The organism is Methylophilus flavus (assembly GCF_042678905.1).
Lineage (GTDB): Bacteria > Pseudomonadota > Gammaproteobacteria > Burkholderiales > Methylophilaceae > Methylophilus > Methylophilus flavus.
In genome coordinates this window covers 1658630-1715650 of record NZ_JBHTLN010000001.1, presented here as the reverse complement: position 1 = coordinate 1715650, position 57021 = coordinate 1658630, and the positions used below count along the sequence as shown (strand labels likewise).

Here is a 57021-nt window from a genome sequence, read left to right as displayed (position 1 = left end):
TGAGTGGATACATACTGACGCATCCGCCTGCAGGAAAGCCACGCCTGGTGGGTGCGGATGCTTCGCATGCCTGGGTGTCTGTGTATTGTCCGGTATATGGCTGGGTAGATTTTGACCCGACCAATAATTGCCTGGTCCAGCACGAACACATCACCGTGGCGTGGGGTCGCGACTTTGGCGATGTTTCCCCCATGCGCGGCGTGGTACTGGGTGGCGGAAAGCAGCAGCTGGATGTCAGTGTGACAGTCACGCCTCTGGAATATGCGCTGACTTAAGTATCCCTTTTCCCATTCACTATCCGCCGCTGTTTGGCATTGGCTTTTCCAATGCTGAGATATGAAAAAACAAATTGTTGCTAGCTATGTTTTTTCTTATTGCTGACAGGCCAGGTGGTCAATCGCGTTAAAATAGCTGTCTACCTTTTTCTGATGTGCTGAGACTGCTACGTGATTAAAGCTGCAATTTTTGACATGGACGGTCTGCTGATCGATTCCGAACGCATTATTATGCAAGGGTGTATCCAGGCAGCCGCAACCATAGGCATTACTTACACACAGGCTGAATATGTAGAGCTGGTTGGCCGTGTATGGGCGGATTCGACCCGTTTAATGACCCAGCAACTGGGTAGCGAAGAAAACTTCCAGCACGTGATGCAGGGACTGAACACCTATCTGGACGCCTGCAACCATGTGTTTCCGCTAAAGTCCGGTGCGCTTGAGTTATTAAAGTATTACCAGAAACAAGGCATTATCTGCAGTGTGGCCTCATCATCGCCAACGCCGCATATTACCCACCGTTTAACGCATACCAGCGTGCTGGATTACTTCAGCCATGTCACCAGCGGCCAGGAAGTCACTAGAGGAAAACCCAACCCGGATATTTATCTGTTGGCGTTGCAAAAGTTGGGCTTGCAGGCTGATGAATGCATTGCGTTTGAAGACAGCGAATTAGGCGCGCAGGCCGCGATTGCAGCAGGGCTGCGCGTAGTAGTGGTGCCGGATTTAAGGCAGCCAAGTGAGCTGGTGCGCAGCAATGCACATCAGGTGGTAGAGAGTTTGCAGCACTGGCTGGACAACCACCAGTCGCTGGCAGGCTGTGTTATTTAAGCGGGCTTAAAAGCCACAGTTTCTCTTGCGCCGGAAACTTCCCTTTTAAACCGGTTGGCAGGATTTCATCTGCCAGTAGGTTTATGTCATAGGCTTGTGCATAGTGCGCTGTCACTTCCTCGGCACTGACATTGAATGGCGGGCCTTCTGCCAGCGATTGATCGTAGTGAAAGCTGATCAACAATTGAGGTGCGCCGTTGGTGAGGTTGATCAGATGCTGGCTATAACGAATCCGCATCTCCGGTGGAAGCGCAATCAGTGCTGCACGGTCATAAATGGCATTTACTTTACCTAGTAATGCTTTATCCAGGTCAAAGAAATCACCCTGGAAAATATCAATATGCTCGGCGCTGTAGTGTCGCAGCGAACCGCGTTGGGTAATGCTAGGCGTAACACCCAATTCAGTGAATAAAGTATCCACCGCTAACTGGCTGAGCTCAGCACCGGACACATGTATACCTTTAGACAGGAGCCAGTGGATATCAAGCGTTTTGCCGCATAAAGGAATGAAAACGCGCTGGCCAGCTTGCAAGTCAAGCGCCTGAAAATGCGCCGCTAATAGCGGATTCACCGCATCCAGGTGAAAGCCGATTTGCTGGTTTTGCCAGCGTTGGTGCCAGAAGTCATGTTGCATAAAATATTCGCGACAGATAGGGATGATTGCCGATAGTATAAATCAGCATCGCCTGACCCTCCCAATAATCGCTGATGATTACTTAATGCCTGAACCCTGACTCAGTTTAGCCTGCGCCTCCAGTACGCCTTCTTCTACCCCTGCAGCCGCAGTGAGCTTGGCGACATTATCGCGGGTAAAGAAACCATCAAAGCCATCATAACGTTGTACATATTCGATGATCAGTGACGAATGTTCCGAGGCATTGGAAAAAATCTGTTTCAGCCCTTCTTCCTTGGAGCCAATCACATCCAGCAAAAAGCCTTTACCCTGTGCGGCGATGGCATCGACGACAAATTCAATGTTTTCCATGCCATCGCGCATGCCGTCTTTGACTGACAACGCCACATGGTGCAGCCGTGGGCCGTAGTTACGTACAAAGGTTTCGGTAGGGGAGGCCAGTTTGCCCAAATGGTTGACGAAGTAGGGGGTATTGTTGGCAGTGAACACTTTGGCCGGGCTCTTGGTTTCGGCCAGGCCATGCACGCTCTTGGTCACATTGGTAGAGGAGTTCTGATCCCAGATATTGTAAGCGCCCCAGAAATAATAGCTGGACCAGGATAAGTATTCGAGGATAGCCACTTCCCGGTTCTGGCTGTAGACACGGGTCGCCAGGTGGTCGACCGGCAAAATCAAATCATCTATGCGCAGTCTGGCCTGCTGGTTTTTGGCCGCATCATAAGCGGCCTGGACATCAGGGCGTATGGTGCTGGTCCCCAGTGCATATACGCGTAATTCACCAGGCTGCCGCTGCATATAGCCGACAATATTATGCGTATATGGCGAAGGTTTACTGATGGCGACATTATCCGGAAGCTCCATTTTGCGCACCTCATCACGGGTGAAGAAGCGGAACTCGCGGTCTTCCTGCAATTTGACCACCTCATGCATGTTGGTCACGCGGATAATTTCGCCCATATAACGACTATTCGGCTTGCGAGCACCCACCGGGTAAATTTCATTCAATGAACGGAAAATGCCACGGAAGTTCGGGTCTTTGACCTCACGGATCAGCAAATCCGGTGAATCCAGGTCTATGCGCAGCACATGTGTCCAGTGCTGTTCGCTCTCCAGCGTCACCAGGTAGTGGTAAGACGTCATCAGCGATAATTCTGCAATATATTGAATCGAATGATCAGGGTCTACCGTGATCATCAGCGCATCGATCTCCTGGATCAGGTCAGTCAATCCGACCCGGTCACGCTCCTCCAGCAGTTTTTGCAGATACTCCTCAAAAAAAGCCGAGTTTTGTTTGTCGCCATGGCGGGCGAACTGGAATGAATTAAAACGGGATAAAGTATTCATGGGCGCTATCAGGTTATGCTCTTGATCCCTATTAAGCAAGGCTTGTACCTATTGTTGCATATGCAGAGCACAGTGCAAAAAGGCTGCTGAAAGGTATGAAACCGGCGATTTGAACCAGAAGCAGGCCGCAAAAAATAAACAGGGCACATGAGCGTGCCCTGTTTTAGTGCCGGATTGCGCCAGAAGATAGCGCAAGCAAAAAGAAATCAGCGAGGTTTCAACGAACCGCGACGTAGAATAGGGTCATCAAACGCAATACAGCGCCCTACACCTAAAAAGCTTGGGCGCATGCCCAGAGGGCATCCATTGCTACGTTCAAATTGCTCTACTTTCTCTTTGGCGACTTCGGCTTTCTTGGCATCTTTAAACTCCCAATAACCATTGGCGTGTAACACCACTTCATCGCCATCAGCTGTTTTGGCGTGGATATCATCAGCCTCTTCTTTGGCGGCGAATGCCAGCACAGGAATTAGCAGGCCAAGAAAAACAAGCGTAGAAAAAATAAGCTTAGAAAAAATAAGCGTAGTTAAGCGAGACATATTTTTATCCTTATAGTGAGTATATAAAGCCTGGATTTAAGCAGTAAAAAAGCCAAGTCGTGTTCACTTGGCTTTTATTTCAAGCAATTAACTTGCCATGCCATTATGCCTGAGCAAAGCATCCAGGCTAGGTTCGCGGCCACGGAAGGCAACAAACGATTCCATTGCCGGACGTGAACCACCCTGGGCCAGTACTTCATTTTTGAAGCGGCTGCCGGCTTCTGCTGACAGTACCCCCAGCTCTTCAAACAGGCTGTAAGCATCGGCAGATAATACTTCTGCCCATTTATAGCTGTAGTAGCCTGCGGAATAGCCACCGGCAAAAATATGGCTGAAGCTATTCGGAAAGCGGTTCCATTTTGGCGGGCGCAACACCGCTACTTCGTCGCGTACTTGTTCCAGGATGTCCAGCGCTGTTTGTTTGCTATCCGGGTCAAAACTGCTGTGCAGGCGCATATCAAACAGGGAAAATTCAATCTGGCGCACCGTTTGCATGCCAGCCTGGAAGTTTTTGGCAGCGACCATTTTGTCGAAAAGCGCGCGTGGCAGTTGTTCGCCGGTATCCACATGCGCAGTCATATGGCGCAACACATCCCATTCCCAGCAGAAGTTTTCCATAAACTGGCTGGGCAATTCCACGGCATCCCATTCCACGCCTTTGATGCCTGAGACACTGTATTCATCCACCTGCGTCAGCATGTGGTGCAAGCCGTGCCCAAATTCATGGAACAAGGTAATCACTTCGTCATGCGTGAAGAGGGCAGGTTTGCCGGACACCGGCGCTGAAAAATTGCAGGTCAGGTAAGCGACAGGCAGTTCAATGCCATTGGCAGTTTTACGGCGGGTGATGCATTCGTCCATCCAGGCGCCGCCACGTTTGCCGTTACGCGCATATAAATCCAGGTAGAAATAGGCGATGGGCTGGCGGTTCTGGTCGCTGATTTCATAAAAGCTCGCGTCTTTGTGCCATAGCGGCGCATCCACCTGGCGTACTTGTACGCCAAAGATGGTTTCTACCACTTTGAACAGGCCTGCTTTGACTTTATCTTCAGGGAAATACTGTTTTACTTCCTGGTCAGAGAACGCATATTTCTCTTCACGCAGCTTTTCACTGACATAGCCAACATCCCAGGCTTGCATCTCGCTAAAGCCCAGTTTAGCGGCATACGCTTTCAGCTCGGCCATATCTTTCTCGGCATAAGGCTTGGCGCGTTTTGCCAGCGTATCCAGGAAATCAGTCACTTGCTGCGGTGCATCGGCCATTTTGGTGGCCAGTGATAATTCGGCATAGTTTTGAAAGCCTAATAGCTGTGCTTCTTCCTGTTTGAGCCTCAGCAAGTCGGCAATCAGTGGTGTGTTATCCCATTCGGGCTTGCTGAATTCAGAAGCACGTGTGGCGTAGGCGCGATACAAGGTTTCGCGTAGTGCACGGTTGTCGCAATATTGCATGACCGGCATGTAGGATGGAAAATGCAGGGTGAACAGGTAGCCCGTTTTACCTTCTGCTTTGGCGGCTTCAGCAGCGGCCTGCAACGCATCTTCAGGCAATCCAGTCAATTCGGAGGCATCTTCAACGATGTGTTTGAAGTCATTGGTGTTATCAAGGATATTTTCTTCAAACTTGCTGCCGGATTTGGAAAGCTGTTCGGCGATCTCCTTGAAGCGTGCTTTTTCTGCAGCAGGCAACTCGGCGCCGCCGAGCTTGAAACCACGCACTTCATTCTCAATGATCTTCTTTTGTGCCGGGCTCAGCTGCGCGAATTCGGCACTGGACTGGATGGCTTTGTATTTGTTGTACAAACGCTCATCCTGGGATAGATCACTGTAAAAATCAGTCAGTTTAGCCAGGTTGTCGTTGTAGGCTTCACGCAGTTCTGGCGTATTCACCACGGCATTCATGTGCCCGACCGGCCCCCAGCTGCGTGATAGCTTTTCAGAGAAATCTTCAATCGGCTGGACAAAGTTTTTCCAGCTGGCCTGTTCAGTGGAAGTCGCCAATTGTTCAACCAGGGCGCGACCTTCGCTGATGAGCTGGTCAATCGCCGGAGAAACATGCTCAGGCTGTATCTCGTTGAATTTTGGCAGGCCGCTAAAACTGAGTAATGGATTGGTGCTCACAACATGTCCTTTGATGAATGCAATATCGCTAATGATCAGATGGTTATTATTGGCCAAATGTTCACGGTTGGGTGATTGTATATTTTGATGATGGTGATGAGTTTTGCTAAATCAAGCTGTTTGGTAAAGCCTGAACCGTAATCAGGCAAACTCGCCATTGAATTTTTTCACCAGCGGCTCTATTTTCTCCAGGTCACTCAGTGACAGGATCTTTTTCGCTTGCCTGGATAATACCGCTTCCTCACATTGCAGGATCTGTGATTTCACACTGAGTATCTGCGAAGGGTGCATGGATAATTGCCGCATACCCAGTCCAACCAGCAAGCGCGTCAGCTTGATGTCACCCGCCATCTCGCCACAGACCGAAACCGGTTTGCCGTATTTTTCCGCGGCCTGTATGGTGAGATGGATCAGCTTCAGAACAGCCGGGTGCAACGGGTTGTACAGGTGCGCCACCGTATCATCTGCACGGTCAATCGCCAGTGTGTACTGGATCAGGTCGTTGGTGCCTATCGACATGAAATCCAGCTCCTGCGCGAATGCCTCGGCATTGATCGCGGCTGCCGGAATTTCAATCATGCCCCCCAGGGTGATCTGCTCATCAAACGGGATATTCTGCTGACGCAATGAATCTTTGGCGCGCTGCAGCAGCAGTTTGGTCTGGCGTAATTCGGCCAGGGTAGAAAGCATGGGAATCAGGATTTTGACTTTGCCGTAGTGCGAAGCCCGCAACAAGGCCCGGAACTGGGTATGAAAAATATGTGGTTCTGACAGGCAATAACGTACCGCACGCAAGCCCAGTGCCGGGTTGGTGGCGGTGACGATTTCATCAGAATGCAATTGTTTATCGGCGCCGATATCCAGCGTACGTATAGTCACCGGATAGCCTTTCATGGCTTCCGCAACATGTTTATAGGCTTCAAACTGTTCCTGCTCGCCCGGCATTTCACTGCGATTCATAAACAGGAATTCGGTACGGTACAAGCCTACGCCCACGGCACCAGAAGCCTTGGCGCTGACCACATCTTCCGGTACTTCAATGTTGGCGTAAAGATCTATCGCAACACCATCTACTGTCACTGCTTTGGTGGTTTTGATGCGTTGCAGTTTTTGCTGCGCCAGTTGCCACTGGTTTTGCTTAAGCTGGTACTCGGACAGCACTTCCGGATCGGGATTCACAATCACCACGCCCTGGGTGCCGTCGACGATCATCAGCTCGCCATCGTTGATCAGATCACGGGCGCGTTGCAAAGCGACAATAGAAGGAATATTCAGGCTACGTGCCAGGATAGCGGTATGCGAAGTAATGCCGCCGACATCAGTGATAAATGCGGCAAACTGGTGATGCTTGAACTGAATGGCATCGGCAGGGGAGACGTCGTGCGCGACCAGGATCATGGCGCGTTCCTGTTTGGCCTGCTGTTTCTTTTCACTGGCATCCAGCTGGTCACGGCCAAGCAATACCTTGATCACGCGCTCTACGACTTGTACCACATCGTGTTTGCGTTCCCGCAAATAAGGGTCTTCAATCGCCTCAAACTGGGCGACGATATCGTCCATTTGCTGCTTGAGCGCCCACTCGGCATTACATCGCTCGTTCTGGATAATGACTTTAGGGGCTTCGGAAAGCGCCTTGTCGCTCAGCATCGCCAGATGGGTGTTGATAAATGCACTCAGCTCGGCAGGCGCGCTGGCAGGCAATTGCTGTCTGATTTGTTCCAGGTTTTTCTTGACGATGTCGATTGCGCGCTCAAAGCGAACAATTTCTTCAGCAATGGCGGAAGCAGGTATTTTGAAGTGGACCACCTCCATCAAGGCATGGGAGATCAGGTGGGCATGTCCAATGGCGATGCCACTGGAAACCCCCACGCCGTGCATGCTGAAGCTGGTCAATTATTCACCCTCGCCAAAATAATTATTGATCAGCGTTTGCAAGGCGGCAATCGCCTGGTCTTCGTCTGCGCCGCTGGCCTCGATGTCAACAATGCTGCCTTTGGCGGCTGCCAGCATCATCACACCCATGATGCTTTTGGCATTGACGCGGCGGCCGTTTTTTTCTATCCAGACTTCGCTCTTAAACTGGCTGGCGGTCTGGGTGAGTTTGGTTGAGGCGCGCGCATGCAGGCCGAGCTTGTTGATGATTTCTAGGGAAATTTTGGCCATAAAGTCTTGAAGTTATTGTGTGTGGTGACAAGTTGTTTTGGTGAAATGGACTACCCCTTCGCGGCCACCGCTCAAGGCTTTGTCTATGCAGGCATGCAGGCCTTCGTGACGGTAGTTGAGCACGCGCACCAGCATGGGCAGGTTGACGCCTGCCACGCCTTCAGTGGCATCCGGTGTCAGCAACCTGGTCACGATATTGCACGGGGTCGCGCCATAGATATCCGATAGCACCAGTACGCCCTGGCCGCTGTCCAGGGTTTTCACCAGTGCTTCGGCTTTGGGCAATATCAGGGCGGGGTCGTCGTGATTGGATATTTCCAGATAATCCAATTGTGCCGGGCGATTCCCCATGACATGGGTTGCGCAGTCGATCAGGCTTTGGCCGAAACTGCCATGCGCAATAATCAAAACACCAATCATAGTTTTACTTTCAGAGTCTGTGATTTAAGGGGATACCACCACTGCTACATCCTGCAATTCCCGATGACGGATCATGACCTGATGCAGTTGCTTGAAATATGCCCCCAATTGTTCCACCAGATAGACGGAACGGTGTTGCCCCCCTGTGCAGCCGATGCCAACCGTGACATAACTGCGATGGTCGTGATAAAAGCTTGGTAGCCATTTTTCTATATAGTGCTGAATATCATGCTGCATTTCAAGCACCATGGGTTCATTTTGCAGAAATTGCTGTATCGGCGCCTGCTTGCCATTGTAAGGGCGCAAAATCAGGTCGTAATGCGGGTTGGGCAGGCTGCGCACGTCAAACACAAAGTCGGCGTCGAGCGGAATCCCGTGTTTAAAGCCAAACGAAATAAAAGATAACACCAGGTTGTGCGGGCGTACTTCCTGGAAACCTTGCTCGATTTGCAGCATCCAGTCGCGGGTGTGGTTACGCAAGACATTGGATGAAAGGTTGCTGGTATCCACATGGTGGCCGATGTTGCTCAGGCCAGACAGCAAATCGCGCTCGTGAGTGATACTCTCTGCCAGTGCCTGGCTGGGCGTGCTCAGCGGATGTTTGCGCCGGGTTTCAGAAAAACGTTTGACCAGCGTTTCATTGTTGGCATCCAGGTATAGCAAGTGGAATTCTATGCCCTGGGTTTTCAGTGTTTGCAGGATATCGGGCAGCGACTCGATCGCAATACTGCGGCTATCGATGCTGACCGCCACTTTGGCCGAGTTCTGGTCAGCCACATGGTTCTGTATATGCGGCAACAAGGTGGCAGGCAAATTGTCTATACAGTAATAACCGCTGTCTTCAAACACCCGCAGCGCAATCGTTTTACCCGAGCCGGATAAGCCGGTCACAATCACCAGTTGCATCAGCGTGACCACCTGTTTGTCATCGTAATTTGCTCTCTCTCAGCATGATTTGCTTTTGCCGCTGCGTCAGCTGCTTGGTCGCATTGACGCCTCGCAATAACAACATATGGTTACGCACGGCGGCTTCTACAAGTACCGCGATGTTGCGCCCGGCAGCGATGGGGATGATCACTTTGCTGATTTCAACATCCAGCAGGCGCTCGGTCTGGCGGTTGGCACTTAAGCGGTCCAGCTCCAGCGGGTTCATTTCGTCGGCCAGTTCCAGCTGTATCATCATATCCAGCGGCTTGGTTGGTTTGACTGCATTATCACCATAGAGTGCGCGTATATTCAAGATGCCCAAACCGCGTACTTCCAGGAAGTCCTGCAATAGCTCAGGGCAACGGCCCTCCACACGTTCGGGAGAGATACGGTAAAAATCCACAATATCGTCTGCCACCAGGCGATGGCCGCGCGAAATCAGTTCCAGCGCCAGCTCGCTTTTACCAATGGCGGCACTGCCGGTGATCAGCACACCAAAGCCTTGCACCTCCATGAACACACCATGCAGGCTGGTGGTTTCGGCGGTGGCCACCGCCAGGTAATGGCTGAGCAGCTCCATCAACTGCGGGCTGATCATGGGCGTTGTGAATAAGGGTACCTGGTTTTGCTGCGCGGCTTCCAGCATGGTCGGCGGTACCTGTTCGCCATTGGCGACCACTACCATCGCCAGGTCGGTAGAGAATAAGTTAGTCACTGCCTGTTGCAATGCAAGGATACTCAGGCCGCCAAGATAATCCATTTCCGCACAGCCAAGCACCTGTACGCGGTTAGGATGGACAAAGTTTAAATGGCCAACCAGCGCCAGTGAAGGCTTGGTGACAGTGCCGGAATTAAGGATTTTTTTGCCGCCGGATTCGCCCGCCACCCATTTCAATTTGAGTTTTCCGCGAATTTGCTTGTACAAGTCGGCCACTGAAATTTGTGCCATGAATGGTCCTGAACCAGTTGCAACAAAGAGTCGATTCTTATTTTACAACTGAAAGCGCTGGCTGGGGGAGTGAAACGAGGTAAAAGTAATGAAGCCGGAGGGTGATTTGAATTCTCTACCCCGACGGGTAGAGAAATTGAAACAAGGATTAAGCGTCTAGCTGATGCTTCACGGCACCACCGGACTTATGGTGGTCACCCTGTTTTTCCTTATGTTTCAATACCTGACGGTCAAGTTTGTCAGTAAGCATGTCTATGGCGCTATACATGTTTTCATCGGTGCAGGCAGCATGCAGGTCATTGCCTGGAACATGTAGCGTAGCTTCAACCTTTTGGGCGATTTTTTCAACAGACATGGTGACTTTGACATCAATCACATGGTCGAAGTGATTGCTGATGCGTGAAAACTTGGATAGTACGTATTCACGCAATGCCGGAGTGATTTCTAAATGATGTCCAGTAAGTTGTAAATTCATGACAAACTCCTTTTATTGAAAATGCCTTACCAGCGCCAATCGCCTTATCAATTGGATGGAAAGGGCAACTTTAGTTTACTCTTTTGAACAACAGATGCAACCCGGAAAAGCGTAGGAATATAGATGCTGATCAGGCATTATGCTGGTGCTTAAAAGCCTATGATAGACAGGATTTACATCGTTTCCATACGCCTGCTTTGGCGTCAATTTTTTGATTATTCTCCTAAAATACAGGAGCTTAAGCACCTTGGTCATATGGCAGGCGAACTGCAAATTCAGGCCTGAAACTGCTGGAATTCTTTGATCTGCAATCGGCGATAGGCTAAATAAAAATTAATGCGCTTACGGTCAGCAACAGCCCGGCGAGGTCAACCAGCTAGCGTGCTTTTCTCAAAGTCAGGTTTATCCGCTGTGCGCCAACCAGAGGGTGGATATTGGTTTTTACCTGTAATACGCCATGGTAGAAACGTCGGCTGGCGCCACCCCATACCACCACATCGCCATGTTGCAGGGGTATTTTGACTGGCTTATCCGTACGCTTAGCGCCGCCAAATAAAAAGGTGGCGGGGATACCCAATGACAACGATACAATCGGCTGCGTAAAATCCATTTCGTCTTTATCCTGATGCAGGCCCATTTTGCTGCCGGGTGCATACACATTGATCAGGCAGCTGTCCGGCACAAAATCAGGATAGCCTGCTCTACGCGCTGCTTCTTCTGCCAGTTTTAATATCACTGGCTGGATCGCAGGCCAGGGTAAATGCTTACCTGGCTGCGTTGCACTGTAGGCATAACCTCGTGAATTGCCGACCCAGCCCCAGGAGCCCATACTGCTGGTTCTCACTGACATCAAACCCATAGGCGTCATCATCTGTTGCGGAGGATACGCTGATAAATGCTGCTGCAAGCCTGACCACAACGTATCCATGACCGGCAAGGCAAAACCCGGTAACCAGCAGGCACCTTCGGCAAGCGATACAAAATCGGGGTGTTGTGCGGAAAATAAATCCATAAAAATCTCATTGATGTCAGGCACTAGCCTGTTTTTTGGCTGGATTGCTTTGTTAGTGCATCCATTCAATACGGACATTCTTTTCCCGCGCAAGTTTTTCCATATGCGGAATAGCGCGCTCAAGCCGGATCAGATAATCCGCAGCTGTTTCCTGATGAAAGCCAAGCACCATCACCGGTTGATGGGCATTGATCAGCTGCTCGAATAGCCGTACCAGCTCCTTGGTGTTGGTGTAGTCAGCCAGCGCAGCATTGTCCGGATATTCCATCAGATTCATACCCAGCGCAAATGGTTGCGCAAGCGGCGTAGTGTGCGGGTGCAGTTTTTTCAGCAGGCGGATCATGCTGCTATCCTGGTGCCAGCGCGTGGTGAGCAAGTTTGCATCAATGTTCGAGCTATCCCAGGTAAAACGGTTCGCCTCCAGCGCTGCCTGCAACTTGGGGCCGAACTGCCAGGCACCGGCACGAAAATGACGTGGCCGCTGAAAGCCGTTAGTGACCATTAACTCGCTACTGCACGCCACCAGTTTGGTTAAGTCCTGTTGATTGTAAGCATATTCCAGGCTGACCGAGTAACCACAGCTGGTATGTGCGCAATCCTCTTGCGCATCTGCAATCGATGGCGATGCCTGAAACGCAATGCCGCAATATTCGACCAGCGGGCGCATGGCATGCACATGTAAACCAACGGTGTCATGTGGTAAAAAAGTACTGCGGATATGGCTGCCTGTCTGAGCGCGGTTGACGCCTGGCTGTATGAAGTAGGCAGGATTGATCAGGTGTAACAAGGGAATATATGGAAATTTTTCGCGGAAGGCGCGCATGCTCTGGAGATTATCTTCTTCCAGCGATAATCCTTCCCAGTCTACCGTGACCCATAACTGAATGCTGTCTGTTGCCTTGCCTGGCAAAGGCAGTATCAATACCAGCGAAATCAGCCATATGCCACCAAGGTTACGCAGCATATCCGTTCTGCCCAGGATTTTTCAGCGCCGGATTGTTCCTTACACCTATCAGCCAGAACAAGCATCCGCCCACCATCGCTGACGCAAAGATAAACAGGCCATGGCCGTATATCTGCCGCAGTCTTTCCTGGTTATCCAGCGGGCTAAGCATAAATGCGAATGCGATGGCGGCACACACCCCTGCCGCCAGCATACTGGTTTTTAATCCCAGCCATTGTTTTGTATAAAGTAGCCAGAATAAAGGCAGGCCTATGACCATCACGAAAGGATAGGTGAGATAAGCAATCATCAGGCTGACCACCAGCGTGTCCGCAGGTGCAGACACGCCAAACAGAACACACATGAAAGTGATCGCCAGTGCAGGTGCGATCAGAAATGCTGCGATCACTCTCAACATGTTTGCCTCCCATCCCGCGGCAGATATCCGCTAAAGCGTCATCATGGTCTCATGCCGCCAAGAAGTTCAGCTTGGCAGGCTAATCCTGAGTACATTTTATCGTGTGATTGACCATTTTGCCATCCACCAGTTGTATGGTTTCTTCCCCTAAACGACATTTCTTGTCGGCATCCATATGCCATTCATTCTTATAGATTTCCGTGTAACTATTTCTATCCCATGACCATGTAGATTCGCTGCCATGCGTCGCCTCACTGGAAGCTTCATTGATTTTCCTGTAGCCGTTTAATTTCTTGTCCAGCAGTTCAACCTTGCTGGTGGCTGGCATATTCCAGATCAGTTTTGCTGTACTGCCTTTCATCTGATACAACCACACCGGGCATGAAGATTCACTGCACAAACAGGTGCGTGCAGGCTTCACCAGATAAGCCTTTGCGGTTTTGTTCAGAGTCAATAACTCTGCTTCAAACAACTCAGCAGGCTTATGTTCCGAACAGCGGGCAAGCGCGCTCTTGCCGACTTCTTTGGTAAGTTGAGTAATGATGGAAACAGGAATTTTAGCCGGATTCTTGAACTGTTCTTTGGTGCTGAATGAGTCATCTGCCTGCGCAATGACGGCATTGAACAATAGAAAAAATAGTGTTGCGATTGATGCTGGTGATTTCATGGTTCCAAACATGATTGTGATGCCTTTTAAGATTCTTCATGCCATTTCTAACCACCGCACGAATTAATTATTAATTAAATTTTAAGACATACGTTTGACGTCTTAACCCATTTGCCGTTTTTCAGTTCCTCTATTTCAGCCTCATTACATTTCTTGTCCGGATTCCAGATCCAGACCTGGTTGTAAATCTCCTGGTACTCGGCACCATCCCACACATACCGCACTTCATAACCATGGCTTGGTAACCCGCCGGATACTTTGATATCCGGAAACCCTTTGGTTTTTTTATCCGAGAACGTTAAAAGGCCGGCCATCGACGATTCAAAAATGACTTTCACTTTTTGCGCCGTAGCGTCAAACACCCACATCGGGCACTCGTCATTGCTGCAAAAACATCGTGAGCGTGGTTTTACGACTAAAGCTTTTACCGATGAGTTCAATTCCACAGGTCTGGCTTCAAACGCTTTGCTGACAATTAACCCTTCTTGTTCGCACTCTGCATAAGCAGTATCAATTTCTTTGGTCAAATAATTAATCACAGCCCCCGGGATAATCACAGGGTTATCAATCGCCTGGTTTGCTCTGATAGCGTCGCCAGCATTGATTGAAGATGACACCAAAAATAGCAGTGATGAGATGACAAATAAATATGTGCGCATGGCTTAAAGCTTTGATGTAAATGCTTTTGTGTTTTTAGGGAATCGGCTGTGAGGCCGCGTTTATAAAGCGTTTTGACTAGGATGTAAGTGCAATCGTTGAGACTTAAATCAGGTATTCTTTAATCATTCCCGTTTATGCGTGACTTGCCCAAAGGAGAAAAGATATGAGAACCAAACTGATGTTTTTAACAGCGTTCGTATCTTGCATTTTACTAGCGTCTTGTGACCACGACCAAAAAACTGCAAACGATACCAGCCAGGCAAACGAGAAAGTTCAACAGGTCACCAAAGACCTCGGCCTCGAGTATGTTGAAAAAGGCGCGCAGGAGATCATCACCTATGATGAAGTGAATGCGGCACAGCAGGCGTGGTGCGATGCATTAGTCAAAATCGGTCAGCTCAAGGTAAGTGGCGGGGATTATAAAGCATATGCCGAACAGGTGCTTTCTGAAGCTTATAACTATGACCATGGCAAAGTGTTCTTTAAACCTACCCTGGCTTATGGTCACCAAACATTCCGCAATGATAAAAAAGGCGCATTGTCATATTTTGTAGCAGGAGACCCGGACTACCCGAATGACAAGGGGTTTGCACTGAAGCCCTGGGTAAAAGCCAGGTACCACAATGCAGGGGAACAAAATGAAGGCATCCAGATTTATGGCTCAATCGCCATCACTATGGGTAATGTCTGGGTGACTGACAAAGACGGCAATGAAGTCATGGTCGATAAAACCTGGGTATTTAAAAAGGGAGATGACGGCAAGTTGAGAATCATCGTACACAAATCGGCTATGCCTTTTGTGCCTGGTGGATAATCATGCTCAGGCATAGGCTACAGTTGTGGAGGCTGCGCCGTAATCAAATCGGTTTAGTCGCGCTAAAGCTGGAAAAATAAAAAGGCACACCTTTAAAGTGTGCCTTTTTTAACTCGGAGATACCCATACAGTTTAAAGCATCAGGGTGGGGCTGATTCGCCCAAATTAAAACAAGTTGCCTCGCCGTAATCTGTCCTAGTTGGCAAATAAGCCCTTGGTCAGAATGAAGTGAATCTGTTGGTGTGCCAATAGGATTTATTCCCGACTTTTACTTACGAGATTCTTGCGTGCTTACCTCTGACTAATACTATAACAGTTTCATCCAGTCGCTTTTGCTCTAGCGCGGCTCTTTCTCTGCTCTATAAACGCTCGCTGCTCTTGTTATCTTTGCTAAACCCGGTTGAGTTGCCTGTTTGTAAACTGCTCTATTTAGCCGATTCTTATTGCATAAATTGCAATTGCAACAAAAGCAAAGAAGACTATGTTAATTATGTATTTTTGCATCCTTAATTTTCCGTTTAAATAGCATTGCTTGCAGTCACTAGCTAGTTAAGTATGGCTGGCAGGTTGTACATTTTGGGGCTAGTGTTGTACCGCATATTCACTTGATAAAATAGATTAAGGTACACTCGCAATCTGCACTCATTGGCAAAACTAAAAAAGAATGACTAATTAATTATAATTATTAAGGGGATGTATATGCACTGGTATTTTAAAGTCTTAAAGAATTACGCAGTATTCAAGGGGCGGGCCAGGAGAAAAGAATATTGGATATTTTTATTGATCAACTTTCTTATTGGAATTGCACTTGGAATAATTTTTGCGATTATGGGTGCCAGTGAAGAATCTCTTAGCCTGGTCACTAATGTCTACATGATCGCAATTTTACTTCCAAGTATAGGTGTAGCCATTCGAAGAATGCACGATACTGGGCGCAGTGGTTATTGGTTACTTTTGCCAGTAGTTAATTACGTATTTCTTTGTTTCGACAGCCAGCCTCATGATAATGAGTATGGCCCAAATCCTAAAGCGGGTTTGAATCAAAGTCAGTCCAATTCCGCGAAGCAATCACATACCTAGCATCCATTCGAATTGGTCTGGTAGATTTATTTTCTCTATCAATAACCAAGCGGAAGCTGATGTTGAAAATCCTAATGATGTCGGCAGCATCATTCACACTCAGGCAAAAAAAACCTCTCGACTAGGCAAGAGGAGGGAGGAAACTTTTTTAAAGGAGTTCTTAGTCTTGTGCTGGTGAACCCCTCAGGGCAATAGCAACATTAAACGCTGTCAGTACACTCTCCACGTCTAAGGTATTCTCGCCGATGAAGGCCTGGATGTCTCCTGCGACTGTATGGATAACCACTGCGTATCTGGGTGTTGCCAGCAGCCACAGCATGGCGCCGTAAAACATAGAAAAAATGCCAATATAAGGCAGATTGCCATGACCAAATAGCAGTGCCAGACCACCAAACAGGCACACCCGCGCAAAAATTAACTTCGGGTTGAGTGTTTTAGACTCTACTGTTTTTACGTTCTGTATGGCAATAGGCTGGCCGTTCACAATAAATCGAGTTTTACTGACGCTGATGCCTTGATAGCTGAAATAAATGGATTCTTCCATAAATCATCCCCAGAGTTGCCAGTGAATGTGTTAACATTATATTACTATAAATTAACCAATAATAACAACACGTCTAGTCCTTAAGTCTTAGCCAAAGCGGGTCATTGTTGTCGCTTTGCGCCCCTCATAGAATATCCCTGGCGTTACCTCTAACAAAAACAAGAGAATAATAATATGTTTCAAAAAATGATTTTACTCGCGGGCCTGATTGCTTCAATTGCGGCCAACGCAGCTGCACCAACCAATTCCCCTGTGCCAGAGCCTGAGAGCATCAGCTTGATGTTGCTAGGTTTGGGACTAATCGGGGTGATTGTGTTTCGTCAGAAATAGCCTAATACAGGCGTAAAGTTTTATTAGCACACTCAGTCTTATCAACATGGCTAGTGGAGTCATAGGCCGCAAGTGACATGGTCTTGGCATCGTTCAGCTCTGCAACGCTTGAATATCAGGTCTGCAAGAAAGGCGGGTGCGCCCCATCTATATCGGCAGAGTCGCACGAGGCCACGACGGCTCATCAGCGAATTTTCATTCGCGTACTGCCTGATTCACTGCACCCGCCACGCTATTGTAGGGCAATCAATGCGACTTCTGTAGTGCCGGTGTTATCGGCTGGGGGCGGATATTGATAGCGTATAATGGCGGTATGTCCTTGTCCGTACGCCAGATTCTAGCCCATCAGGGTTACGCTTTCCCCAAGTTACTCGCCTTTCGTATCCAGATGGTATTGTCTTACCAGATGATGATGGTGGCCATCGGCTGGCATATTTACGAACTCACGCACGACCCCTGGTCGCTTGGCCTGATCGGGCTGGCAGAAGTCATCCCTTATATGAGCAGCGCCCTGTTTCTCGGCCATGCGGTAGATCATTATTTCTCACGCAAAGGCTTTGCCACAGTCGCCGCACTGTTTCTTTCCGTGAATGCTGTGATGCTGGTGCTGATCATGCTGCATCAGCCAGCGCATACCGTGATGTGGATTTACGGCACGGTGGCGCTGACCGGCTTCGCGCGGGCGCTGATTTCCCCCAGTTACAACACCCTGTTTGCGCTGATTATTCCACGCGCATCCATAGCCAAGGCATCTGGTATCGGCAATTCCATGTTCCAGATTGGCCTGATTGCTGGTCCGGCGATTGGCGGATTGCTAGTTGGTTTTGCCAATAAATATGTCGCTTATGAAATATCGGCCTTACTCGCATTGGGTGCTGCCATTTCTGCGATGACCTTGCATGTTAAAGAGCATCGCAGCCATGCGCCCATGAAAGTGTTTGCCAGTATCGCGGAGGGATTGCAGTTTGTCCGGCGTACGCAGGTGGTGCTGGCAGCGCAATTGCTGGATATGTTTGCCGTGCTGTTTGGCGGCGCAGTGGCGATGTTGCCTGCGTTTGTGCATGACGTTTACCAGATGGGTCCTGAAGGGCTGGGTGTGTTACGCGCTGCACCGGCAGTAGGCGCGATCATTACCGGCTTGTGGCTGGCGAAAAACCCGATTCATCAGCATAGCGGGCGCTGGCTATTGCTGGCAGTAGCAGGGTTTGGCCTTTGCATGATTGCCTTTGGCTTAACCACTACTTACTGGCTGGCTGCTGTCATATTGGCAATATCCGGCATGATGGATGCTGTCTCGGTGATTTTGCGGCAAACAATCCTGCAACTGGCAACGCCTGATGGCATGCGCGGGCGGGTGTCTGCCATCAACGGCATTTTCATAGGTTCATCGAATGAGCTGGGCGCATTTGAATCCGGCCTCACTGCCAGGTTGATGGGCTTGGTGCCCTCGGTGGTGTTTGGCGGCCTGATGACGATAGCGGTGGTTGGCGTCACCGCTGTCAAAGCGCCAAAATTGCGTGATCTGCATGTGTCGGAACTGCATTAACCCCGGATAAACCATGCGTGATCTCGATCAGTTGTTCCTCGCGCTACAACGGTCAACATTCCGCACCAGTTTTCACCTGAATGCCCGGGATACACAATACCTGCGGCAAAAAGGGTTAGCCGTGGTGCTGGATCACGCGGAGGCGTTTATTGCGGACCGACTGGCGCCGGCAGTCATTCCCAATGAGGGTCAGCAAACGCCGATGCGCGGGCATCCGGTGTTTGTGGCGCAGCATGCAACGGCGACTTGCTGTAGGGGGTGTCTGGCAAAGTGGCACAGAATCCCGGCGGGGAGGGCGCTGAATCTGGATGAACAGGCTTATATTGTGGTGGTGATTGAGCGGTGGTTGATGCCGTTGCTTTCTGAGTGACATCAAACGACATATACCGTCCTTCATTTAGCATTAATCAGATATTTGAACGCGACATTTATCCGTTGATGTCAGGTGACTTCACATGGTTCATGCAATATAAAAATAATCTGACGAGCTCCTCTTCAAGTCCTTCGGTCCCTAAATAGCTTGACTGTTCCATGACTGCGGAGCGGATAACGCCGATCAACGCACGGCTCATGACATACAGACTAATGGGTGAGAGATTGATTGATTGTTCTCGCCCAGGTTGTGACTGTTGATCGACGATGACCTGAACCACACGTTCAATGGGTTTTGACAGCTCGTCAGACAGCCCATTAGCGATTAAAGCCTCAATGAGTACTTTTCTGGCAAGTTGTCTCCCGCCAAATGCTTTCAGTAGCGCTCTTACTACGACTTGCGCAAGCATTGATGGATCCGCTGTGTATTCAGCGGTAATGCTATGTATGATTTTCTGACTAACCTTATCCAGCTCCCGCCTCGCCATCGCCACCAGAATGGCATTTTTATTCGGGAAGTACTGATAAAGCGTGCCTATGCTGATCCCGGCCAGCTTTGCAACAGCGTTGGTATTAAATTCGCTGAAACTTTGTGTTTGCAAAATCCGAGCAGTCGCCTCGAAAACAACTTCTATTGTCTCCCCAGACCGAGTTTGTTTCGGTTTTTTTCTATATGGATCAATGGCTTCCATGATTGTTAACTAACTCCTTGCGAGTGTTGGAAAGCGAGTAGAAAAATATGAGTAATGCTCATATTATGTATTTAACGCAGGCACAGCAATGGTTTATTTCATACGCCAGATTAAATACAAACAAAGGAGCTTTTGATGAGAATCGCATTTTTAGGTTTAGGCCGCATGGGTTCGGGCATGGCAACCCGTTTAGCGCAATCAGGTGACCACACCCTCACGGTGTGGAATCGTACCGCCGATAAGGCGCAACGATTTACAGAATTGGGGGCAAGCATAGCGAAAGATCCCATTGAAGCGGTGCGGGATGCTGAGGTGGTGATCACCAGCCTACTAGATGATCAATCCGTTGAGGCACTTTTTCATGAGGGAAGTGAAGTGTTGAAAGCATTGCCACCAACAGCAATCCACTTGTGCGTCACAACCATTTCACCTGATTGCGCCAATCGCTTGCAGGACTTGCATGCTGCAAACGGTAGCCGCTATGTATCAGGACCTGTTATAGGCAGACCAGATGCATCCGCCGCAGGAAAGTTAGTGCAGTTTCTGGCAGGTGATACTAGTGCTATCAAGGTGGTATCGCCAATCTGCCACGCATTTGCTGAACAGGTGATGCCTTTGTCGGTGAGGGATGCAGGGGTAGCGAACAGTCAAAAGCTGTGTATCAATTTTTTTGTCGCAAGCCTGATTGAAGTCATGGGCGAATGTTTCACTCTGGGGGAGAAGCTAGGTGTGCCTAGGCAGAACCTGGCCTTCTTTTTAGATAAAAGTTTGCCTTTGCCTGGCTTGAAAGTGTATGTCGAACGACTTTTTAAAAGGGAGACCGATAGCACCACAGGATTCACGATGACAGCAGGAAGGAAGGACTTGGGGCTGATGCTGAGAGCTGCCGCTGCTGTGGATTGTGATATTGATATTGCCACCATCATTGCAGAAAAAATGGATATCGCTATCTCGCAAGGCATGCAAAACCTCGACTGGAGTGCCACTCAGGAAATTACCCGCCAACGGGCAGGATTGCTTAATTAAGTCTCAGATTCATTTATAAAATCAACAGGATAAAGTATCTACATAAATAATCTTGTCATGCCCCGGGTTTACACTCAGGACGATTGTTGTCAGGTTCGGCGTGGTGCCGATTTGAAGTAACCTGGTCTCCACACCAGCCTTTTGCCAGATTGATTTGCGGATAGCCACGCGATATTTTTTTATTTAGCAACTTGTCAGGCTTGTAAAGGTCTAGGAATAGGGTGCACTAGAAGCATTTAAGCTTCAACGAGGAGTAGCACAGATGAGAGTAGCAAATATGATGCATTTGATGACGCTGGCAGCGTTATCGGGATGTGCAACAGCAGGTAATCCTGATCCATTGGAACAAGTGAATCGAAAGACCTTCGCATTTAATCAAAAATTGGATGACGTAGTATTAAAGCCGGTTGCCAAAGGTTATCAGAAAGTTGTACCAGGTTCGGTAAGGCAAAGTGTCCGTAATTTTTACGCGAATCCGCGTGACTTGTTGTCCGCTATCAGTTCTTTTCTACAAGGTCGGCAAATCGATGGCGCGTCTGATTTAATGCGTTTCGCGACCAATAGTACGATTGGAGTACTCGGGCTTTTTGATGTGGCGACCCCGCTTGGATTTGAAAAGCACAACGAGGATATAGGGCAAGCGCTTGGATATTGGGGAATGGGCTCTGGCGCATACATCGTTTGGCCGATCTTCGGGCCATCTTCTTTAAGGGATACCACGACGCTTGTGAGTAATTTTGTTGTTACGCCGCAAGCACTTGTATCTGACAATTCACTTTATTACTCTTTGACTGCATTACAAATTACCAATGCCAGAAGTGACCAGTTAACGACATCGGAAATTCTCGACGATATTTCAATAGATCAATATCTGTTTGTTCGGGACGCGTATCTGCGTTACAGGGAGTCATTAGTTCATAATGGGAATTTACCTGCTGACCCGGATTTTGAGTAAAAATCCTGGTATTTCAGCTCACTTTGCACACATGCTTATATTGATAAACGCGCTCTGTAGCGAATCGTCAGTCTGGTGTAGATTACAGTAGGGCATTCATAGAGCGTGCTGTATGGTGCGAAACGACTGGCTCATGCAATAAGTATTTCAAAGTAGATTTTCATCTTTCTATTTCGCCCCTAGGCGAGTTACTTTTCTTTGCTTGCCCAAAGAATAAGTAACCAAAAGAAAAGGCACCCTAGCTTCCGCTTGTTTCCTGCGTTGCTCATCAGCGTGGGCGGCCAACGAAACTCGCCCTAGCGGCTTGCAAAGAACGCAAGCCACCGCGGAACTCAAACAGACGCTGGCCGAAAACTCCCACGCTGACTGCGCTACTCGGCGCGTCAGATAGGGGACCCGTTTAAAACCATCACGTGGTGGATATCTATAAAAGAGTCCCATACGATCTCGCAAGGTGAGGTTGCAATATAGCTAAACCCTGTCTTGCGAATATCTTCTTCCTAGCCTTATTTCCAGCCCCCGCCCAGTGAACGATACAGATTCACCACCGCAGAAACCTGTTGCTGCTTGGTTTCTATCAGTTCCATTTTGGCATCCAGCGCATCGCGTTGTGTCAGCAGCACTTCCATATAGTCAGCACGCGCGGCTTTAAACAGCTGGTTAGCGACATCAATTGATTGGGTCAGTGACTCGACCTGTTTGTTTTTCAACTGGTAGTTTTTATCCAGGTTGTCGATGTTCGAAACCTGGTTAGCCACTTCCATATAGGCATTGATGATTTTCTGCTCATACTCATAAGCGGCCTGCACTTGCATGGCACTGGCGCTTTTGTATTGTGCTTCGATCGCATTCCGGTTAATCAGCGGGGCAACCAGTTCTCCACCGAACGAGGCCATGACAGAGGCTGGAATATTGAGCAGGTATTTTGGATCAAATGCCTGGAAGCCCAGCCCGCCACGGATGGAGAATGAAGGGTAGAAGTTGGCTTTGGCGACATCGATATTCAGCTTGGCCGCTGAGAGTTCCAGCTCGGCCTGGCGGATATCCGGGCGATTAGCCAATAACTCGGATGGCACGCCTGCTTGTACCATCTTGGGTTGCATCTCCATAAAATGTGCCGATGAGCGCGCAACCGCTTGCGAGGTTCTGCCCAGCAAGAAGTTGATGCGGTTTTCGGTTTCAACAATTTGCTGTTTCAGCACAAACTGGCGGCTCTGGTTCTTTTTCACCTCTGCTTCAAAACGCTTCACGGCCAGTGAGTTGGCGCGTGCGTATTGTTGCAGCTGTTTTACGACTTCAAAGGCGTTTTGCTGGATGGCGATGTTCTGGTCCAGTGTTTCCAGTTCGTTGTCCAGCGCGACCAGTTCATAGTAGGCATTGGCGACTTCTGCCACCAGGTTGGTCACCAGGAAGTGTTTGCCCTCGATACTGGCCATGTATTCGGTCACCGCCACTTTGGTGGCGTTACGCAGTTTCTTCCAGACGTCCAGCTCCCACGAAGCGGTCAGGCCAAACTGGTAGTTACCCAGGAAGCGCGGATTGGAGCGGCCTTCCCTGATATCCAGGTTTTCTTCCACAGCGCCGTTGCGGGTGTATTTGCCTACCTTTTCTTTATCGGCACTCGCACCGATGCCGACAAATGGCAGGTACTCACCGCGACGTGCCTGGATTTCATTCTGGGCGACGCTGATGCGCTGCGCCATCATGTTGACTTCCTTGTTGTTGGCTACCGCAATATCAATCAGGGATATCAGGTTCTGATCTTCAAAAAAGTCTTTCCAGTTGACGGTGGCACTATTGCCGGCAGGCTCCACCGCCTCCTGAAAGTGGGTTGGTAAAGTGGTATCCGCCTGTTTGGTCGTGATACCCGGAATGGAGCAAGATTGCAGCAGCAGGGCTGTGCTACCCGCCATCAACCAGGTCGCGGTTTTACGCGAATTCAAATTAAGCTTCATCATCATCTTCCAAGCCCTTGCTATAGTGATAAATTTCAGTCAGAGGGTCTTGTTCCTCGTGCTTGATCAGGGTTTTACCATCCGTCATTTTGGCAAACATGTAGTAAAGGCCGGGGATCAGGATGACACCGAATACTGTACCGAACAGCATGCCGCCGAAGGCTGAGGTACCGATGGTGCGGTTACCTACGGCACCTGCGCCAGTGGCCATTACCAAAGGAATCAAGCCGGCAAGGAACGCAAACGAGGTCATCAGGATAGGCCGGAACCGCGCTTTGGCGCCTTCAATCGCCGCATCACGCAATGACATGCCCTGATTGCGTTTTTGCACCGCAAACTCCACGATCAGCACCGCGTTTTTACCCAGCAGACCCACCAGCATCACCAGCCCGACCTGCGCATAAATATCGTTGGCCAGCCCCAGTGATTTCAGCAGGAAGAAAGTACCGAAGATCCCTGCTGGCAGCGACAGGATCACCGCCAGGGGCAATACAAAACTTTCGTATTGTGCAGCGAGCACCATGTACACGAAGATCAGCACCACGCCGAAAATCAGCACCGCTTCGTTACCACGTTGCGCCTCATCAAATGACAGGCCTTCCCAGCCGATGTCATAACCATGTGGCAAGGTGGCTTTCGCGACTTCCTTCACTGCTTTAATCGCATCGTCACTGGTATAACCAGGCGCTGGTGCGGCACGGATGGTGGCTGAGTTGTACAGGTTGTAACGCGTGATTTCGTTAGGACCCTGCATTTTCTTCATTTTCATAAAGGCGGAGTAAGGCACCATTTCGCCGTCTTCGTTCTTGACGTAGTAATTCAGGATATCGCTAGGATAGCGCCTGAATTCCGGGCTGGCCTGGGTATACACCTTGAAGAAGTTGTTGAAGCGGATAAAGCCCTGCTCGTAGGTACTACCAATCAGGATGTTCAGGTTATCCATCGCTTTACCAATGGACACGCCTTTTTGCATCGCGGCCTTGTTGTCGATTTCCAGCTCATATTGCGGATAGTTGGCCGCATAGAAGGTGAACAAACCGGACAGCTCTTTACGCTTGCCCAAGGCAGTCATAAACTCCTGGTTGATCTTGTCGAACACGTGGTAATCGGTGCCGTTGGTTTTATCCAGCAGGCGTAAAGCCAAACCGGAAGCTGCGCCGTAACCAGGTACCGCAGGCGGTTCAAAGTACTCGATCACCGCCCCAAAGTTCTTGGTTTTTTCTTCCAGCTCTTCAATGATCTGGTGCACCGATTTACTGCGTTTCGACCAGTCTTTCAGGTTGATCAGGCAGGTACCGGCGTTAGAGCCACGGCCTTCGGTCAGGATTTCATAACCGGCCAGTGAAGAAACAGATTCAATACCATCAATGCCTTGCGCTTCTTTTTGCAGCAGGCGTGCAACCTTGTTGGTGGCTTCCAGCGTAGAGCCAGGTGGCGTCTGGATGATCGCGTAAATCTGGCCCTGGTCTTCACCGGGAATAAACCCGGCAGGCAGGGTTTTGTTGACCACAAAGGTACCGAAAGCGAAACCAGCTAAAGCCAGGACCGAAATGGTACGCACAGTCACAATCTTGCCCAGGAGTTTGGTGTAATGCCCGGTGAGGCGGTCAAACCAGCGGTTGAATTTATCGAGCAACCAGCTGATAGGCGTCCTGCGTTTAGGCTGGCCGTGATTGTTTTTCAGCAGGATCGCGCACAGCACGGGTGTCAGCGACAGCGCGACGATACCGGAAATCACAATCGAAGACGCCATGGTGATGGAGAACTGGCGGTAAAACACCCCGACCGGGCCGGACATGAAAGCCACCGGAATAAATACTGCCGTCATCACCAGGGTAATGGCCACAATCGCGCCACCGATTTCGCCCAGCACTTTTTGCGTAGCGCGGTAGGGCGTGATGTGCTCGTCTTCTTCAAACTTGGCGTGTACCGCCTCCACCACCACGATGGCGTTATCGACCACGATACCAATCGCCAGCACCAGCGCGAATAGCGTGATCAGGTTGATGGTGACACCGAACAATTGCATGCAGAAGAAGGCACCGATCAACGATACAGGCACCGCCAGGATAGGGATCAGTGTAGAACGCCAGTCACCCAGGAACACATACACCACCAGCGCGACCAGGAAGAAGGCTTCCACCAGCGTGTGCAATACTTTTTCGATAGAAGCATCCAGGAACTTGGAGACGTCATAGTCGATTTCATAAGCCATGCCGGCAGGGAAGTTAGGCTTCAGTTCTTCCATGCGTTTCTTCACGTTCTCAATTACCTCGCTGGCATTACTGCCGTAGTTTTGCTTGAGCACGATGGCAGAAGAAGGGAAGCCATCCTTGTTGGAATAAATATCAAAGAACTCGCTGCCCAGTTCAATCTTGGCCAGGTCTTTCAGTTTCAGGATCTCACCTTCGGAATCGGCGCGGATAATGATGTCGCCGTACTCTTCAGGCTTGTTGTAACGGCCTTTGTAGACCAGCACATATTCCTTGGATTGCGCAGAAATACCCGAGCTTTGCCCCAGGCGACCAGGGCGGCCGATGATGCTCTGCTCGCTGATCGCTTTCATGACGTCTTCGATAGACACCTTGTAAGCACGCATGCGGTCAGGGTTCAGCCAGATACGCATCGCATACTGCCGGCTACCCAGGATCTTGGCACTGGCGATACCGTTCACGCGCTGGATTTCCGGGATCACGTTGACGTTGGCGTAGTTGTACAAAAACTTCTCGTCAGCGTTCTTATCCTTGCTGAACAGGTTGATGTACATCAGCATGCTTGGCTGCACGCGTTCGACGACCACACCTTCCAGTTGCACCAGTTCAGGCAAGCGGCTCATCACCTGGTCAATCCTGGTCTTGACGTTGATCATGGCCTGGTTAGGGTCGGTACCCAGCGCAAAAATCACCTGGATAGTCGCTTCACCGGCACTGGTCGCATCTGACACGATGTATTTCATACCGGGCACACCGTTGATGGCCCGTTCAATCGTAATCAGGGATGACTGCACCAGTACGTCGGCACTCGCGCCTGGGTAGGCGAGAGATACGATCACGCGTGGCGGTGCAATATCAGGAAACTGCGAAGTCGGCAGTGACTTGATAGAAAGAAAACCTAAAAACACGATCAGTAGCGACAGAATAATCGCCATGACCGGTCTTTTGATAAAAATACTTAGCATGGGGGATTCGCTTTCTGGCTGACTATTCGGCGTAAAGGTCTAAATGGGAATACACATGCTCCGGTGTCTGGTAATTCACCGCGATGGTTTCGCCGTTTTGCACCCTGCGCAAGCCTTCGATCAGCACACGGTCATCTTCCTTGAGGCCGGATTTCACGATAAACAGATGTGGCTGCTCGGCAGCGATCGTAATCAGGCGCTGTTCCAGCTTGTTGGCTTTGGTCACCACATAAACATAGGTTTTATCCAGCACTTCAAACGTCGCTTTTTGCGGAATCAGCAACGCATTCGGGAAAGGCACTTCCATTAAGATATTGCCGGTTTCCCCGTGTCTTAGCACGCGATCAGGATTGTTAAACACGGCACGGAATTCGATGTTGCCGGTTTTATTGTCAAAGTCACCTTCTATGGTTTCGATGGTGCCTTCCTGGTTGAACACCTGTGCATTGGCCATTTTCAGTTTGACCTTGCGGTGTTCATCGCGGCCTTTGATCGCCATGTAATCCAGGTACTCGGCTTCCGGCACGTTGAAATACACCCACATTTTGCTGTTATCAGACAGTGTAGTCAGCAGGTCGCCTTCGTCCATCAGGCTGCCTTTTCGTGCGGCCAGGTGGTCCATGACGCCGGTAAACGGCGCCTTGATATCGGTAAAGTTCAAGTGGGTCTGCGCCAGTTTCACTTCGGCATTGGCTTTGTCCAGCTTGGCTTTACCCAGTGCCAGTTCATTGGGAGAAACAATATTCTTCTCCGCCAGCGCACGCGTATTTTCATATTCGATCTGCACGGTTTTGGCTTCCGCCTCCGCTTTCAGCAGTTCAACCTGGTACACATTCGGCATAATCTTGAACATGGGCTGCCCCTGTTTCACGACTTGCCCCTCATCCACAAAAATGTCCTGCAGGTAGCCACGTTCCAGTGCGCGTAACTCAATATGCTGGGTCGCATGGATCTGGGCGACATATTCCTTGGTAGTGCTGGTGTCCTTGCGCAATGGCGAGGTCACTTCCAGTTTGGGCGGCGCCTCCTTGTGCTCTTCCTCTTTGTGGCAAGCGCTGAGCACAGTGCCAATAAAGCCTAAAACAACCAGGTGCCTAATCATTGAATGCTGTTTAATCATAGTGTTTTGTGTGTATCAGATAATGAAGAAAGGGTAGGGCAACGCAGGTGCTCCGTACATTTGAACTGGCATGAGCGATAAACCTGTCTGGCATTACCCAGCCTGGTGATCCGCATTGTGTAGCTGGGGCTACGTAGCCTGTTTGCTTATTTCAGACGCAAGCAAGCGCTTACCTATCGTGGCGGAGTCAGGGTGGGGGTGTTCAGGTTCAGCGCGCGCCATGCTCAGGCGCAAACGCAGGTAACACCTTAGTGTGAAGCAGGCGGTGCGCGGGAATGCAGGTGACGGACAACCACCGGGCGTGGGGCCACGCGACGGCGAGAGAGACACAGCAACGCAAAAGGAATCACGCAGGCAATGGTCATGCTTGCGGCGGGGGGGATCAGGTAAGGCAGTGAAGTGAGTGGCGATTCGCCATCACCGGTATATTCGACGATTTCGGCCACGCGCACCCGGACGGTGTCATCGCTGTAGCTGGAATGGTCGGAGAATTCAGCAACTAACGCAAAGCCGAGGACAGTCAGCAGTACTGTGACGACCCACAGTCTGAGTTGTGTTGCGGCTGTATTCAGATGTTTATGCATTAATTGTATTAACGGGAAATAATCAAATTTCTGTAGTTTTTCTAAAATCGGGCGGTTGGATCAACAATGTTTTTTCGCCTTTACAATACTTACATTAAACGCTTTTACATGGAAAATGACAAGCCGCGAACGGGCCAAGTTCGCTCAAAATGGCCGTTTGTAAGCTGGGTGTCAGCTTCGAAGCATTTGTTTCAATTTATTGGTGGTTTTGGCTGGTGTGTGCAATAGAAGTGACGTACCCAATTGTGATTTCGGCTTAGAGTGAAGTGAGTGTTTCGAAGGCATCCTGTGTGCTTGCGTAAAAGCTGGCTTTTGCCAAAGATGGTGCGTTTGTAACTGTCCGTCATTCCGGCGACGGCCGGAATCCAGGCAGGACTCATTCTTTGCTTGGGAATTTCAGAAGAGCAGGTGTTGCACTGGCTCTAATTGTTATAGGTTTATAAATAATTCTTGGATATTCACCATTTTATTTCGCCCCTAGGCGAGTTACTTTTCTTTGCTTGCCCAAAGAATAAGTAACCAAAAGAAAAGGCACCCTAGCTTCCGCTTTTATCCTGCGTTGCTCATCAACGTGGGCGGCCAACGAAACTCGCCCTAGCGGCTTGCATATGACGCAAGCCACCGCGGAACTCGAACAGACGCTGGCCGACCCCTCCCACGCTGACTGCGCTACTCGGCGCGTCAGATAGGGACCCGTGAAAACCACACGCTTTTACGAAGTAGAGATTCTTTGCATTCCATCCCGCTCAACCGTTGGAATAAAACAAAGTCAAAAGACAAAACAACGTACTTGGTTGTTGGGTTTAGTCTTGAGAATTAAAAAAGTCACTTAGCGCCCTCTGTCCATTGCGTCCCGCCACCGTTTCATCGTGATGGTTTTGATCGGGCCCCTATCTGACGCGCCGAGTAGCGCAGTCAAAACAAGAATCAAGGGAGAGTTTGTTTGAGTCCCGCAGCAGCTCACGATGTGTGTGAGCTGCCAGGTCGAGTTTCGCGACCGCTTGTTTTGACGAGCAACGCAGGAAATAAGCGGAAGCTAGGGTGCCCTTTACTTTGGTGACTTTGCTTTGGGCAAGCAAAGGAAAGACACTCGCCTAGAGGCGAAAAGAAATGTCGAAATAGAACGCTGAATCATCCAAAGAAATACCTAATTAGAGCTTCCAGCAAGTGCGACTCTCGCACTTCTATAGTGTCATAGCTAGGAATGAATAATTGCCTGGATTCTGGCCGCCGCCATAATGACGATAAGATTGCTCGCTGAGGCATTCCACCCCAATTTCAAAACCCCAAGTGCGGCCGTAAATATGTCAATACTATCGGCAATCCAATCGCACTGATCACACCATTCAACCCCATCGCCATGCTGGCATAAATCCCCGCTTCTTCATTCACGCTAAACGCCCGCGTGATCCCTAACCCATGCGCACCGACACCAATCGCCGTACCGCGTATCCACCACTGATGCACTTTAACCACATTCAGGATATACGGCGCCAGAATCGCCCCCAGCATGCCTGTAATCACAGTGAATACCGCCGTCAGGGTAGGCGAAACACTCAACCGCTCGGCAATGCCCATCGCAATCGGCGCAGTAACCGATTTGGCATACATGCTGCCGACAATATTGTCCGATGCGCCCATGAGTTTGCTGATGGCTACCGCACTGACAATCGACACCGTGCTACCCGCCGTCAGCGCAACCCAGATATGGAAAATCTTGCCTTGCATGCGTTTGAAGCCGTGGTAAATAGGTACTGCCAGCGCCACGGTTGCCGTCCCCAACAGGAAGTGCACAAACTGCGCGCCTTCGAAATATTTCTCGTAAGGCATATCCAGCGCATCGATGATCAGGCAGGTGAGGATGACTGCAATCGCCACCGGGTTAACCAGCGGATGGCGTTTGGCACGCACGTACATCAGATACCCCAGCTGGTAGGTTGCGAGGGTGATGATCAGCGCAAACAGCGGGTCGCCGGACAGGTAGACCCATATTTCTGAGATAGGGATGCGATTATTCATGGCGCTGCTCCCGGGTGATACCTTTGTTGCGTTTCAGCGAAAAATACCAGAACACTTTCAATACGATCGCGGTCACTGCAATGGTCAGGATGACGCTGACCAGCAGGGCAGTGCTGACTGCCAGTGCGTGCGTCTGCAATTCCGGCAGGAATAGCAGCACGCCGACCGAGGCGGGTACGAACAATAAACCCAGGTGCTGGCGGAAAGCGTCGGCAACCTCAGCCAGGTCTTTATCCACCTGGCCGCGCAGGCACAGGAATGCCAGCAATAACAGCAGGCCGAGCACAGGCCCCGGAATGCTGGGCAGGAAGAATTTACTGAGCAACTCGCCCAGGCCCTGCCACAAAAAGAGTTGAACCAAACCTGATATCATGCAATCCCTTCACACAGTTGGCGCGCAATCTGCCGCCGATTTTTTGCCATGCTGATTTACACCAATAGAATGCCGCGATGTTAATGTCATTTTCCAGATTCGACCATATTTTTTTCACCCGTGTGTTTTTCTTGCTGGGCTTGCTGTCTCCTGTAATTTCATTTGCCGATACCGAAGAAGATGGCCGTTACTGGTTAAGTATCTATACCCAGGGCAAGCTGCCAGCAGACAATTTTTACTGGAGCATGGATACGCATCCTCGCTGGCGCGAAGAAGGCAAGGAGTTTGACCAACTGATCCTGCGCCCGGCTGTTTTCTACAGATTCAATCCAAAATCCAGCGTCTGGCTGGGTTACGACACTGTGATCAATCATCCCGCCGGGCAATCCGATTTTCGCGAAAACCGCTTGTGGGAACAGTTTCAATACCAGTTTGATGAAGTCGCCGATATCACTTTCACCAGCCGCACCCGTTTCGAGCAGCGTCGCCGGGAGGATTTCCAGGACGTAGGCCATCGCCTGCGGCAGATGGTCAGGGCTACGACGCCAAGCACGCTGCATCCGCAAATGCAGTGGGTGGTGTATGACGAATTATTTATCAACTTCAACCAAACCGAATGGGGCGTGCGGCGTGGCATAGACCAGAACCGCCTGTTCCTGGGAATCAACTGGAAATTCAGTGACTTTTCCAATGTTGATGTCGGCTACCTGAACCAGTTCATCAATACCCGTACTGTAGACCGCGAAAACCATGTGCTGATGACGACTTTCCGCTTCAATTTCTAGCCGCTGAGCTTGAAACCCGCTGTGTTAAAATGGCGTTTTTATTTGCAAGTTGATACGCATGACGCAACTGACGGTTTCCCCCACCGAGCAATGGCTACGTGAAGCCTTGTCCAACCGCATCCTGATCCTGGATGGCGCGATGGGGACCATGATCCAGCAATACAAGCTGACTGAAGCTGACTACCGCGGCGAGCGTTTCAAGGATTTCCAGGGTCCTGCCGGCGAGCGTGAGCTGTTTGTCAAAGGCAATAATGAACTGCTGACCCTGACCCAGCCACACGTGATCCAGGAAATCCACGAGAAATACCTGGCCGCCGGTGCCGACATTGTAGAAACCAATACCTTTGGTGCTACCAGCGTCGCGCAGGACGATTATCATATGGCGCACCTGGTATATGAAATGAACGTCGAGGCGGCCAAATTAGCCAAGGCCGCCTGCGTTAAATACAGTACCCCGGACAAACCGCGTTTTGTCGCCGGCGCCTTGGGACCTACGCCGAAAACCGCCTCTATCTCTCCAGATGTGAACGATCCGGCAGCACGTAATGTCAGCTTTGACCAGCTGGTGACTTCTTACCACGAGCAGATCCGTGGCCTGGTCGATGGCGGTGCCGATATCCTGATGGTGGAAACCATTTTCGATACCCTCAACTGTAAAGCAGCCTTGTTCGCAATCGAGACATTCTTTGACGAGCAGGGCAAAACCTGGCCTATCATGATCTCCGGTACGGTGACTGATGCTTCCGGCCGTATCCTGTCCGGTCAGACTGTCACGGCTTTCTGGCACTCAGTCCGTCATGTGAAACCGCTGACAGTAGGCCTGAACTGTGCGTTGGGCGCGACACTCATGCGCCCTTACGCTGAAGAACTCAGCAAGGTGGCGGATACTTTTGTGTGTATCTACCCGAATGCCGGCCTGCCTAACCCAATGTCGGACACCGGCTTTGACGAAACCCCTGATGTCACTTCCAGTCTGGTCAGGGAGTTTGCGCAAAGCGGTTTTATCAATATCGCCGGTGGCTGCTGCGGCACCACGCCACCCCATATCAACGCCATTTATAACGCGATCAAAGACCTGCCACCACGCGAGGTGCCTGAGCTACCGGTGACTACCAAACTGTCAGGGTTGGAGCCATTTATCATCGATGAAAGCTCACTGTATGTGAACGTCGGCGAGCGTACCAACGTCACCGGTTCCAAGGCGTTCGCGCGCATGATCATCAACGAGCAATACGAAGAAGCGCTTAGTGTCGCCCGCCAGCAGGTGGAAAATGGTGCCCAGGTCATCGACATCAATATGGACGAAGGCATGCTGGATGCGGTCAAGGCGATGACGCATTTCCTCAACCTGGTCGCCTCCGAGCCGGATATCGCCCGCGTGCCTATCATGATCGACTCGTCCAAATGGGCGGTGATCGAGGCCGGCCTCAAGTGCGTACAAGGCAAGGCCATCGTCAACTCGATCTCGATGAAAGAAGGCGAAACTGAATTCCTGCGCCAGGCCAAGCTATGTCAGCGCTACGGCGCTGCTGTGGTGGTGATGGCGTTTGACGAAGCCGGCCAGGCCGACACGTTTACCCGTAAAACCGAGATATGCAAACGTGCTTATGACTTGCTGGTGAGCCAGGGTTTTCCGCCGGAAGATATTATTTTCGACCCGAATATTTTCGCGATCGCCACCGGTATCGAAGAACACAACAACTACGCGGTGGACTTTATCGAAGCCACGCGCTGGATCAAGCAAAACCTGCCGTATGCGCGCATTTCCGGCGGTGTCTCCAACGTCAGTTTCAGTTTCCGCGGCAACGAACCGGCGCGTGAAGCGATTCATACCGTATTCCTCTACCACGCCATCCAGGCGGGCATGACCATGGGTATCGTCAATGCCGGGATGGTCGGCGTGTATGACGATATCCCTGCTGAGTTGCGTGAGCGCGTTGAAGATGTGGTGCTCAATCGTGTGGTCGACCCGGATAATCCGCTGGCGGCGACCGAGCGCATGATCGAGATCGCAGGTACTTTAGTCGCTGGCGGCAAAAAGGCGGAAGCAACGCTGGCCTGGCGCGGTACACCAGAACAGCCGGTGCCTGCGAGCAAGCGGTTGGAATATGCACTGGTCCATGGCATCACCGATTTTATCGTCGCCGATACGGAAGAAGTCCGCCAGGACATCATGAACAACGGCGGTCGCCCTATCCATGTGATCGAAGGCCCGCTGATGGACGGCATGAATGTGGTCGGTGACCTGTTCGGCCAGGGCAAGATGTTCCTGCCGCAAGTGGTGAAATCGGCGCGCGTGATGAAATCCGCCGTCGCGCACCTGATCCCGTTTATCGAAGAAGAAAAAGCGCTGGAAGAAAAACGCACCGGCATAGTAGCCAAGCCCAAAGGTAAGGTGGTCATTGCCACCGTCAAAGGCGATGTGCACGATATTGGTAAAAACATCGTCTCGGTGGTGTTGCAGTGCAATAACTTCGAAGTGGTGAATATGGGGGTGATGGTGCCCGCCGCTGAGATCCTGGCTATGGCCAAGGCTGAGAACGCAGATATTATCGGCCTGAGCGGCCTGATCACGCCGTCACTGGAAGAAATGGCCTATATCGCCAGGGAAATGCAGCGCGACCCGCATTTTGTGGCTCTCCAGACGCCCTTGCTGATTGGTGGTGCGACCACTTCCCGCGCCCATACCGCCGTGAAAATTGCGCCTAACTACGAAGGCCCGGTCATTTATGTGCCGGATGCTTCCCGATCGGTCAGCGTCATGCAGAACCTGCTGACACCGGAGACACGTGGTGCTTACCTGGCCGAAATCCAGGCCGATTACGAAAAAGCCCGTCACCAGCATGCCAACAAAAAAGGCGTGCCTATGCTGACCATCGCTGATGCGCGCGCCAATGCTGCCAAAGTAGACTTCGCTGCGCCAAATGCGCCGGTAAAACCTAAATTCATTGGCCGTCGTGTGTTCAAAAATATCGACCTGGCATTGATCGCACAATATATCGACTGGGGTCCTTTCTTCCAGACCTGGGACCTGGCCGGGTTTTATCCTGCCATCCTCAAGGACGAAGTCGTCGGTGAAGCCGCGACCAAAGTGTTTGCCGAAGCGCAAACCATGCTCAAGCGCATCATTGATGGCCGCTGGTTAAATGCCAATGGCGTGATTACCTTGTTGCCAGCCAACCAGGTCAATCACGACGATATCGAGATCTATACCGATGAAACCCGCAGCCAGGTGGCACTGACTTGGTACGGGATGCGCCAGCAAACACAAAAACCGGTGATTGACGGCGTGGCACGCCCTAACCAGTGCCTGGCCGACTTTGTTGCCCCTAAAGGCACCGATGACTATATCGGCCTGTTTGCGGTGACGGCTGGCCTGGGCATGGAGAAACGCCTGGCTGAATATGAAAAAAATCATGATGACTACAATGCCATCATGTTCAAGTCACTGGCTGACCGTTTGGCCGAAGCGTTTGCCGAGTATATGCATGAGCGGGTACGTACGGATTTCTGGGGCTATGCCGCCAGCGAAGCGCTGGACAAGGAAGCGCTGATCAAAGAGCAGTACAAAGGTATCCGTCCGGCGCCAGGCTACCCCGCCTGCCCGGACCATACCGTGAAAGCCGATATGTTCAGGGTGTTGCAGGCGGAAGAAATCGATATGCAGTTGACGGATAGCTATGCGATGTTACCGGCTGCGGCAGTCAGTGGTTTTTACCTGGCGCACCCTGAATCCAGGTATTTCAGTGTCGACAAGATAGCCAATGACCAGGTGGAAGACATGGCGAAAAGAAGGCATGTGGAGAAGGCCTGGTTGGAGAGATGGTTAGCGCCTAACCTTGGTTAAAGGATGGCTGTTTTTAACTGCCAGCTTGTCCCCGTTTTTCTGGGGCCTCGCTGGCTTTTTTAATGCCTTTAAACTTAACGATTCTTTGGCATAAACCGCAAGGTCGAGAGCCAGAAAAGCAGTGCCAATCCGCTGACACCCGCACCTAGCAGGCAGACGCCCTGCCAGCCTGATGAGGCATAGACCGACGTTGACACAATGGCGCCTAAACCGCTCCCTGCAGCGTAGAAAAGCATATAGCAACCCACCAGACGGCTGTGCGTATGCGTTTGGCTGCTAAAAATCATGCTTTGATTCGTCACATGAATCGCCTGGCCACCAATATCCAGCATGATGATCCCCATCACAAGCCAGTAAAGGGAGTGCGTGCCGTACCCAAGTGGAATCCATGATGTGAGTAGTAGCAGCAACGCGACCCCGCTGGTCACTTGTCCCAGGCCGCGGTCTGCCCAGTGTCCCGCTTTTGCTGCAATAAGCGCGCCGAGCACGCCAATGAGTCCGAACGCGCCGATAGCGGTATGCGAAAAACGATACGTTGGTGCACTCAAAGGCAAGACCAATGCGCTCCAGAAGATACTAAAAGCTGCAAACATCAGCAGTGCGATCACCCCGCGAATTTGCAGCACACGCTCAGTGCCCAGCAAGGTGAACATCGACACAATCAATTCCACATATGACAACTGTTGCAATGGCCGTGTCTGCGGTGGCAATACCCGCCAGAGAATGACGCCCAGCGTTAGCATCACCATGGCAGAGAGGAAATACACTCCGCGCCAACCGGTTAAATCAGCAACGAATCCTGCCAGTACTCTTGCCAGCAGCAAGCCGATGACGACACCACTTTGTGCGGCCCCAACCACGCGGCCCCGTTCTGCAGGTGCCGCAGCAGTGGCCGCATAAGCAATCAGCCCCTGAGTCATCGCCGTACCCAGCAGCCCGATGGCCAGCATGCCCAACAGCAACAGTTTGGAGGATGCGGCCACACAAACACCTGTCAGCGCTAAAACCAGTAAAGCTAATTGCGCCATCATCAACCGCTTCCTGTCCACCACATCACCTAAAGGCACAACCAGCAGCAAGGCTAACGCGCTGCCAAGTTGAGTCGCTGTGACGATGACTCCCACATCTGCAAGGCTGATGGCAAATTCTGAGGCCAGAGCGTCCAGTAAAGGTTGAGCATAATAAACGTTCGCCACACTTAATCCGCTGGCACAAGCAAACAGCAGGACCAGCTGGCGCGGCATGGAATGTGCTGGGTTCAATAATGTATTGTGGTCATCAGCCATAGGTAATCTGGTTTCAAATTAAGACTGGTTGTATTGTAAACGGACTGGTCTTAAAATGAAACCATCTTATATTCGACATTTATCCCAACCTTGATCATGAAAAAGCAACCAGATAAACGCGTCGAAACCTGTCCGGTAGCGCGCTCGGTAGATATCATTGGCGATCGCTGGTCATTACTCATTGTCCGTAATGCCTTTGACGGAACGCGTCGGTTCAGCGAATTTCAGCGTGATCTGGGGGTGGCTAGAAGTATCCTTGCGGACCGTTTGCGTGACTTGGTTGATAAAGGGATTTTGGAGGTGCAACCCGCCTCTGATGGTACGTCTTATCAGGAATATGTGCTGTCATCCTCGGGACAACAACTATTTCCATTAATCGTGGCGTTGCGACAATGGGGTGAGCAAAATTTGTTCAAAAAAGGCGAAGTACATTCCCAGTTAATAGACAACCTTTCAGGTCAATCACTGAGGCTGATGCAAGTAACGGCAGCAGACGGACGAATTGTCACGCCGCAGGAGGTAAGTGTTAAAAAGGTCTCCTAGTACTAACCAAATGCCTGCTCTGGATAGATAGCGAATGATCAGGTGGATGGGGTGGAAGGTATGAATAGAAGGCTTGGTTACAGTCAAAGTTAATAGGTTTGATTTTAATAAGTATTTTTTGAATATCACCGTTCCTTTTCGCCCCTAGGCGAGTGACTTTTCTTTGCTTGCCCAAAGAATAAGTAACCAAAAGAAAGGGCACCTTAGCATCCGCTTGTTCCCTGCGTTGCTCGACTTAGGACTTTCGTCCGTTGCTTTGCCGGACTTATAGCCAAGCGGTCGCGAAACTCGACCTGGCAGCTCACCTAGAGCGTGAGCTGCTGCGGGACTCAAACAAACGCTCCCTTGCTCCTTGTTTTGACTGCGCTACTCGGCGCGTCAGATAGGGGCCCGGTTAAAACCACCACGCTGAGACGGTGGAATGACGCAATGGACAGAGGGCGCTAAGTAACCTTTTTAATTCTCAAGACTAAGCCCAGCAACCAAGTACGTTGTTTTGTCTTTATTTTATTCATGGTTGAGCGGGATGCAATCTGAAAAAATAAAGTGAAGTATTCGCGTAGTGGTTTTCCACTGGCCCCTATCTGACGCGCCGAGTAGCGCAGTCAGCGTGGGAGGTGTCGGCCAGCGCCTGTTTGAGCTCCGCAACAAGCCACGGTGTTTGTGGCTTGTCAGGGAGAGTTTCGTTGGACGCCCACGCTGATGAGCAACGCAGGAAACAAGCGGAAGCTAGGGTGCCTTTTACTTTGGTGACTTTGCTTTGGGCAAGCAAAGGAAAGACACTCGCCTAGAGGCGAAACAGAGCTCAGTTTAACTATCAAAAATCTACCAAATTCAACCAGAACGATTAATCAGAAAGAATTACGATTTTAATAATTCTCTGATCGCGACGATTAGCCTTCTCGTTGTCCCCCTATGCTGAAACGTAAACTCCTTCGCTGCCCGCGACATCGCTTTCCGTCTATCCACATTCCTTGCCAAGGTATCAATCTGCACCGGCAATTCAGACACATCCGCCATTTGCACCGCTGCATTCGCCGCCACCGCCGCTTGTGTCACCTGCGCAAAATTAAACATATGTGGCCCTAAAATAGTAGGCACTCCCATCGCTGCCGCTTCAATCAGGTTCTGCCCGCCCAGTGGCTGTAAACTGCCACCCATCACGGCAAAATCGCTTGCTGCATAATAGGTATACATTTCACCCATGCTGTTACCGAGTACTACCTGTACATCTGCCGGCAACGGCTGGTCAATCTGTGTGCGCAATACATAACGCAGGCCGCGTTCTTTCAATAGGGATTCAACTTCAGCAAACCGTTGCGGATGACGCGGGACTAATAACAGCAAAACGTCACTGTCTTTTACAGCATCCAGGATCAAAGGCTCTTCACCTTCACGCGTGCTCGCCGCCATCATCACAGTGCGGTTTGTACCAAGCAGCTCGCGCAAACTTGCGCCGTGAGTCACACTCTCTGCCGGTGGCGTGACGTCAAACTTCAGGTTGCCGCACACCATCACATTGCTGGCCCCTAAGGCTTTTAGTCGTTGCGCGTCCGCCTCAGTTTGGGCTGCAACAAGCGCCAGTTGCTGCAGGCAGGCATGCGTGAGTTTGCCCAGTTTGGCGTAACCGCGCGCTGATTTTTCCGACAGACGTGCGCTTAACAGGGCGACAGGGATCTGCCTGCGACTGGCTTCATCAATCAGGTGAAACCAGAGCTCTGTTTCCATCAGTAAACCCAATGCTGGTTTGAAGTGCGCAAAAAAGCGTTTGGCGGCGCCAGGCGTGTCTACCGGTAAATACGCTTGCAGTACATGGCCACTGGCAATTTCCTGACCTAATACTTGCTGGCCTGTTTCACGTCCGGTGGGGGTGCCATGCGTCATCAGTATCTGGTGTTGTGGATATTCCTTGAGTAATGCCTGAATCAGCGGTTGGGTGGCGCGGGTTTCGCCGACTGAGACGCAATGTACCCAGATCAATGGTGCTTTAATTTTTTGGGTATAGAACCCGTAACGTTCGGCCACATGCTGGCGATATTCCGGTTGTTTCAGGCCGCGCCAAAGCAGCTTGAGTGGCAGCAATAGCGCCACCATATAGATTAGTGCGGTGTACACGAATTTTGGCATGGCGCTATTCTCGCATATTTGTGCTGATATCTTGATTGAACGCACCAATGAAATGCATGCGAAACAGGAGAGTGATGACTCACCTATGCCACAGCCCTTGTGTCTAAAGTGATTAGAAAAACACAAGTAATACGCACCAAAAAAAGGCGTAAAAAATGGGTTGACGTCAACAAAATATAGGCATAAATTACCGCAACTAACACAAGATGTTGTGTTAAGCCGCTGAAGTGCTGCTATTTGTAGCGCGTGCATTGACGAGTATGCAAATGCTCGCCCGGCGGGTTCAGAAAGCGTTCCAAAAAGCGATGTCAGTCGCTCAAGCCTTGGTGCTTACAGACTGATGTGTCAAATCATAAGAAACACCAAGGTATGGAGAAGATCAATGCTAAAAGCAGTTGAAACGAAGAGGGTTTATTCAGAAGAGGGTGCAGTGGAGATCCCGGTGCAGCCTGTCTCGCTGGATATCTGGGATAAAAAATACCGCCTCAAAACTAAAACCGGCGAGCATGTCGATCTGGATATGGATGATTCCTATAGCCGTGTCGCCCGTGCACTGGCTGATGTCGAAACTTCAGACGAGAAAAAAGTCGAGTGGCATGAGAAATTCCTGTGGGCATTACGCCGCGGCGCGATTCCTGCCGGGCGCATTACCTCCAATGCCGGTGCCTTAGAGCACAAGCCTGCCACCTCTACCATTAACTGCACGGTATCCGGCGTGGTGGAAGACAGCATGGATGACATCCTGGGCAAAGTGCACGAAGCTGGCCTGACCCTGAAAGCCGGTTGCGGTATTGGTTACGAGTTCTCCACGCTGCGTCCGAAAGGTGCGTTTGTCGCCGGTGCCGGTGCCTACACTTCCGGCCCGCTGTCGTTTATGGATATCTACGACAAGATGTGTTTCACCGTGTCTTCCGCCGGTGGCCGTCGTGGCGCGCAAATGGCAACCTTTGATATTTCGCATCCCGACGTGACTGACTTTATCAAGGCCAAGCGTGAAAACGGCCGTTTGCGCCAGTTCAACCTGAGCTGCCTGATCACCAAGGAATTCATGGAAGCGGTGAAAGCCGATGACGAATGGCGCCTGGCTTTCCCGGTCACCGAGAAAGAAGCGATTATTGATGGCCTGAACGTCAACGACGAGTCACAAGTGGTGTGGCGTGACTGGCCGGTCAAACACAAATACCTGAGCAAGGTCGATGGCCCTGATGCAGGCAAGGTCGCCTGCCGCATCTACAAAACCATCAAGGCGCGCCGCCTGTGGGATGTGATCATGTCTTCCACTTATGACTTCGCCGAGCCAGGCTTTATCCTGATCGACCGCGTCAACGAGATGAACAACAACTGGTTCTGCGAAAACATCCGCGCGACCAACCCATGTGGCGAGCAGCCATTGCCACCTTATGGCGCCTGCCTGCTGGGTTCCGTCAACCTGACCAGGTTCGTACGCAAGCCATTCACCGCAGAAGCGCATTTCGACTGGGACGAATACCGCGAAGTGGTTGGCGTCTTCACCCGCATGCTGGATAACGTGGTTGAAATCAACGGCCTGCCCCTGGAGCAGCAACGCCAGGAAATCGCCCGCAAACGCCGTCACGGCATGGGCTACCTGGGCCTGGGCTCCACACTCACCATGCTGAAAATGAAATATGGTGAAGAAGATTCAGTGAAATTCACGGAAGAAGTCACCCGCATCATGGCCGAAGTGGGCTGGGAAGTAGGTGTGCAGCTGGCTGAAGAAAAAGGCCCGGCCCCAATCATGGACGAGAAATTCGAAGTGACTGCCGACATGCTGCGCCTGCGCCCTGAAATGGCCGCCGATGGCATCAAGGTCGGCCAGAAACTCGCCGGTAAAATCCTGCTCGGTAAATACAGCCGCTACATGCAACAGTTCCCAGAAGGTCTGCGTAACCAGATTGCGACCAAGGGTGTACGCTTCACGCATCACAGCTCCATCGCGCCTACCGGCACCATTTCCCTAAGCCTGGCCAACAACGCCAGCAACGGTATCGAGCCTAGCTTTGCTCACCACTATGCGCGTAACGTGATCCGTGAAGGCAAAAAGTCCAAAGAAAAAGTCGATGTATTCAGCTACGAGCTGCTGGCTTACCGCGAACTGGTGAATGCCAACGCCATGCCGTTCAGCGACAAGCCGGAAGAGCAATTACCGGATTACTTCCTCGATTCATCCACCATCATGGCGAAAGCCCACGTGGATATCCAGGCCGCTGCGCAAAAATGGATTGATAGCTCCATCTCCAAAACCATTAACGTGCCGACCGATTACGACTTTGAGGATTTCAAGAACATCTACCTCTACGCCTATGACAAGGGCCTGAAAGGTTGCACGACTTTCCGCTTTAATCCGGAAGCATTCCAGGGTGTATTGGTGACCGAGAAAGACCTCGAAAGCACGACTTACAAGTTCACGCTGGAAGATGGCACCGAGATCGAAGCCAAAGGGAATGAAGAGATTGAATATGACGGAGAAATCCACACCGCCGCAAACCTCTTTGATGCTTTCAAAGAGGGCTATTATGGCAAGTTTTAATTAGAGCCAAGCGGACTAAAAGTCCGCTGCTCTATAAACTTGCCTAATTCAAAGGTAGTGGCAACCATCCAGAATTTTGGATCACGTTTAGATTATGAATTTATAAAGAACTGATTACTCCAATAGGGAGAACAACATGGCAATCAAGATCGACAAAAAAATCACCGCCTACAAACTGGTGACCGATGAAGACAAAAAAGCAACTGAAGCCGCAGCAGCGGCTGCAACGAATGTTATCCAGATGGGCGAACCGCTAAGCCGCCCGGATATGCTTGTGGGTAACACCTACAAGATCAAAACGCCGGTGACCGAGCACGCGCTCTACATCACCATCAACGACGTCATCATGAACCAGGGCACGCCACAAGAGCACCGCCGCCCGTTCGAGATCTTCATCAACTCCAAAAACATGGAACACTTCCAGTGGATCGTCGCGCTGACCCGCGTCATGTCCGCCGTGTTCCGTAAAGGTGGCGATGTCACCTTCCTGGTAGAAGAGCTGAAAAGCGTGTTTGAACCTTCAGGCGGCTATTTCAAAAAAGGCGGCAAGTTCGTGCCTAGCCTGGTGGCCGAGATCGGCGAAGTAGTAGAAACCCACCTGCAGGAAATCGGCATGCTGAAAAAACCGGGTCTGGATGAACACCAGCAAAAACTGGTGGAAGAGAAAAAAGCCGAATACCTGGAAAAACATGCCAAGTCAGGTGACGAGTCCAACGACGAAGGCTTCCCCAAAGGTGCCCAGCTTTGCAAAAAGTGTAATACCAAAGCAAGCATACTGATGGATGGTTGCATGACTTGTCTGAACTGCGGGGATAGTAAGTGTGGTTAATCAAAAAGGGGCATTGAGCCCCTTTTCTTTTGTGAGTTACACCATAGCAATTTGTCATCATAAGCTGCAATAAAGGGACTGGCGAAAGTCCTGGATGATAAATTTTTAATAATGAGGGTTGAGCCACCATTGTCGCCAGCCCCTTAATTCAAACGTTAGGCAAATTGGAGTGTATTTTGGCTGTTCCATCTAGAATAAAAATTAAAAGAATTCCAGATTACTATACGAAAACAATTGGAAAATACGAACAAGGTCAGTTCATGGCTTTAATTACCGCAACGTTACCTTTGCCAATACCTAGAAATTGGAAAGAGCAAAAACGCTGGTATGCTGTATTACATACTTTCACAGCAGAAGGCTGCCATGTAAAAACTGAGGTTATATTCGCAGGTACAGAGTCCGATGGTGAGGCTGTTTTTATGACGCGTGCAAGAAAATTTCGTGATGAAATGGTGAGTGGTCTTAAAAATAGTCAATTTTGTGATGTTGAGGTAGAACTGTTTTCGGTTCAGATTGACGGGTTTACTTTTGGTCTCGTAGATGCATCTCACCCCGAAGAAAATTATGAAAGTGTGCATCTGCTACCAAACGACTTTGCATTCTTTAAGCCTTGGGATGGGAGCTTTGACGCATAGGGCTCGCATGCCTAACCCATCATTAAAGCGGGACTGGCTAAAGCCAGCCCCATAATTCAAACGTTAGGGGCCTTATGCTGGAGGCTAATAAGAAAAAACTAGACTGGTGGTATTTTAAGAAGACTTTTTTATTGCCAATATGCTTTTTAGTAATCTTAGTAATAGCTTTTATTAATTACTATTGGTTCGCAACAGAAAAAGTAAACGAATTTCAGAACTCATCAAAATTTCCAGTAGTTGGTATTTTCAAAAGTAGTGGGGAACCAAGAGCAGGGCGGCTCTGTTTTTTTGAAGTTGAAACTCAAACCATACCAATACGGTGCCCAAATGAAACATACCATATTGGTCAAAAGGTTAAACTAACAAAAGTGATCACCAAATCGGGTAGTTCTTATTTTGTTATTGGTACATATCACTAACCCATCAGTCAAACGAGACAGGCGGAAAAGTATTTTTATGAAATGTTTATTAATAACGAGGGTTGAGCAATCAATGTCGCCAGTTCCTTACTTCACACGTTAGAGCGCATATGAACCAGTCACTCCGACTCATTTTGTTTTGTTCGATGTTATTTCTGAATGATTCTGTTACCGCAACCCCGAAAGTCGACTTTTCAGGTCATTGGCTTGATTGTGAGTCTTATCAGGGTGCAGAAGTTTGTTCTGGTTACATGCTTAGACAGCAGGGTTCTATGGTTTGTGGAATGGGTTCAAGCTTTGCTTCAGGTAGTCAGTACGAAAACCATTTAAAAGGTGAAGCAAAAGACAATGTGCTCTTAGTCCGTTTGGAGTGTGGGGCAGGTAGTGCGACAAAGTGCCCAAAATTTGGCACCCCTAATCATGCCCCCTTGTTGCTATGCGGTAACCACTTTTACATAACAAGAGAGACTGCATGTAATAAAGTGGTACAGCTCAAGACCTCCAGACCATTCAGAAAAGTCAGCGCAAAGAAATTTGCACAGAAAGTTGGTGAGCCGGAGTTTGCTATTTGCAAAAATGTGCTCTAACCATTCAGTCAAGCGGGACTGGCGAAATTGCGCTTTAAATAAACAACTATTAATAACGAAGGTTAAACCACGGATGTCGCCAGCCCCTTACCTCCAATGTTTTGTGTAAGAGTCCATTCAGTCAGTGAGTTGCAGCTTATGTAGTTTGCACATATCTTTCCTCAAGAAACACCTGTTTCATTCAATTCACCACACTTTCACTACCGTTTATAACCGATTCCAATTTTTCAATCTCGACCGGCTTTACCAGATGTTCGTCAAACCCGGCATCAAAAGCACGCTGTTTGTCTTCATATTGCCCATAGCCCGTCAGAGCAATTTTTCTTACGCCTTGGCCTGACGGCAACTCTCCAAGTCGCTGTACCAATTCATAACCATCCATACCAGGCAGGCCGATATCAATCAACATGATATTGGGCTTGAAATTATCAATACTGGAGAGTGCTTCATGCGCACTATGCACAGCCAGAGAAACATGCCCCAGCATGCCAGTGATCATCAGCAACGTATCGGCTGCATCCACGTTGTCGTCGACTATCAGAATGCGCACAGGCGCTGATTTGGCTTCGATGGCCTCATTATCAGTCGTCCTTGAAGAGATTACACGCGGCAGTCGAATTTCGAATGTGGAGCCTAGCCCTTCACCCATGCTGAAAGCGCTGACACGGCCGCCGTGCATGGTGATCAGGCGCTCCACAATTGCCAGGCCGATGCCCAACCCGCCCTGGGACCTATCCAGAGTCACCTGACTTTGCACGAACAGCTCGAAAATCTGCGGCAGCATTTCAGGGGCAATGCCACTACCAGTATCAGCCACTTCAATCACCACCTCAGCTTCTTCACTGCGGACGTTGATCTTGATTTCAGTGTAGGTTTCGGAATATTTGATGGCATTGGTCAGGATATTCGCAACGCATTGCACCAGCCGTGCCATATCGCCTTCTACAAACAGTGAAGGAGGGGATGTGGTGGTCAGGTACTGGTGCTTTGCCTGCAATTGCGGCTCGCACATTTCTACCGCCTGGGCAATCACATCAGAGATATTGATCACCTCTTTTTGCAGGTGAATATGGCCTTGCGTGACGCGGGAGACATCCAGCAGGTCATCAATCAGCCGCGTCATATGTTTGGCTTGCCGGCGGATGATGGCAGCGGGGGTAGCCACCGACTCATTCGCCTTGGAAATGCGCCAGAGAATCTCCCCTGCCGTCACAATCGGCGCCAGGGGATTACGCAGCTCATGGGCTAGCATGGCAAGAAACTCGTCCTTGCGCTTATCGGACTCTTTCAGCGCTTCAATCAGTTTGATTCTTCTGGTGATGTCGCGGAAAAGTACCGCCACACCATCCCCGACCTTGAAAGCCCGCACCTCGAACCAGAATGTCCGGCCGTCCGGGAACACATAATAATGTTCCAGGAATTTAGATTGCCCATCCAGTTGCACCTGCCTGTACATCAGGCCGATTTCAGAGTTGTATGTTTCCGGAAAAAGCTGCCAATGATTAGCGCCGAGCATTTGCGAGCGGGACATATTTACAAACTTGCAAGTGGCGTCATTGACTTCAACAATGTTGAAATCCGGGTCAAACAGGGCGAACGCTTCATCCATATTCGTGATCACGCCACGGTGTCGGGCTTCACTTTCGGCCACGCGCATCTCAACCAGTTTTTGCGCCGTCACGTCCACGGTGATACCGTCAAAATGGATAGGGTTACCGTCAGCGTCGTAATCGGTGCCCCCGAGTGCCCGAATCCACTTTACCTCATACGTCATCGGGTTCACTGTGCGATAGATGATGTCATAGGCATTCCGGCTGCTGATCGATTCTGCAATCGCCAGCCTGGTGAGTTCCCTATCCTCAGGGTGGATCCTGTCGTAGAAGTCTTCAATCGTGACCGTCGCTGTCGGCGCCACAAAAAAATGATTTTTAACCTGCTCGTCCCATTCCAGAACGTCAAAGGGCAGGTCGCAATACCAGAAACCTACATGCGAGAGACGGCTTGCGTATTCGAGCCGCCCGCGATTGAGCTTAAGCTCTTTATCTAAGGTGTCACGTTCAATGCGCTCGCTGGAAAACACATGGTTGAAGTAATCCACAGATTCGGCAATCGCCTGGTCTAGCGCCTCGTTAAAGCGCGTCACATCCTCTATGGCCGTGGCATCGGATAACGGCGTTTTAGTGATTGCCCATAACCGCATCACTGTGGCACGCAGGGCGCGATATTCGCTCACAATTTCGGTGATGGAAAACCCTTCTTCAGCCCGCATCCTGCCATGCATTTCAGCGCCGGTTTCCGGCGCACTTTTTACAGCCGGTGCCAATACTCGCGATTTATCGATACTGGCGGCACCGGTTTGTGGCTGGCGCAAGTCTGCGGCAATCGCACGAAGAATTTCAGAGCGGTGGTCACGTCCCGCCAATGCATTTGTGTTTGCGGCAGATGAAAACTGCGACGCGATGAATGCATCCCACTCTTTCAGAATGTCGTCCAAATGTGAATCGATTACATCAGCCATCCGCATGGATGCGTCCCCTTGCTTCAATCAATGTTTAACTGCACTTAAGACGATTTTATAGCCTTATTTACATCCGTTGCCAATTTTGTGCTTTAGCGGATGGACTTTACTGCGCCATTCAAACCTGAATTCGTGATTGGAGTTATTATATTGAAGACAGTTTCAGCAGATGCGTAAATCAGTTTCGTATTAAATGATTTCCTGATTGATGAGCGTTTGATTTGTAGTGGTGGTTAAATAAAGGTCATGCGTTAACCCGCATTTTTTTTGCCCGGCGTAAATACGTTTTTCTCACATAATAAAAAAGGGAGAGAGCCATGAGTGAAGAACCAAAAAAGGTCGCAGCCTTATTCTATTTAAAAGAGTTTTCATCCCTGGCCAGGGATATCCTGATCACGCTATTGATCGCGATATGCTTTTTCCAGCCCAGCTATATCAAGTCATTTCTTAAAGAAAGCGGCCTGAGTAAATTCGGCGGCTGGGGGTTCACGGTTGAAGTGGCTGAAGAAAAAGAAATCATCGCCAAAGCCCAGGAGAAAGTCACCGCACAAGTGGTTGCTTCCACCAGCACCAACTCAGATGAAGCACCCGTCGAAGCATCCAATAAACCCGTCGATCAAAACTTTAAAGAAGCCATCCTCAAAGCAGAGCGCGTTGCCCCGCAAATATTGCCATCCGCAGGCTGGGTTTTCCTGGGGCGCGTGGATAAAAATAAAACCCAATGGCAAGACGGCGGCTCACCCACTACTACCGCAATATGGCCAATCAAACCGGATGATGTGGTGACAGTGAAAGATGACGTCTACATCCGCGCAGTCACCAATGATCAGTGGCATTCAAAAGCGCCGGTGACTACGGTTTCGAAGATAGGCGATAAGTTGAAAGTGGTGGAGCTGGATTATTCTTCTGCGAAGGCTGGTGGGTTTTTTATTTGGGCTAAAGTGGTGTTTCAGGCTAACTAGCTACTATTCTTTTAACTACTGAATGCTAAATGATCAAATTCATAATTTGAATAATGCAAGCAATTGCATGGGATTACTTCTTAAAATATCTCCGCATTATTTAGTTAAGGAAATGTGAATCCGCCAAGAGTTAGCTAAATGGATTTTTTGTTAATTATTTGACCATTCAGGCCAAACCGAAGTGTTTTTAGAAAGTACCAGAAGCGTAAGTACTCTTTCATACTTATCCATCAAAACCTTCATTTCTTTTATTTCCGAATCCTTGTCGGCCGAATTTTTAAACCAGCTCGCCGCAGCTATATTCTTGCCAAACATTTCATTAGGTAAGCTTTCATCTGCAGCCAGGGTGCCTTGAGGCACTTCGATGATATTGCCTTGTGTTTTGAAGTAGGCTCCTGCCTTCATGGCTGAAGCACTAGACCAAGCCCACTCTATATATCCACTTTTAGATAGAATCAAAACTGCACTTTCTAAAGTCAATTTTATCCATTTTAAAACTGTAGCGGTTAATGAAACGCCATACCGTGACGCGCAAAAGCTGAGGACATCTAAATTTATATCTGTATTAGTTTGCTCTCTAAAATCATTTATCGGCATAAGAAGCGATGATGCGAATTCATCTGCCTGCGTTTCAATATTCTCTTCATCACCGGGCCAAGACAGTACATTAGAGTCTCCACATTGGAAATTATCTCTCAACGTCCTATGCAAAATATAGTGACCAAGTTCATGAGCTTGAGTGAATCTAATTCTGCCAAGTGAGTCAAGTGATTGGTTGTACAGAAGTAACCATTTCTTGCGGTCCTCATCAGGCATTAGTGCCCCATCAAATTTTTTAATGTCTACACCTTTTACGATGGTGATTGGATCATCCCATCCAAAAATGTTAGCTGTCTCTAATGCAATCGCCGGAATGTCTGTAGGAAAGCGATCTAAAGCATGTATAGCACTAAATTGATCAATAACTTTGATCAGTTTGATAGCGGCCTTATTCGGTGTCCAAAGTGGAGAGTTCATTCTTTTTTGAAAGTATCAAGAATCTTTCTTAGCTGTTCTTTTGCATCGGAGTCTAAATTTTTATAGTTTCTAAAAAATGCCTCATCAACATGCCTCTCTTCAGGCACCCTGACATCTTCTTCCATAAAATAAGAAGTTGCTACCCCAAGTACATCAGCAATTGCGCTTAGTTTTTCTGCGGAGGGTCTTGGGGACTCCCTATTCTCCAATTCCCATAAATAACTCTTACTCAATCCAGCTTTCTCCGCTAGAGCATCAAGAGTTAACTTCTTATCTTTTCTAAGTTGGAATATTTTATCGCCAAGTCCAGTAGCCATAAGTTTTTCTCCTCTATAAATTCACCGAGCCCGATGAGAAAAAGCGCGAATTATATATTAAAACAAAAAATATCGTTGTGCCGAATTTTTTTTGTTGACATGTAAAACTCGTGAGTTTATGATTGTCAAATGTTCGGTATATCGAACAAACATTATCTAAATTGCGAACTTTATTAGGAGGCCGCTATGGCTCAAGACTCAAAAACAGTAACAATCATTGTTGAAGGTACGCCTCATCAATGGCCGTTTGGCACAAAGATTTCATATGCGCAAGTTGTGACATTGGAAGTGCCAACATACCCTCAGCACCCTGAAATCACTTATTCAGTTACATTTAGCAATGCTGACCCAAACAGGCCTGAAGGAATTTTGGTAGCCGGCTCATCAGTTAGTGTCAGAGAAGGGATGGTTTTCAATGTTTCAGAAACTGGTCAGTCATAATCCCGACATTGCCAAACTGGTTGAAAGAGGCTACGCGGTCTCTTTCGACAATGGTTACATGGTAGTTAGGGATATACCTTACATCGATAATGCAGCGAGCCTTAGAATTGGAGCATTCGTTACAAAAATGGTTCTAATTGATGAAACGAAGGTAACTCAAGAGGATCACCAAATTTTCTTTGCAGGTTCTCATCCTCATCAATTAGATGGGCAACCTATTGCTAATTTGGGCGGCGGTGCAGTTACTCTGAGTTTAGGTGAAGCTTGCCATGATGTTGTTGTAGAGCGTTCCTTCTCGAACAAACCAAGAGGAGCTGATGGAGTTTTGATTCCATTTGCTGATTTTTATGAAAAATTAGAAAGCTATACTAGAGTAATTTCGGGACCAGCTATTGAGAAATTCGAGGCAAATCCTTATACCTTTAAGTCAAATACAAGTTCTTCTGAAGAAAGTGTTTTTAAATTTCAAGATACACTTACTAGTCGAGCTGAAATCCTCGACCTTTCAAGTAAATTGAAGGATGAGGTAATAGGCATTATTGGCTTGGGGGGGACGGGATCATACCTTTTAGACTTTTTAATCAAAATGCCAGTGAAGGAAATTAAAGGTTTTGATTTAGATAAATACCATGTTCATAATGCCTTTCGGTCTCCTGGAAAAGTGGAAACAGATGAGTTTGGAAAATCAAAATCTGAGGTTTATGAAGGAAGATACAAGAATTTCCGCCATGGTTTAACTTTGATACCTAAATTTATTGATGAAACATGCATAGAGGATGTTAAAGGCTTAACCTTTGCATTTGTCTGCGTTGATAAAGGCTCATCTAGGCGAAAAATCTTTGATTTATTAATTAAGGTAGGAATACCATTTATCGACGTGGGAATGGGCCTAAATAGAAGAGATGTTGGGTTGAATGGAATGGCGAGAGTTACATACTTCCCGCCTGATAAAGCACAAGAAATGCTCAATTATCAACTTGCCGAAATGTCTGACAGACCGGATGACTTGTACAGAACAAACATCCAAATTGCTGAATTGAATGCAATAAATGCCAGCCTCGCTATTATTAAATATAAACAGGTAAAAAATTTTTATACTCAATCTAAGCCTTATCTGCATATCTTATTTGGATTAGAGGATCTAAAAATTAATTCATTGGACAAATTTAGTGAAGATTAAATTGGAGAAAGTTAAATACATGCCCCAGCAATTAGTACCTGGAGTTTTGTATGTTTCTTACGAGTATCATACTGCGGCCCATTTGTGTGCGTGTGGCTGTGGGGTAAAGGTACGTACTCCATTGGGAGTAAGTGAATGGTCAATAGATGAGGACTATGAAGGACCAAGTCTGTGGCCTTCGATTGGTAATTGGCAGCAAAAATGTAAATCTCACTATGTAATCAGACGAGGGGAAGTCGTTTGGGCAGATCAATGGAGTGAAAGGAAAATTGAAGCTGGTCGTAAAAAAGAAATATTAAATAGAGAAAAATATTACAAGTCTCTTGAAATTGAGGCTGTACAGGTTAACTCTCCAAAATTCGAATCAGTTAAAACATTAAGTCCACAAAAAGCAAAAGGTATACTGGACAGAATCCTCCGTTGGATAATTAAGTTATTGTCATAGATATCAAAGAACATCGCTTTAAAGCGAATACTGCTTGTTGGTAGGTAGCTGTAGCTGGCAAATGGTCAGCTATCCGATATATGGATTTATATCCGGGGTCTAAGCGGTAATTTTTTTCGCGAAATATGCTGTGTTCTTTTGCGTAAGTTTCTGCGAGCGCCCTAAGCGATTCCGCAAGTGGCTTGTTCGGTTCGCTAGGGGTAAAGTCCCCAACCAACCATAGATGTACATCTTCCTCTTCTGTATAGCCAGTTTTAGGGTCGGCCAGTTTAAACGCATGGTCTATCCTGGCCTGGTTTTCAATCTCTTTCGGGTCACCATAAGCCACTTCGTAATATTTCACTTTAGCCGTCAGCAGCGAAGTCGGCCCATCAATCGGCACATTGCCAACCGCGTAATAGCCTGCAATCGCCCGCAGGCTTTTTAAATGATGTTCTTTGCCAACAAAGTGGATGATTTCACCGCGTGCCTGTAGCTCTTTGATACCAGCAGCCATGTCTTTAGTGGCAGCGTAGATGAGTGCCGCATAATTGTCGGCATTTTTTCGGGCAAGGCTGTAGTTGATCATGGCAGTGCCATTGTGATACAGCTCCATTGCGCTGGTGGCGGCGACATCGCCATGTTCATCCAGCACTACTGAGACTGCCATTTTGGTGCCGTTTTCATTGCCACCAGCTAAGGCTGCGAGCCAGTTCTCCAATTGCTCGGCAGGCCATTCGGGATACTGTTCTCTGGCAAGCGCAAACACTTGCGGTAGCAGCCTGGTTTGCTCGGCCACACTCAGGTTTTGTAGCCGCACTGTACTGTAATCGGGTGGGAGGGTGAAATCGTAGGCCATGGTCATTGCTTGCTCTGTGACTGCTTGCGCTTATTATGCAACGGCCAGTTATGCAATGCCTAGGTTAAATCTTGTCTTGCGTGTTGGTATCAAAGTCGGTGGCAGCATGGCGTTCATGCAGTTGCTCGGATGGCTCTCCGGTGGTGCGATTGACCATGCGACCACGTTGCACAGCAGGGCGCTCAAAGATCTCTGATGACCACCGCTTGAGATGCTTGTAGCTATCGGCATCTAAAAACTTGCCTGCATTGCCATACGCTTCATTGCGCACTAATGTGCCATACCACGGCCAGATGGCCATATCCGCAATCGAATATTCATCGCCAGCGAGGAAACGATTGTTCGCCAGGTGTTTATTTAGCACGTCTAACTGACGTTTGACCTCCATGGTAAATCGATCGACCGCGTATTTGATATGTATAGGCGCATAAGCATAAAAATGACCGAAGCCACCACCCAGGAAAGGGGCGGCACCCATTTGCCAGAATAACCAGTTCATTGCTTCGGTGTTTGATTCGTGGTCTTTTGGCAGAAAGGCATCAAACTTTTTTGCCAGGTAAAGCAGGATGGAGCCGCTTTCAAACACGCGCGTGGGTGTAGGGGTAGAGTGATCCACCATGGCCGGGATCTTTGAGTTAGGGTTGATATCGACAAAGCCGGAGCCGAACTGGTCTCCATCCAGTATCTTGATCAGCCAGGCGTCGTATTCAGCGCCTTGATGGCCGAGCGCCAATAGCTCTTCGAGCATGATGGTCACTTTGACGCCATTGGGTGTGCCTAATGAATATAGCTGTAGAGGGTGCTTGCCGACGGGCAGTGCTTTTTCATGGGTAGGTCCGGCGGTGGGTTTGTTGATAGTTGAAAATGTGCCGCCATTGCCCGGCTCCCAGGTCCATATTTCAGGGAGTTGATAGCCAGCCGGGAAGTTGTTTGTGGGAGTATTATTTGACATAGTGCTAAGACCTTAATCCATGAAAGGGAGTGCGAGAATATTGGTTTATGTAATGCGTATGAGCATTCTAATGACGAATGGATATGCATAGTGTGACCGAGGTTACTCGTTGCCATGATTCCATAGCCAACTCTGGAGTGCAATTTGACCTGTTAAACGGCTTTGTCTGAATCTATATTCATCTGAAAAGTCCCACAACATAATCAGCCTATCTCTGATAAATATTGCGTCAGACGTTCACTAATATCTAGACTCGGATTTCTACCCGATAAAAAGGAGAGTGAGATGGCTAGCGACCCAAACGAGATTGCTGACATTGAATTAGAGGCTGTCGTTGATTCCGATGACGATACTGTGGTTGATCCCGATTTAGAACCTTATGATGAATCGGTTGAGAAGCCACTGAAGGATTCAGAAAATTTTATTCCTGCAGAAGAGCTTTAGCGTAGTGATGCTTCTGGTGAAAATATAACTTGAATTGGAGATGATGATGGCATTTGATTCAGCGGTACCTGTGGAAGGCGTGGAAGACAAATCTACCGTAGTGAAGAATGTGGATAAAGATACCAGGCAGCAGAAAGACGTAAAAGATAACTTGGGTAACTTGGCGAAAAACCCTGCCATCGACCGGAAAACACCACCGGATGTTGAGCCGGGGAAACTACCTGAAGATAATCAATAAACTCAAAATGACAAAGGCCGCACTAGCGGCCTTTTCTATTTCGTTTAAGCAAGTCTAGCAAGCTTTCAGTTGCTGGTTTTTGCACTTTGCAGCCAGTTGGGTGGCAGAGGCGACCTGCTCCGGTGTCAGTTGCGCTAGTGTGTAATTCAGCATTTTGCTGTGACGATTAGCAAGGTGCTTGTCTTCATTCTGGGTGGCTATCATCAGCCACATGGCAGCTTTCACAGTATCTTTTTCTACACCGATGCCCTGCATATAAATATTCGCCATATAGCCCTGCGCTTCACTATTGTTATTGCTGGCAGCCAGGCTCAGCCATTTGAATGATGCAGCCAGGTCTTGCGGGATCACATCGCCACTAAAGTACAACATGCCTAAATTAAGCTGCGACTTCACGTGGCCTTGCTCTGCCGCTTGCTGATAATATTGCGCCGCTCTTTCATAAGGGATGCTATGAATTTCACGCCGGAACACCAGCGAGGCCAGCATATACTGGGCCTCTTTGTAATTTAACTCGGCCGATTTTGTATACCATTTCACGGCTTCATCCATGTTTTGCTTCACGCCGTCGCCATCGTGGTACATCAGGCCCAGGTTGTAGCAGGCCTTCGCATCGTTCTGGTTCGCAAGCGATAAGTAAATAGCATGCGCTGCCGCGAAGTCTTTTTGCGACAGCTTTTGTTTGGCTTCTTCCAGCGTGTTGGCTTGCGCCATACAACAGACCAGCATCCCTACTATGAACAATCGCATTTGCAGCATATGGACCTCTCGGTGTGAGTATTGATGGGGTTGCTAGATTGGTGGAAACGTTTTAATTACTTTCAGCCAGGGCTGCCTGTAAGCGCGAAAGCGCCGCCATCACATTGGCTTTTGGCGTGCCGATATTCATACGCATAAAGCCTTCGCCACCGCGGCCAAATATGGCGCCGGGGGATAAGCCCAGTTTGGCTTCTTCAATGAAAAAACGGTTTAGCGCGGCATCGTCCAGCTTTAATTCACGGCAATCCAGCCAAAGCAAATAGGTGGCTTGCGGGCAAATAACGCGGATGGCGGGCAGATGCTTGTTGATAAATGCGATGGCTTCATCACGCGTGTCCTGCAAATAGGCGATTAATGCTTTCCTCCATTCACCACCTCCGCGATAGGCCGCTTCAAACGCCGCCAGATTAAAGGGATTGGTGACGGAAACGCCCATGCGTTGCAGGTGTTTCTGGATGGCGCGCCGGTGTGCCTCGTTAGGGATGATCAGGGCAGAAAGCCCCAAGCCGGGGATGTTAAAGGTTTTGCTGGGTGACACGGCGGTGATGATACGGTGCGATGCTTCTGAGGTTGATGCAGAGTCCAGGCTCAACCTGCTTAAAGGGGTATGTTGCGCATCGGTGTATACCAGGTCGGCATGAATCTCGTCGCTTAAAATGGTCAGGTCGTGTTTTTCAGCAATCGCCAGCAACGCGTGCAATTCGTCTTTCTGCCAGACGCGGCCAACCGGATTATGCGGTGAGCACAGCAGCAACAGCTCTGCCTCTTTTGCAGATTCCTCCAGTTGTGCCAAATCCATCTGGTAAGCAAGGGTGCCATCGTCTGTTAGGCGCAGCGGGTTTTCAATCAAACGACGATGTTGATTGGTGACGGCAGAGAAAAACGGGAAATACACTGGCGGCTGCACAATCACGCCAGCCTGCTCGGCAGTCAAGGCGGCCACCACCAGGTTGAGCGAAGGCACCACGCCCGGCGTCAGCACAATCCACTCGCGTTTTACTTGCCAGTCATGGGTATTCAGCAACCAGTCTATCAGCGCCTGATACAGGCTTTCCGGTGCCATTGAATAGCCAAATACGGGGTGACTTGCGCGGGCTTGCAGCGCTTGGCTGATGGCTTCGGGTACTGCGAAGTCCATATCGGCTACCCACATGGGTAGCACGTCATCGGTGCCGAAGGTGTCGAGCCTGCCATCGTACTTGAGTGACTCAGTACCCTCGCGTGCTATCGGATGATCAAACAACCCGCTCAACTGATGCGTTCCCATAATGTCACTTCCGACAGCGTGTGCTGGAATTTGTGATTGGTCTCACGGATCACAAACGGGATATCCACCGGTGGCTGCATCAGGGTAAAGCGCTCGCCCAGTATCGCTTTCAGGCCGTCCAGCGTTGTCACGTTTTCGCCATCTTTTTTATAGCCGCCTAGCCATTCCTCGCGTGGCGTGTGTACTTCCAGCCAGGTATATGGCGAGGTGAGCATCAGCACGCCACCGATATTCAGGCGCTCATGAATGGCACTCAGGAACTGACGCGGGCTATAGAGCCTGTCGATCAGGTTGGCCGCGAGAATAAAATCGTAGCCGGTAAATTGCGGCTTGAGGTTACAGGCATCGCCTTGCCAGAAGGCGACCTTATCCACCACCTCATTCAAGCCAAGCGTAGCCAGGTTACGTTCCTGGTAACTGACCAGGTCACCTTCGGTGGCCATGGTGTAACGTAACACCCCTTGCTGCGCCAGCTTGAGGGCCAGGCCGATAAACCGGGCAGAAAAATCAATACCGGTGACGTGGTCAAAATGCCTGGCTAACTCCAAGGTGGCACGCCCGGTGGCACAGCCAAGATCCAGTGCTTTACCAGCAGGCCTGGATTGCAAGTGTTGTATTGCATAATCACTCAGTGCCTTGGAAAAATTGGGCACGCCAAAGTAGCTATCCCCATAATGAAACTCGGCATATTCCGACAGCAGTTTGTCTGATTCGTAGTGCGAGGCATTTTCTTCAATCGGGGTATCGGTCACGATATAGCGGAATCCTGCATGTTGGAAAAAATGGCGCCTGAACGCATAACGGGCACTTTTCAGTGCCTCGTTGCCAGTTGAAATCCAAGAGCCGCCTTTGATCAGATTATGGCGGCCATCAAACGTCGGTGTCGTGAAATCATCGTATAAAGGATGCACCTGAAAACCATCAAACGGGAAAATAGCCGTTTCAGTCCATTGCCAGACATTGCCGACCACATCAAACAACTCGCCATGTGCAAACTGGTTCACCGGGCAGGAAGATGCAAAATGATCAAGGAACAGGTTGGCATTTGTGCTACCGGCTACCTTTTCATCAGAC

At 49.5% G+C, this 57021-nt stretch carries 55 protein-coding genes (2 of these 55 only partly in view); 22 read left to right on the top strand and 33 right to left on the bottom strand.

Annotation, left to right across the window (positions count from 1 at the left end; translation table 11 throughout):
- Positions 1–275: the 3' portion of a transglutaminase family protein gene (locus tag ACFQ2T_RS08470; RefSeq protein WP_379033080.1), read on the top strand. It extends 613 nt beyond the left edge of the window; the window shows 275 of its 888 coding nt (coding positions 614–888); its start codon lies beyond the left edge, outside the window; it ends in the stop codon at positions 273–275.
- A 171-nt stretch (positions 276–446) separates the two neighbouring features.
- Complete coding sequence (locus tag ACFQ2T_RS08465) at positions 447–1106, top strand: HAD family hydrolase (protein ID WP_379033077.1); 660 nt, start codon at positions 447–449, stop codon at positions 1104–1106.
- Here the strand turns inward: ACFQ2T_RS08465 and tmpT are convergent.
- From tmpT to ACFQ2T_RS08390, 15 genes are all read right to left on the bottom strand, one after another.
- Positions 1099–1740 (bottom strand): thiopurine S-methyltransferase, encoded by a 642-nt coding sequence (gene tmpT / locus ACFQ2T_RS08460; protein WP_379033074.1) that lies wholly within the window; start codon positions 1738–1740, stop codon positions 1099–1101. The two genes, ACFQ2T_RS08465 and tmpT, sit on opposite strands and share 8 nt — an antisense overlap.
- 78 nt (positions 1741–1818) lie before the next feature.
- Positions 1819–3084: a hypothetical protein gene (locus ACFQ2T_RS08455; protein ID WP_379033071.1), complete on the bottom strand. Its 1266-nt coding sequence runs from the start codon at positions 3082–3084 to the stop codon at positions 1819–1821.
- Positions 3085–3290: 206 nt separating this feature from the next.
- The gene (locus ACFQ2T_RS08450) at positions 3291–3623 is read right to left on the bottom strand and encodes a hypothetical protein (RefSeq protein WP_379033068.1); all 333 of its coding nucleotides are present in this window, start codon (positions 3621–3623) and stop codon (positions 3291–3293) included.
- 87 nt (positions 3624–3710) lie between these two features.
- Positions 3711–5741 (bottom strand): M3 family metallopeptidase, encoded by a 2031-nt coding sequence (locus tag ACFQ2T_RS08445; RefSeq protein ID WP_379033065.1) that lies wholly within the window; start codon positions 5739–5741, stop codon positions 3711–3713.
- Between the two features lie 141 nt (positions 5742–5882).
- Complete coding sequence (ptsP, locus tag ACFQ2T_RS08440) at positions 5883–7634, bottom strand: phosphoenolpyruvate--protein phosphotransferase (protein ID WP_379033063.1); 1752 nt, start codon at positions 7632–7634, stop codon at positions 5883–5885.
- Positions 7635–7904, bottom strand: a complete 270-nt coding sequence (locus ACFQ2T_RS08435; protein ID WP_379033061.1) for an HPr family phosphocarrier protein — start codon at positions 7902–7904, stop codon at positions 7635–7637.
- A gap of 12 nt (positions 7905–7916) precedes the next feature.
- Entirely contained in the window at positions 7917–8324 is a 408-nt protein-coding gene (locus ACFQ2T_RS08430) for a PTS sugar transporter subunit IIA (RefSeq protein ID WP_379033058.1), read from the bottom strand.
- A gap of 24 nt (positions 8325–8348) precedes the next feature.
- Entirely contained in the window at positions 8349–9230 is an 882-nt protein-coding gene (rapZ, locus tag ACFQ2T_RS08425) for an RNase adapter RapZ (protein WP_379033055.1), read from the bottom strand.
- Between the two features lie 19 nt (positions 9231–9249).
- Positions 9250–10200 (bottom strand): HPr(Ser) kinase/phosphatase, encoded by a 951-nt coding sequence (gene hprK, locus ACFQ2T_RS08420; RefSeq protein ID WP_379033052.1) that lies wholly within the window; start codon positions 10198–10200, stop codon positions 9250–9252.
- A gap of 148 nt (positions 10201–10348) precedes the next feature.
- Positions 10349–10675, bottom strand: a complete 327-nt coding sequence (gene hpf, locus ACFQ2T_RS08415; protein WP_379033049.1) for a ribosome hibernation-promoting factor, HPF/YfiA family — start codon at positions 10673–10675, stop codon at positions 10349–10351.
- A gap of 376 nt (positions 10676–11051) precedes the next feature.
- A complete protein-coding gene (alkB, locus tag ACFQ2T_RS08410; RefSeq protein ID WP_379033046.1) occupies positions 11052–11687 on the bottom strand; it encodes a DNA oxidative demethylase AlkB in 636 nt (211 codons plus the stop codon).
- A 52-nt stretch (positions 11688–11739) separates the two neighbouring features.
- Positions 11740–12651 carry a hypothetical protein gene (locus ACFQ2T_RS08405; RefSeq protein WP_379033043.1) on the bottom strand — a complete coding sequence of 304 codons (912 nt, stop codon included), beginning with the start codon at positions 12649–12651 and terminating at the stop codon, positions 11740–11742.
- Positions 12641–13048, bottom strand: a complete 408-nt coding sequence (locus tag ACFQ2T_RS08400; protein ID WP_379033040.1) for a hypothetical protein — start codon at positions 13046–13048, stop codon at positions 12641–12643. Before ACFQ2T_RS08400 ends, ACFQ2T_RS08405 begins: the two co-directional genes overlap by 11 nt.
- 79 nt (positions 13049–13127) lie before the next feature.
- A complete protein-coding gene (locus tag ACFQ2T_RS08395) occupies positions 13128–13727 on the bottom strand; it encodes a hypothetical protein (RefSeq protein WP_379033037.1) in 600 nt (199 codons plus the stop codon).
- Positions 13728–13789: 62 nt separating this feature from the next.
- Positions 13790–14374: a hypothetical protein gene (locus ACFQ2T_RS08390; protein WP_379033034.1), complete on the bottom strand. Its 585-nt coding sequence runs from the start codon at positions 14372–14374 to the stop codon at positions 13790–13792.
- Between the two features lie 164 nt (positions 14375–14538).
- Here ACFQ2T_RS08390 and ACFQ2T_RS08385 point away from each other — a divergent pair, with 164 nt between their 5' ends.
- The gene (locus ACFQ2T_RS08385) at positions 14539–15189 is read left to right on the top strand and encodes a hypothetical protein (RefSeq protein ID WP_379033031.1); all 651 of its coding nucleotides are present in this window, start codon (positions 14539–14541) and stop codon (positions 15187–15189) included.
- A 699-nt stretch (positions 15190–15888) separates the two neighbouring features.
- Positions 15889–16269, top strand: a complete 381-nt coding sequence (locus tag ACFQ2T_RS08380; RefSeq protein ID WP_379033028.1) for a DUF805 domain-containing protein — start codon at positions 15889–15891, stop codon at positions 16267–16269.
- A 160-nt stretch (positions 16270–16429) separates the two neighbouring features.
- On the opposite strand, the gene ACFQ2T_RS08375 is transcribed toward ACFQ2T_RS08380, so the two are convergent.
- A complete protein-coding gene (locus ACFQ2T_RS08375) occupies positions 16430–16813 on the bottom strand; it encodes a DUF6232 family protein (protein ID WP_379033025.1) in 384 nt (127 codons plus the stop codon).
- Positions 16814–16987: 174 nt separating this feature from the next.
- Between ACFQ2T_RS08375 and ACFQ2T_RS08370 the strand changes: the two genes are divergently transcribed.
- The 3 genes from ACFQ2T_RS08370 (at position 16988) to ACFQ2T_RS08360 (ending at position 19059) form a co-directional block, all read left to right on the top strand.
- Positions 16988–17143, top strand: coding sequence for a PEP-CTERM sorting domain-containing protein (locus ACFQ2T_RS08370; protein WP_379033022.1), 156 nt, complete (start codon positions 16988–16990; stop codon positions 17141–17143).
- 313 nt (positions 17144–17456) lie between these two features.
- The gene (locus tag ACFQ2T_RS08365; RefSeq protein ID WP_379033938.1) at positions 17457–18689 is read left to right on the top strand and encodes an MFS transporter; all 1233 of its coding nucleotides are present in this window, start codon (positions 17457–17459) and stop codon (positions 18687–18689) included.
- A gap of 13 nt (positions 18690–18702) precedes the next feature.
- Positions 18703–19059, top strand: a complete 357-nt coding sequence (locus ACFQ2T_RS08360; RefSeq protein ID WP_379033019.1) for a DUF4186 domain-containing protein — start codon at positions 18703–18705, stop codon at positions 19057–19059.
- 58 nt (positions 19060–19117) lie between these two features.
- Here ACFQ2T_RS08360 and ACFQ2T_RS08355 read toward each other — a convergent pair whose 3' ends face one another.
- On the bottom strand, positions 19118–19753 hold the full coding sequence (locus tag ACFQ2T_RS08355; protein WP_379033017.1) for a TetR/AcrR family transcriptional regulator: 636 nt from the start codon (positions 19751–19753) through the stop codon (positions 19118–19120).
- Positions 19754–19888: 135 nt separating this feature from the next.
- Here ACFQ2T_RS08355 and ACFQ2T_RS08350 point away from each other — a divergent pair, with 135 nt between their 5' ends.
- Entirely contained in the window at positions 19889–20779 is an 891-nt protein-coding gene (locus ACFQ2T_RS08350; protein ID WP_379033015.1) for an NAD(P)-dependent oxidoreductase, read from the top strand.
- Positions 20780–21041: 262 nt separating this feature from the next.
- Positions 21042–21734 (top strand): MlaA family lipoprotein, encoded by a 693-nt coding sequence (locus ACFQ2T_RS08345; protein ID WP_379033012.1) that lies wholly within the window; start codon positions 21042–21044, stop codon positions 21732–21734.
- 506 nt (positions 21735–22240) lie between these two features.
- Here the strand turns inward: ACFQ2T_RS08345 and ACFQ2T_RS08340 are convergent.
- From ACFQ2T_RS08340 to ACFQ2T_RS08315, 6 genes are all read right to left on the bottom strand, one after another.
- Positions 22241–23689 (bottom strand): efflux transporter outer membrane subunit, encoded by a 1449-nt coding sequence (locus ACFQ2T_RS08340; protein ID WP_379033010.1) that lies wholly within the window; start codon positions 23687–23689, stop codon positions 22241–22243.
- Positions 23679–26867 carry an efflux RND transporter permease subunit gene (locus ACFQ2T_RS08335; protein WP_379033007.1) on the bottom strand — a complete coding sequence of 1063 codons (3189 nt, stop codon included), beginning with the start codon at positions 26865–26867 and terminating at the stop codon, positions 23679–23681. Before ACFQ2T_RS08335 ends, ACFQ2T_RS08340 begins: the two co-directional genes overlap by 11 nt.
- A gap of 22 nt (positions 26868–26889) precedes the next feature.
- A complete protein-coding gene (locus tag ACFQ2T_RS08330) occupies positions 26890–27969 on the bottom strand; it encodes an efflux RND transporter periplasmic adaptor subunit (protein WP_379033004.1) in 1080 nt (359 codons plus the stop codon).
- Positions 27970–28235: 266 nt separating this feature from the next.
- Positions 28236–28571 carry a hypothetical protein gene (locus ACFQ2T_RS08325; RefSeq protein WP_379033001.1) on the bottom strand — a complete coding sequence of 112 codons (336 nt, stop codon included), beginning with the start codon at positions 28569–28571 and terminating at the stop codon, positions 28236–28238.
- Between the two features lie 1278 nt (positions 28572–29849).
- Positions 29850–30590 (bottom strand): LrgB family protein, encoded by a 741-nt coding sequence (locus ACFQ2T_RS08320; RefSeq protein WP_379032999.1) that lies wholly within the window; start codon positions 30588–30590, stop codon positions 29850–29852.
- Positions 30583–30951, bottom strand: a complete 369-nt coding sequence (locus ACFQ2T_RS08315; protein WP_379032996.1) for a CidA/LrgA family protein — start codon at positions 30949–30951, stop codon at positions 30583–30585. Before ACFQ2T_RS08315 ends, ACFQ2T_RS08320 begins: the two co-directional genes overlap by 8 nt.
- 95 nt (positions 30952–31046) lie before the next feature.
- Here ACFQ2T_RS08315 and ACFQ2T_RS08310 point away from each other — a divergent pair, with 95 nt between their 5' ends.
- Entirely contained in the window at positions 31047–31748 is a 702-nt protein-coding gene (locus ACFQ2T_RS08310; RefSeq protein WP_379032994.1) for a DUF2490 domain-containing protein, read from the top strand.
- A gap of 58 nt (positions 31749–31806) precedes the next feature.
- Positions 31807–35595, top strand: coding sequence for a methionine synthase (metH, locus tag ACFQ2T_RS08305; RefSeq protein WP_379032991.1), 3789 nt, complete (start codon positions 31807–31809; stop codon positions 35593–35595).
- 74 nt (positions 35596–35669) lie between these two features.
- Here metH and ACFQ2T_RS08300 read toward each other — a convergent pair whose 3' ends face one another.
- Positions 35670–36881 carry an MFS transporter gene (locus tag ACFQ2T_RS08300; protein ID WP_379032988.1) on the bottom strand — a complete coding sequence of 404 codons (1212 nt, stop codon included), beginning with the start codon at positions 36879–36881 and terminating at the stop codon, positions 35670–35672.
- A 96-nt stretch (positions 36882–36977) separates the two neighbouring features.
- On the opposite strand from ACFQ2T_RS08300, the gene ACFQ2T_RS08295 reads away from it, so the two are divergent.
- Positions 36978–37424, top strand: coding sequence for a winged helix-turn-helix transcriptional regulator (locus tag ACFQ2T_RS08295; protein ID WP_379032985.1), 447 nt, complete (start codon positions 36978–36980; stop codon positions 37422–37424).
- Between the two features lie 861 nt (positions 37425–38285).
- Here the strand turns inward: ACFQ2T_RS08295 and waaA are convergent.
- Positions 38286–39551 carry a lipid IV(A) 3-deoxy-D-manno-octulosonic acid transferase gene (waaA, locus tag ACFQ2T_RS08290; protein ID WP_379032982.1) on the bottom strand — a complete coding sequence of 422 codons (1266 nt, stop codon included), beginning with the start codon at positions 39549–39551 and terminating at the stop codon, positions 38286–38288.
- A gap of 382 nt (positions 39552–39933) precedes the next feature.
- Here waaA and ACFQ2T_RS08285 point away from each other — a divergent pair, with 382 nt between their 5' ends.
- The 4 genes from ACFQ2T_RS08285 (at position 39934) to ACFQ2T_RS08270 (ending at position 44569) form a co-directional block, all read left to right on the top strand.
- Complete coding sequence (locus ACFQ2T_RS08285) at positions 39934–42099, top strand: adenosylcobalamin-dependent ribonucleoside-diphosphate reductase (RefSeq protein WP_379032979.1); 2166 nt, start codon at positions 39934–39936, stop codon at positions 42097–42099.
- 136 nt (positions 42100–42235) lie between these two features.
- Positions 42236–42928 (top strand): TSCPD domain-containing protein, encoded by a 693-nt coding sequence (locus tag ACFQ2T_RS08280; protein ID WP_379032976.1) that lies wholly within the window; start codon positions 42236–42238, stop codon positions 42926–42928.
- Between the two features lie 176 nt (positions 42929–43104).
- Complete coding sequence (locus ACFQ2T_RS08275; RefSeq protein ID WP_379032974.1) at positions 43105–43563, top strand: hypothetical protein; 459 nt, start codon at positions 43105–43107, stop codon at positions 43561–43563.
- A 529-nt stretch (positions 43564–44092) separates the two neighbouring features.
- A complete protein-coding gene (locus tag ACFQ2T_RS08270; protein WP_379032972.1) occupies positions 44093–44569 on the top strand; it encodes a hypothetical protein in 477 nt (158 codons plus the stop codon).
- A gap of 181 nt (positions 44570–44750) precedes the next feature.
- Here the strand turns inward: ACFQ2T_RS08270 and ACFQ2T_RS08265 are convergent, their stop codons facing one another.
- A complete protein-coding gene (locus ACFQ2T_RS08265; RefSeq protein WP_379032969.1) occupies positions 44751–47087 on the bottom strand; it encodes an ATP-binding protein in 2337 nt (778 codons plus the stop codon).
- Positions 47088–47404: 317 nt separating this feature from the next.
- On the opposite strand from ACFQ2T_RS08265, the gene ACFQ2T_RS08260 reads away from it, so the two are divergent.
- Complete coding sequence (locus tag ACFQ2T_RS08260; protein ID WP_379032966.1) at positions 47405–48049, top strand: hypothetical protein; 645 nt, start codon at positions 47405–47407, stop codon at positions 48047–48049.
- 150 nt (positions 48050–48199) lie between these two features.
- Here the strand turns inward: ACFQ2T_RS08260 and ACFQ2T_RS08255 are convergent, their stop codons facing one another.
- Together ACFQ2T_RS08255 and ACFQ2T_RS08250 are read right to left on the bottom strand one after the other, a co-directional pair.
- Positions 48200–49066, bottom strand: coding sequence for an ImmA/IrrE family metallo-endopeptidase (locus ACFQ2T_RS08255; RefSeq protein ID WP_379032963.1), 867 nt, complete (start codon positions 49064–49066; stop codon positions 48200–48202).
- Positions 49063–49383, bottom strand: coding sequence for a helix-turn-helix domain-containing protein (locus tag ACFQ2T_RS08250; RefSeq protein ID WP_379032960.1), 321 nt, complete (start codon positions 49381–49383; stop codon positions 49063–49065). The genes ACFQ2T_RS08255 and ACFQ2T_RS08250 overlap by 4 nt, the downstream gene beginning before the upstream one ends.
- A gap of 186 nt (positions 49384–49569) precedes the next feature.
- Between ACFQ2T_RS08250 and ACFQ2T_RS08245 the strand changes: the two genes are divergently transcribed.
- Genes ACFQ2T_RS08245 through ACFQ2T_RS08235 form a run of 3 tightly spaced genes read left to right on the top strand, consistent with a single transcriptional unit; the run spans position 49570 to position 51449 of the window.
- Positions 49570–49824: a multiubiquitin domain-containing protein gene (locus ACFQ2T_RS08245; protein WP_379032957.1), complete on the top strand. Its 255-nt coding sequence runs from the start codon at positions 49570–49572 to the stop codon at positions 49822–49824.
- Positions 49799–51004 carry a ThiF family adenylyltransferase gene (locus tag ACFQ2T_RS08240; protein WP_379032954.1) on the top strand — a complete coding sequence of 402 codons (1206 nt, stop codon included), beginning with the start codon at positions 49799–49801 and terminating at the stop codon, positions 51002–51004. The genes ACFQ2T_RS08245 and ACFQ2T_RS08240 overlap by 26 nt, the downstream gene beginning before the upstream one ends.
- A 19-nt stretch (positions 51005–51023) precedes the next feature.
- Positions 51024–51449: a DUF6527 family protein gene (locus ACFQ2T_RS08235; protein WP_379032951.1), complete on the top strand. Its 426-nt coding sequence runs from the start codon at positions 51024–51026 to the stop codon at positions 51447–51449.
- Here the strand turns inward: ACFQ2T_RS08235 and ACFQ2T_RS08230 are convergent.
- Together ACFQ2T_RS08230 and yghU are read right to left on the bottom strand one after the other, a co-directional pair.
- Positions 51433–52287 carry a hypothetical protein gene (locus tag ACFQ2T_RS08230; RefSeq protein ID WP_379032948.1) on the bottom strand — a complete coding sequence of 285 codons (855 nt, stop codon included), beginning with the start codon at positions 52285–52287 and terminating at the stop codon, positions 51433–51435. The two genes, ACFQ2T_RS08235 and ACFQ2T_RS08230, sit on opposite strands and share 17 nt — an antisense overlap.
- Before the next feature lie 64 nt (positions 52288–52351).
- A complete protein-coding gene (yghU, locus tag ACFQ2T_RS08225; RefSeq protein ID WP_379032945.1) occupies positions 52352–53239 on the bottom strand; it encodes a glutathione-dependent disulfide-bond oxidoreductase in 888 nt (295 codons plus the stop codon).
- Between the two features lie 285 nt (positions 53240–53524).
- Between yghU and ACFQ2T_RS08220 the strand changes: the two genes are divergently transcribed.
- Positions 53525–53683, top strand: a complete 159-nt coding sequence (locus tag ACFQ2T_RS08220) for a hypothetical protein (protein ID WP_379032942.1) — start codon at positions 53525–53527, stop codon at positions 53681–53683.
- 46 nt (positions 53684–53729) lie between these two features.
- Positions 53730–53921: a hypothetical protein gene (locus tag ACFQ2T_RS08215; protein ID WP_379032940.1), complete on the top strand. Its 192-nt coding sequence runs from the start codon at positions 53730–53732 to the stop codon at positions 53919–53921.
- 54 nt (positions 53922–53975) lie between these two features.
- Here ACFQ2T_RS08215 and ACFQ2T_RS08210 read toward each other — a convergent pair whose 3' ends face one another.
- From ACFQ2T_RS08210 to ovoA, 3 genes are all read right to left on the bottom strand, one after another.
- Positions 53976–54635: a tetratricopeptide repeat protein gene (locus ACFQ2T_RS08210; protein ID WP_379032937.1), complete on the bottom strand. Its 660-nt coding sequence runs from the start codon at positions 54633–54635 to the stop codon at positions 53976–53978.
- Between the two features lie 97 nt (positions 54636–54732).
- Entirely contained in the window at positions 54733–55947 is a 1215-nt protein-coding gene (locus ACFQ2T_RS08205) for a MalY/PatB family protein (protein WP_379032934.1), read from the bottom strand.
- A protein-coding gene (gene ovoA, locus ACFQ2T_RS08200) for a 5-histidylcysteine sulfoxide synthase (RefSeq protein ID WP_379032931.1) crosses the window boundary here: on the bottom strand, positions 55929–57021 show its 3' portion. It continues 1010 nt past the right edge of the window; only the last 1093 of its 2103 coding nucleotides appear in the window; its start codon lies beyond the right edge, outside the window; its stop codon occupies positions 55929–55931. Before ovoA ends, ACFQ2T_RS08205 begins: the two co-directional genes overlap by 19 nt.

Bases quoted from the DNA above. Each gene is read 5' to 3' on its own strand.
- ACFQ2T_RS08255 (WP_379032963.1), bottom strand. From the start codon at position 49,066: ATGAACTCTCCACTTTGGACACCGAATAAGGCCGCTATCAAACTGATC.
- ACFQ2T_RS08395 (WP_379033037.1), bottom strand. From the start codon at position 13,727: ATGTTTGGAACCATGAAATCACCAGCATCAATCGCAACACTATTTTTT.
- ACFQ2T_RS08360 (WP_379033019.1), top strand. From the start codon at position 18,703: ATGCGTGATCTCGATCAGTTGTTCCTCGCGCTACAACGGTCAACATTC.
- ACFQ2T_RS08330 (WP_379033004.1), bottom strand. From the start codon at position 27,969: ATGATTAGGCACCTGGTTGTTTTAGGCTTTATTGGCACTGTGCTCAGC.
- ACFQ2T_RS08405 (WP_379033043.1), bottom strand. From the start codon at position 12,651: ATGCTGCGTAACCTTGGTGGCATATGGCTGATTTCGCTGGTATTGATA.
- ACFQ2T_RS08245 (WP_379032957.1), top strand. From the start codon at position 49,570: ATGGCTCAAGACTCAAAAACAGTAACAATCATTGTTGAAGGTACGCCT.
- ACFQ2T_RS08350 (WP_379033015.1), top strand. From the start codon at position 19,889: ATGAGAATCGCATTTTTAGGTTTAGGCCGCATGGGTTCGGGCATGGCA.
- ACFQ2T_RS08375 (WP_379033025.1), bottom strand. From the start codon at position 16,813: ATGGAAGAATCCATTTATTTCAGCTATCAAGGCATCAGCGTCAGTAAA.
- ACFQ2T_RS08335 (WP_379033007.1), bottom strand. From the start codon at position 26,867: ATGCTAAGTATTTTTATCAAAAGACCGGTCATGGCGATTATTCTGTCG.
- ACFQ2T_RS08390 (WP_379033034.1), bottom strand. From the start codon at position 14,374: ATGCGCACATATTTATTTGTCATCTCATCACTGCTATTTTTGGTGTCA.
- ACFQ2T_RS08260 (WP_379032966.1), top strand. From the start codon at position 47,405: ATGAGTGAAGAACCAAAAAAGGTCGCAGCCTTATTCTATTTAAAAGAG.
- ACFQ2T_RS08345 (WP_379033012.1), top strand. From the start codon at position 21,042: ATGAGAGTAGCAAATATGATGCATTTGATGACGCTGGCAGCGTTATCG.
- ACFQ2T_RS08455 (WP_379033071.1), bottom strand. From the start codon at position 3,084: ATGAATACTTTATCCCGTTTTAATTCATTCCAGTTCGCCCGCCATGGC.
- ACFQ2T_RS08215 (WP_379032940.1), top strand. From the start codon at position 53,730: ATGGCATTTGATTCAGCGGTACCTGTGGAAGGCGTGGAAGACAAATCT.
- yghU (WP_379032945.1), bottom strand. From the start codon at position 53,239: ATGTCAAATAATACTCCCACAAACAACTTCCCGGCTGGCTATCAACTC.
- rapZ (WP_379033055.1), bottom strand. From the start codon at position 9,230: ATGCAACTGGTGATTGTGACCGGCTTATCCGGCTCGGGTAAAACGATT.
- alkB (WP_379033046.1), bottom strand. From the start codon at position 11,687: ATGGATTTATTTTCCGCACAACACCCCGATTTTGTATCGCTTGCCGAA.
- ACFQ2T_RS08285 (WP_379032979.1), top strand. From the start codon at position 39,934: ATGCTAAAAGCAGTTGAAACGAAGAGGGTTTATTCAGAAGAGGGTGCA.
- ACFQ2T_RS08430 (WP_379033058.1), bottom strand. From the start codon at position 8,324: ATGATTGGTGTTTTGATTATTGCGCATGGCAGTTTCGGCCAAAGCCTG.
- ACFQ2T_RS08210 (WP_379032937.1), bottom strand. From the start codon at position 54,635: ATGGCGCAAGCCAACACGCTGGAAGAAGCCAAACAAAAGCTGTCGCAA.
- waaA (WP_379032982.1), bottom strand. From the start codon at position 39,551: ATGCCAAAATTCGTGTACACCGCACTAATCTATATGGTGGCGCTATTG.
- tmpT (WP_379033074.1), bottom strand. From the start codon at position 1,740: ATGCAACATGACTTCTGGCACCAACGCTGGCAAAACCAGCAAATCGGC.
- ACFQ2T_RS08385 (WP_379033031.1), top strand. From the start codon at position 14,539: ATGAGAACCAAACTGATGTTTTTAACAGCGTTCGTATCTTGCATTTTA.
- ACFQ2T_RS08355 (WP_379033017.1), bottom strand. From the start codon at position 19,753: ATGGAAGCCATTGATCCATATAGAAAAAAACCGAAACAAACTCGGTCT.
- ACFQ2T_RS08310 (WP_379032994.1), top strand. From the start codon at position 31,047: ATGTCATTTTCCAGATTCGACCATATTTTTTTCACCCGTGTGTTTTTC.
- ACFQ2T_RS08370 (WP_379033022.1), top strand. From the start codon at position 16,988: ATGTTTCAAAAAATGATTTTACTCGCGGGCCTGATTGCTTCAATTGCG.
- ACFQ2T_RS08340 (WP_379033010.1), bottom strand. From the start codon at position 23,689: ATGAAGCTTAATTTGAATTCGCGTAAAACCGCGACCTGGTTGATGGCG.
- ACFQ2T_RS08320 (WP_379032999.1), bottom strand. From the start codon at position 30,590: ATGAATAATCGCATCCCTATCTCAGAAATATGGGTCTACCTGTCCGGC.
- ACFQ2T_RS08250 (WP_379032960.1), bottom strand. From the start codon at position 49,383: ATGGCTACTGGACTTGGCGATAAAATATTCCAACTTAGAAAAGATAAG.
- ACFQ2T_RS08280 (WP_379032976.1), top strand. From the start codon at position 42,236: ATGGCAATCAAGATCGACAAAAAAATCACCGCCTACAAACTGGTGACC.
- hprK (WP_379033052.1), bottom strand. From the start codon at position 10,200: ATGGCACAAATTTCAGTGGCCGACTTGTACAAGCAAATTCGCGGAAAA.
- ACFQ2T_RS08240 (WP_379032954.1), top strand. From the start codon at position 49,799: ATGTTTCAGAAACTGGTCAGTCATAATCCCGACATTGCCAAACTGGTT.
- ACFQ2T_RS08220 (WP_379032942.1), top strand. From the start codon at position 53,525: ATGGCTAGCGACCCAAACGAGATTGCTGACATTGAATTAGAGGCTGTC.
- ACFQ2T_RS08265 (WP_379032969.1), bottom strand. From the start codon at position 47,087: ATGGCTGATGTAATCGATTCACATTTGGACGACATTCTGAAAGAGTGG.
- hpf (WP_379033049.1), bottom strand. From the start codon at position 10,675: ATGAATTTACAACTTACTGGACATCATTTAGAAATCACTCCGGCATTG.
- ACFQ2T_RS08450 (WP_379033068.1), bottom strand. From the start codon at position 3,623: ATGTCTCGCTTAACTACGCTTATTTTTTCTAAGCTTATTTTTTCTACG.
- ACFQ2T_RS08300 (WP_379032988.1), bottom strand. From the start codon at position 36,881: ATGGCTGATGACCACAATACATTATTGAACCCAGCACATTCCATGCCG.
- ACFQ2T_RS08270 (WP_379032972.1), top strand. From the start codon at position 44,093: ATGAACCAGTCACTCCGACTCATTTTGTTTTGTTCGATGTTATTTCTG.
- ACFQ2T_RS08205 (WP_379032934.1), bottom strand. From the start codon at position 55,947: ATGGGAACGCATCAGTTGAGCGGGTTGTTTGATCATCCGATAGCACGC.
- ACFQ2T_RS08325 (WP_379033001.1), bottom strand. From the start codon at position 28,571: ATGCATAAACATCTGAATACAGCCGCAACACAACTCAGACTGTGGGTC.
- ACFQ2T_RS08380 (WP_379033028.1), top strand. From the start codon at position 15,889: ATGCACTGGTATTTTAAAGTCTTAAAGAATTACGCAGTATTCAAGGGG.
- ACFQ2T_RS08435 (WP_379033061.1), bottom strand. From the start codon at position 7,904: ATGGCCAAAATTTCCCTAGAAATCATCAACAAGCTCGGCCTGCATGCG.
- metH (WP_379032991.1), top strand. From the start codon at position 31,807: ATGACGCAACTGACGGTTTCCCCCACCGAGCAATGGCTACGTGAAGCC.
- ACFQ2T_RS08235 (WP_379032951.1), top strand. From the start codon at position 51,024: ATGCCCCAGCAATTAGTACCTGGAGTTTTGTATGTTTCTTACGAGTAT.
- ACFQ2T_RS08365 (WP_379033938.1), top strand. From the start codon at position 17,457: ATGTCCTTGTCCGTACGCCAGATTCTAGCCCATCAGGGTTACGCTTTC.
- ACFQ2T_RS08295 (WP_379032985.1), top strand. From the start codon at position 36,978: ATGAAAAAGCAACCAGATAAACGCGTCGAAACCTGTCCGGTAGCGCGC.
- ACFQ2T_RS08400 (WP_379033040.1), bottom strand. From the start codon at position 13,048: ATGTTGAGAGTGATCGCAGCATTTCTGATCGCACCTGCACTGGCGATC.
- ACFQ2T_RS08230 (WP_379032948.1), bottom strand. From the start codon at position 52,287: ATGGCCTACGATTTCACCCTCCCACCCGATTACAGTACAGTGCGGCTA.